Origin of the sequence: Candidatus Kuenenia sp., from assembly GCF_027493735.1 — a bacterium.
GTDB lineage: Bacteria > Planctomycetota > Brocadiia > Brocadiales > Brocadiaceae > Kuenenia > Kuenenia stuttgartiensis_A.
The window spans coordinates 115,343-172,824 of record NZ_JAOSKF010000023.1; the positions used below are offsets into that span (position 1 = coordinate 115,343).

A 57,482-nucleotide genomic window follows, 5' to 3' on the forward strand; every position below is an offset into this window, starting at 1 on the left:
CAAATGCGAAAAAATCCTCACTGCTTTTAAAACAAAGACAACTATTCAATATTTTTGCTACAACTATGGAAAACGATTTACCATCACACTACAGTCCAAAAGAAGTTGAATATAAATGGTACCGCTTTTGGGAAGAAAGCGGTTTTTTCCACAGTGAACCATCGTCTTCAAAAAAACCCTACACTATTGTTATCCCCCCCCCGAATGTCACTGGCGTCCTTCACGTGGGCCATGCTCTCAATAATATAATTCAGGATATTTTAATCCGATGGAAAAGAATGCAGGGCTTTAATGTGCTTTGGATGCCGGGAACAGACCACGCGGGAATTGCAACACAAAATGTAGTTGAACGGGAGCTTTCTTCAAAAAATATTAAACGACAGGATATAGGACGTGAACGTTTTATAGAAGAGGTCTGGAAGTGGAAACAGCAATATGGCTCTACTATCATTCAACAATTAAAAAAACTAGGGAGTTCCTGTGACTGGCAGAGAGAGCGGTTTACCATGGATGAAGGCCTTTCCGATGCAGTAAAAGAAACATTTGTAAGACTTTACCGCAAGGGGCTGATTTATAAAGGCAAGTACATGATAAATTGGTGCCCAAGATGCCGCACTGCCCTGGCCGATGATGAAGTTGAACATGAAGAACACGAAGGACATCTATGGCATATAAAATATTCTTTTAAAGAAAATCCACAACAACATATCGTTGTGGCAACAACAAGGCCAGAAACCATGCTTGGCGACGTTGCCGTGGCTGTCAATCCAAAGGATGACCGCTACAAAGATTTTATAGGCAAAACCCTCCTGCTGCCTATATTGGGCAGGGAACTGCCAGTGGTGGCAGACGACTTTGTTAGTCCTTCATTCGGTACAGGCGCAGTAAAAGTAACTCCCGCACATGATCCAAATGACTTTGCAATAGGCATGCGGCATGCCCTGCCTTCAATTGTTGTTATGGACGAAGATGGAACTATGAATATTAATGCGGGAGATTACAATGGACAGGATCGTTTTGAGTGCAGAACCGCATTGGTAGAAGATTTAAAATTAAGAAAGCACATCGATAGAATTATCCCTCACAAACATTCCGTAGGCCACTGTTACCGATGCCAAACCGTCATTGAACCGTATTTTTCGAATCAATGGTTTGTTAAAATGCGCCCTCTTGCAGATGCTGCAATACAAGCGAGTTTAAACAAATCAGTCACTTTTTACCCGGAACGCTGGGAAAAAGTTTATTTAAGCTGGTTAGATAACGTAAGAGATTGGTGTATATCAAGGCAAATCTGGTGGGGACACCGCATACCCGCATGGTATTGCTACGACTGTGGTGCTATTTCCGTTTCAACTGGGGATATAAATCAATGCACAAAATGCAGCAGCCCCCGCCTTAAACAGGACGAGGATGTTCTTGATACATGGTTTAGTTCGGCGCTTTGGCCTTTTTCAACATTAGGTTGGCCCAAAGAAACTCCGGAATTGGCATATTACTACCCAACATCAACCCTTGTCACCGATAGAGGCATTATCTATTTCTGGGTGGCGCGCATGGTTATGATGGGAATTGAGATGGTGAAACAGGTTCCTTTTTCGCACGTATATATTCACGGAACAATTCTCGACGAACAGGGAAGAAAAATGAGCAAATCCCTGGGTAATGGCATAGACCCGCTTCTCATGATTGACCGTTATGGCGCGGACGCCGTGCGTTTCTCAATTATTATTCTTACCACAGAAGGGCAAGACGTCAAACTATCTGAAAGCAAATTCGAGATGGGGAGAAATTTTACCAATAAGCTTTGGAATGCGGCTCGCTTCATATTTATGAATCTAAGTGAAGAAAACCCCGAAGAAATAACCTATGATATAACGACACTTCCGTTTGAAGATAAATGGATTCATAGCCGTTTAAATACTACAATTGAAGAATGCACTGCTTCTTTAGACCAATATAAATTTAACGATGCTGCAATGAAAATGTACGATTTCACATGGCATACATTCTGTGACTGGTATTTGGAAATAGTTAAACATCGTTTAAACAACGCTAACAATAGAATCGACAAAAAAAATGCTCAAACAACTCTTGCAATTATATTTGGCAAAACGTTACATTTACTGCACCCCTTTATCCCATTTATCACTGAAGAACTATGGAATAATTTAACCCGTATTGCTCAGCATAACAAAATTGCACTTCAAATTGGTGGGACAGGTAGTTCTCTTGTAACAAGCCGGTGTCCAATATTCAGTAAACAATTTGCAGATGATACTTCTGAACACATTATGCCTGTCCTGCAGGACATAATAAGAGCTATCAGAAATATACGCAGCAAAATGGATATTAAGGATAAGCAAAGATTAAAGGCAGTAATTTCTTACCCCCGGGATTTTGTATACGGTTTGCATGAACATACAAATATGTTAAAGAGAATGGCGAATCTTGAAGAATTGGATATGGGGATTGAATTGCAGAAACCAAGCCATTCTGCAAGTGAAGTAATTGGAAATCTTCAGGTCTTCGTATTACTTGCCGGCATATTGGACCCGCTTGCAGAAAAAGACCGGCAGTTAAAGCACTTGAAACAATTGGAAAACCATCTGACCATTATACGCCGTAAACTTAATAATGAAAATTTTGTAGCAAAAGCACCACCGCAAATCGTCGAAACAGAACGGAAAAAAGAAGATGATCTACAAGTGCAAATAGAAAAAGTTAAACACATTTTATTAAATATTGGATAACAAAATGAAACAAAAATATGCGCCTTTCACCACGACAACAATTAAATTTTTAAAACTTTTATTAAAAAAGAAAACATTGGTTTTTTGTAGTACCTTTCTTTTTGCTATGGTTAAATTTTGTTGCTCTTAAAGCAGATGAACAAATTTTGAATGCAACTATTAAAATGTGCCCGAAATGCAATGAACTTTACCAAAACAACGAAAAGTTTTGCGGGAAAGACGGGACCGTATTGTCAGATACTAACGGCAAGTTAGTATGTCCTGTTTGTAAAAAAGAGGGCTCTGGCAATGAAAAATTTTGTGTTGAACATGGAGAAAAGTTAATACCCATAGAAAGACTCTCTGCGGGAAAAGACCCCGCTGATTTAGAGCGTAACATGTCTCTCGCTGCTAAATATTATCAGGAAGGAAATACGCATTGTGACAACGAATCGTATGATTTAGCTTTAAAATCTTATCTGAAAGCGGAAGAAGTTTATCCCGATCTTCCCGGGCTGCATTATAATATGGGGTGGCTCTATAGTAAACTAGGAGATGTGGACAGTGCCGTTGACCACTTGCAAAAATATATCATTCTCGCTCCTGACAGTAAAGACATTACTGAAGTACGGAGTTACATCGCATTATTAAAACAAGCTCACCAGAAAAAAATTGAAGTTATTGAAAAGTACAAATCGCGAGACGAGGCAATGGAAAAGGCGCTTGAAATTCAAAACAAAAAACATGATACCGTTTTGATACCGGCTGGCAAATTCAGTATGGGGACAAATGAAGCACGCGATGTTTCTCAACCTGAGCATGTCGTATATTTGGATGCGTATGAAATAGATCGTTACGAAATTACAAATGCACAATACTGGGAATTTGTAAAATACATAGAAGAGACAAATGACCATAGCAAATGTTTCAAGGATGAACCAATCGGTAAAGACCACAAACCCAGATATTGGGAAGATGAATATTACAATGTGCCGGATTACCCGGTGGCAAGAGTTGATTGGTATGATGCTTATGCCTATGCCGCGTGGAAGGGGAAGAGACTGCCCACTGAAGCTGAATGGGAAAAGGCTGCGAGGGGATTGGATGTAAGGGCATTCCCATGGGGTAATGAATGGGATCACACAAGATGCAACCTGAGCGGAGAACCCATGCCTGTTGGAAGCGTTGAATCCGGCAAAAGCATGTATGGTTGCTATGACATGAGCGGAAGCGTATTCGAATGGTGTAATGATTGGTTTTCTAGCACGTATTATCAATATTCTCCTTCAATTAATCCGACAGGCCCGGAAAAAGGTGAGCGGAAACTTATTCGTGGTGGCTCACGATTTTCAAGACCTTTTCAAGTCCGTGTTACAGAAAGAAAATCAGAACGGCCTGATTTATTCAATATGGCAATAGGATTTAGATGTGCAAAAGACGTCGAGGTTAAAGAGTAAAAATAATATGTTACCTAAATCCTGCAAACAAGGCAAAGCCTTGTTGCAGGAATAGGATTGAAATGGTAGGATTTCCAAGGTATTCGGCGGTATATTGATAACAAAAAACACCTGAAAGGAGATTCACCATTTCGATGAAGAATATAGCAAAAAAATACAGCAAAAGACAACCGAAAATCAAGGCAGAGATGAGCGGGAAAGGCTTAACGGTACATGCAGGGCTTTTACCGGTATTGAATTTTATGGGTAAGCTGATGTTCCGGGAGAGAGTCCATGAAGCGGTCCATAAGGATCGTGGAGCAAATGCCCGGTATCAGTTTGTCGATGCGGTACAAATGGTAGTGATAGGGTTGATAGCAGGGGCGACATCGATGGTAGAGGTGATGAAGGTGTGTACAGATGAGGTATTGAAGAAGATGTCCGGGTGGAAAGAGGTACCTGTAGATACTACGATAGGACGTATTATGAAGCTGGCGAGTCAGGGAGATATAGTGGAACTGACGGGGGTGATCCACCGGTTTAGGGGAAAGATATGGAAGCGTGCGGTGAGATCAGGCCATAAACTCAGGAGTGCTCTTTGCGAAGTATGGATAGATGTTGATTCTACCGTAGATGGTGTATATGGGAAACAGGAGGGTGCAGAGGTAGGATATAATCCGCACAAGAAGGGGCAGAAGGCGTATCATCCCTTAATGGCATTTATTGCAGAAACAAAGGAGGTATTACATAGTTGGTTCCGCTGTGGAAGCGCCTACACGAGTAACGGAGTAGTAGAGTTCATGAAGGAATGTATGGCGTACATGAATAAGGGGGTAAGGGTGGTATTTCGGGGAGACAGCGGTTTTTTTACCGGAGAATTACTTGAATACCTTGAGTCAATATTGGCGGGATATCTGATTAAGGTAAAGCTGAAGAATCTGGAAGGATTGCTTGAAGGGCAGAAATGGAATGAGGTGAAAGGGGAGCCAGGATGGGAACAGGCTGAATTTTGGTATCGATGTGCAGGGTGGGATCGTGCGAGACGTTTTGTGGCAGTGCGGCAATTGGTCAAAAGAGAAAAGAAATTAGTAGAAGTGTCCGTGTATGAGTATTTTTGTTACGTTACAACGGAGCGGTTAAGTCCGATGGAAGCGCATCGTTGTTATGGAAAGAGGGCTACCTGCGAGACTTTGATAGAAGAGAGTAAAGGACAGATGAATGCGGGGCACATACGTACGGGTGAATTTTTGGCCAATGCTGCGCTATTTCAGTGTGCGGTGTTAGCGTATAATCTTTTGAAGTGGATGGGATTGCTCAGTGGTGGAGTGATACAACAGTGGGAAGTAAAGACGATGAGACTGTGGTTAATCCGTGTGGCAGGGAAACTGGTGGAGAGAAGCCGGCAGATGACATTAAAATTGCCGGAGAAATTTCTCCATCAGGAGGAATGGGAAAAGTGGGAACGCATGTCACTGGATGTAGTTTTTCAGTAGAAAACCGACGTTGTATTTCGTTTTTTTAGTCTTTTGAGAGTGGTAAGTATACCGCAGATGGAGACAGTACATCCCTATCTTGATTTTCATTGCATCAGAGAGCACGTTTCCGACAATTTCCCATGTCTTTTTGTTTAAAGTAGTACAATAGCGCTACCACAATTGCTAAAAAACGGATATCTGTTATCGCTTTTTGCCAATATTGGTAGTGGAAAATACTGATTTTCGCATTGCGAAAATCGTTTGCAGGATTTAGGGTGTAATTATTAAACGCACATTCTCAAACGCCCAGACTTGGGTTAATGAGCCTTGTAGTAACAAAAATCACGATAAATCTTCGCATATAGCATGGGTTAAGACGAATAAATCGTTTCATTCTAAAATCTTGAAATACCTAAACTGGTTGGTTAATCAAAACCAAACAAGCAGAAAACATGAATGGGTGGAACAACAGACTTCACAAATTAAAAAAATGTAACACTTTATTTTTTTGAAAAATTCCAATAATAACATTGTTTTGCCGCACGGTGTAGGGAGCGAAGCATTTGCATGTTTGGGCATGAACGCAGGTATTCCAGTTATCGCAAATACTTTGCCCCTACGGTCTCAAAAAACTGAAGTGTTACAAAAAAATTAGTATTTCAGATTTCACCTTAAATATTTTGCCAAAAAGCACGCACTGACGAATGGAAGTGTGCTAAAAAATTACTGATAAGGTACTTCGACGTTACATTTTCACTATTAGCGTAACTGAAATATAATCATAGAACATGTTAAAAAAATTAAGAGATTCTGTTTTGTCTTCTGTTCAATTTGGCGCGTTTTGCTACAATTTCAAATCTGAACTTGAAGCATACAATAAATCAAAAGTTATTCTATTTGGGGTGCCCTACGATGGAACCGTTTCATATCAATCCGGCACAAAAAAAGGACCAAATGCTATATTAGATGCATCTGTTAATATCGAACCATACGATGATGAATTGGGAAATATTTTTAAAATCGGAATCTTTACGGTAGGCAATTTAAATATTGAAGAATTTTACACCAATGAAAAAAAAGTTATGGAAGAAATATTTACTTGCAGTAGAAAGGTGATAGATGATAATAAGTTTTTGGTGACCTTGGGTGGTGAGCATTCAATATCCCAAGGTGCGATAAAAGCATATAAAAATAAATATAAAAAATTATCTGTACTTCAGTTAGATGCTCATTTAGATTTATTAAATGAGTTTGGCGGCAGCAAATATAATCATGCGAGTGTAATGAGAAGAGTTGTTGAAGATATAGGCTGCAGAGTAACAAGTTTTGGTGTCAGGGTAACTTCTCAGGAAGAATTGGAATTTGTGAAAAAAAATAAAAAATCTGTGTCGGTATTTTATGCCAGGAATATTTACAACAATGATTTATGGCATGATGAAGCATTGAAAACTTTAGAAGAAAATGTCTATATAACTTTAGATGTTGATGGTTTAGATATTTCTATAATGCCTGCTACCGGTACACCCGTTCCAGGGGGGATTGGGTGGTATCAGACAATAGATTTTTTGAGGAAAGTTTATGAGAAGAAAAATGTTGTTGGATTCGATATTGTAGAGTTAAAACCAAACATAGGGAATGAAGCTCCAAATTTTTTAGCAGCGAATCTTGTTTACAAAAATATTGGTTTTTACAAAAATATTCCAGACAATAAAATGACAAGACAGTGCCAATAAATAAAGGTATTACGATTTTACCCACTTGAAACTAGAAAGAGCCAAAAATATATTATTACACCTAAATCCTGCAAACGATTTTCGCAATGCGAAAATCAGTATTTTCCACTACCAAGATTGGCAAAAAGCGATAACAGATATCCGTTTTTTAGCAATTGTGGTAGCGCTATTGTACTACTTTAAACAAAAAGACATGGGAAATTGTCGGAAACGTGCTCTCTGATGCAATGAAAATCAAGATAGGGATGTACTGTCTCCATCTGCGGTATACTTACCACTCTCAAAAGACTAAAAAAACGAAATACAACGTCGGTTTTCTACTGAAAAACTACATCCAGTGACATGCGTTCCCACTTTTCCCATTCCTCCTGATGGAGAAATTTCTCCGGCAATTTTAATGTCATCTGCCGGCTTCTCTCCACCAGTTTCCCTGCCACACGGATTAACCACAGTCTCATCGTCTTTACTTCCCACTTTTGTATCACTCCACCACTGAGCAATCCCATCCACTTCAAAAGATTATACGCTAACACCGCACACTGAAATAGCGCAGCATTGGCCAAAAATTCACCCGTACGTATGTGCCCCGCATTCATCTGTCCTTTACTCTCTTCTATCAAAGTCTCGCAGGTAGCCCTCTTTCCATAACAACGATGCGCTTCCATCGGACTTAACCGCTCCGTTGTAACGTAACAAAAATACTCATACACGGACACTTCTACTAATTTCTTTTCTCTTTTGACCAATTGCCGCACTGCCACAAAACGTCTCGCACGATCCCACCCTGCACATCGATACCAAAATTCAGCCTGTTCCCATCCTGGCTCCCCTTTCACCTCATTCCATTTCTGCCCTTCAAGCAATCCTTCCAGATTCTTCAGCTTTACCTTAATCAGATATCCCGCCAATATTGACTCAAGGTATTCAAGTAATTCTCCGGTAAAAAAACCGCTGTCTCCCCGAAATACCACCCTTACCCCCTTATTCATGTACGCCATACATTCCTTCATGAACTCTACTACTCCGTTACTCGTGTAGGCGCTTCCACAGCGGAACCAACTATGTAATACCTCCTTTGTTTCTGCAATAAATGCCATTAAGGGATGATACGCCTTCTGCCCCTTCTTGTGCGGATTATATCCTACCTCTGCACCCTCCTGTTTCCCATATACACCATCTACGGTAGAATCAACATCTATCCATACTTCGCAAAGAGCACTCCTGAGTTTATGGCCTGATCTCACCGCACGCTTCCATATCTTTCCCCTAAACCGGTGGATCACCCCCGTCAGTTCCACTATATCTCCCTGACTCGCCAGCTTCATAATACGTCCTATCGTAGTATCTACAGGTACCTCTTTCCACCCGGACATCTTCTTCAATACCTCATCTGTACACACCTTCATCACCTCTACCATCGATGTCGCCCCTGCTATCAACCCTATCACTACCATTTGTACCGCATCGACAAACTGATACCGGGCATTTGCTCCACGATCCTTATGGACCGCTTCATGGACTCTCTCCCGGAACATCAGCTTACCCATAAAATTCAATACCGGTAAAAGCCCTGCATGTACCGTTAAGCCTTTCCCGCTCATCTCTGCCTTGATTTTCGGTTGTCTTTTGCTGTATTTTTTTGCTATATTCTTCATCGAAATGGTGAATCTCCTTTCAGGTGTTTTTTGTTATCAATATACCGCCGAATACCTTGGAAATCCTACCATTTCAATCCTATTCCTGCAACAAGGCTTTGCCTTGTTTGCAGGATTTAGGTAACAAAATAAAATAAAAAAAGGCATCTAAAAAGATGCCTTTTTTTAAAATTATCACTCAATTTAATACATTATTACTGTTGTGATGCATCACGTCTCTTTTTCCAAATAGCAGCGCTAATCATAAGTACTGCAACGCCACCAATAATACTGCCTAAAATACCGGCAAGACCTTTTCTCTTCTTTGACTCCAAAAGTTCGTCTAATTTCTTTAATTTTTTGAGTTGTTCAGCCTGACTCTCTAACTTGTTAATACCCTGATACACCTTTGCTGCTCCATACCACCAGGCTATATCTTGCTGTCCATGAGCAACGCCCTTATATGCATGTGCCTTGTCACCAAACCACATATTTGCATACTCTAATTCTATCTGAGAAGGGTTGTTCTTTCCAGTCATAAATACTCCATACAGCCCCAAAATAGGTCCTATTACAGGCACTTTCCCACCAGTAGTTTTAAAAGCACTGTATACAGCTTCACCTAACAGACCTGGTCCTAGCGCATCAGCAAGAATATCACCAAGCGGAAAGATATCTCTTTTCTTAATAGGTACTTCAAACGCATCAAGCGCTACTATTTCGTCAAGAATACCTTGCGCCCTATCCTGCAACCTCCACATTTCAAACATAAACTCGTCTAAATTCTCCCGATATAACCTTGCAAACCTAGGGCTATGGCACTTACTGCATACATTGACCCACTGCTCAGATCTCTTTTTGTTTTCAGGAGAATAAACGTCTAGTTTATAGTTCATCGGTGGTAAATTAATGCCGTAAGGATAATCTTTTAATGATGATTTATATTCAATCCCTTTAGGAGGAATAGTTCCCATCCTCCATACACCTTTAGTGACAGGGTTATGTGCAAATGTTCCATTTCCCTGGTCAAAATGACAAAACTGACACGTGGGTGTTCTATAATCTTTGCCAGGAACTACCTCAGCCAAAGGCTTTTCCCAGTCCCAGTGTTCACCTTCCATGTGATAAATATATCCCATCTTCGATTCACTATACGTTTCAGCATCCGGATGATCAAAACCCATGTGGCAACTCATACAGGCTTCTGGTCTCCGGCCTTCCGCTGCTGCAAATTTATGTCTTGAGTGACATATGTTGCAACGGTCTGTTGCATGACATAAATCGCAACCGAACTGTGCTGCCGGATAACCTCTTCTAAACATCTCTGGATACCACGGTGGTACCACATTTGCCATAAGGCCGTCAATGTGATTAGGTCTGCCTCGTTCTCTTTCACCCATAAATTCAGTTACTTCTTTTGGGTGACATTCACCACAATGAGCAGGCGTAGGCATATGTAACTCCTTATGATCTTTCCCGTGGCAATCGCTACAGGTGACCTCTTTCAACTCACGACCAATAAGTTTTTCTATTTGTTGTGTCTTTTCGGCAAATTGCGGGGACTTTTTAGGATTCGCGTGTGTCGAATCCTTCCAGTCATTCACAAACCCAGGCGTAACCTCTTCATGGCACGTAACACAATCAGTAGGTTTAAATCTTTCTAAAAGTTGGTCATAATAAGTACCATCTGGTTTCACGTAGTGCCTCCCCGGGAACCAATACATCTGCAATGGCACTGGTTTATATAACTCCATCCAGGGCCCTGCACCCTTTTCCAGCCCAACATTAGCCCCGAGCCAATCCCACATTGGCAATGGTTCATTTGGATATAGAATCTCATAGTAACTGGTTGCTTTTTTTTGTAATTCTTTTAAATTTGCCTCAGCCTTCACTTCTTTAACATTTGAAAAAAAGACACACATTAAAAAAGGGATAGCGATTAGTACCGCTCTCATCCTGTGAAACTTCATTATTTTGCCTCCTCTTCCACTAAATCCAGCATTATAATATTTCGTTTAAAAGATCCGCTTTACTGTTTAACTCTTTGAAAATGTCAATTTATTTTAGGGAGTTTGAATTCTTGCAAGCCTATATCATCAGTGGCAGTAGTTTTATATGGTTCTGTATGTTCCGGAAAAAACCATTCATCACCTTTGCCATATTCCTGAAAAAATTTCAAACGCATTTCGTGAGCTCTTGTATGATGACAAGGTCCACAAATGTTATAAACTGTCCCAAACGTACCTATTTTCGCTATCTTCTGCCCTTCGGGAGCCTTACCAACTTCCATGAAATATGCATATGTTTCACCTGCACCGTGACAAGCTTCACATGTTACCCCTTCTTCCGAGTAAGTACCGGTATCTGCATCATACCCAGTTGTATGACACTTAAAACATGTTGTTCTGTATGCCTCATTCCCCGCGATATAATCAGGCGCCTTTTTTACTTTTTCGAATGTCTTAAATTTTATCCGCTGCCATCTTTCAACATGCGGAGAGGTTAGCCCGGTATGGCATTTCAAACACTTGTCACTCCCTACATAAATATTCTTATCACCCGTTATGCAAAAACGCTTGAAATCCCCCATTTCAATTCGCTGATTTGGGTCATTCTCTTCCGGGGTTAACGTTGCAAGTTCATCCCAAAATTCAAACAAAGGTTCCGCAGTTTTCAGTTTTTTCAACATATCTCGTCTTCCGACAACCATACCCTCATGCGCCATTTCTTCATTAAGCGCCCTTCCAATCCCACCGTGACAAACTGTACATCCGTAAATATCAGACGGAAAATATTTTGTGTTAGGATGAACCGCTACAAGTTTCCTTTCGTCAATGTGGCATGTTATACATCTGTCAACTTTATCGCCATTTTTGCCGTCTGTCCACGCATAGTCGCCTTTTAAAAGAATCTGCTTCACTTCGTACTTTGGACTTTTCAAAGAGGTTAGCCTCTTGCCCAACATTTCTCTTTCCTGTACTGAAGTCGCGGCATTAAACTCCCTCTCAACTTCCTTTGCATTTTCTTTGTAATATTCTTCCTGATATTTCTTCCATTCAGGATTGAATTCTTCGTTGAACCAAACAAGCGTGCTGATAAAAAACATGCTACTAAAAACAAAAAATATCAGTCTTTGTATGCTCATAAATCACCTGCCATAAGAAATATTTTTTGTACTAAAATCATATGTTAATCCAAGGTGTCGCTATAATATACTTAATATTAAAAGCAATCCTTAAAAACATTTTTAATACAATACCAATCATTGTAAGCATAAGCCCCATCGTTATGACATAACGTATAACGCCTATCCTATTAAAAAAATTACTATTAACCAAAATGGGAACAACTAATCCAACGAAATAAAAGCCTAACAACAATGCCATACCTACCGACAACGGCATATTATGTAAAGGCGGAGGCGTTGGAAAATCATGCGTCCATTTTTCCCACGGCCAAAAGAAAGACCAAAAAGGCCCTCTCAATGCTGTTCCGATATAAATTAAAATATACCAGAATATATAGCCAGACATGAAAGCGCTTACTGCAAACTTTCTTTCTCTGAATGTATAATAACCGTTCCCCTTGGGATTGTTATCAATGTATGGTATAACAATCAACCCTAAAACTATTATACCAGGAAGTACAACACCTGCAAACCAAGGGTCAAAATAAACTAAAGCCTCCTGTAATCCCAAAAAATACCACGGCGCTTTTGCTGGATTTTCAGCTTGCCCTGGATTTGACAACTCACGTAACGGCGCATCTACAAAATATGAATAAACAAGAAGCCCAACGGTAACAAATATAGCCGCCAAAAACTCTTTAGCTACCAAGTTGGGCCATGTAAAGACCTTATCATCTTTGATTTCAATAGAAACACTTCTTCGCTCACTAACTTCCATGGAACTACTCCTCTGAAATTCCGATGAAACAAAAATTTAAACTATAACGGGCCAGAAATGCCGCCATCCTTACGAACTCTCCAAAAATGAACCATCATAAGAGCAGAGGCGATAACAGGTATACCGATACAGTGCCACACATAAGCACGCAACAACGCAGGGGCCCCAATTGATGTGCCTCCCAATAAGGCAAATCGGATATCATTATTTGCCTCCATTCCTAAAATATAAGCAAAGGGGCCTTCATGTCCTAACAAGGGGGTCGCCCTCGCCATGTTCGTGCCAACAGTAATAGCCCAATATCCCAATTGATCCCAAGGTAACAAATAACCTGTAAAACTTAGCAAAAATGTTAACACTAGCAAAAAAACACCCACCACCCAATTGAACTGACGCGGCGGTTTGTAAGAGCCTGTCAAAAACACCCGCAACATATGAATACTCACGGTAATAACCATTGCATGAGCGCCCCAACGATGTGAATTTCTTAAAAATCTCCCAAATGGCACCACATACATCAAATCGACGGTGTCAGCATATGCCCTGTTTACATCTGGTGTATAATAAAACATGAGCAAAATACCGGTCAATGCTTCAAATAGAAAAATAAAAAACGTAATCCCACCCATACACCAGGTAAACCGTATCTTTGTACCGTGTTCTCGCACCTTCGCCGGATGCAAATGCAACCATACATTACTGATTATCTGAAGGACTCTGTTCCTTGGGGTATCTGCATAACCATGCCGGAATACAGACCTCCAAATTTCATTCTCTGTAATCAATCTTTTTAATTCATTCAGTGATTTCATTTAAACATCCCCTTCTCAGCTATACTTTTATCTTTATGCTCTCTTTTCATGATTAATATACCCTCCAACCTCCCCCCTTTCTTTATAGAAATTTATTAACGTCCTCATTGGGTTTCCATAATACACGCTTCATAGATATCACATTTACAGGACAATCTTTACAATTTCCACAACGAATACATTTATCAGTATATTTAATTACAATACCATCCTTGCTCATAAATGGCTTGTGTTCTTTACTTTGGTCAAATGCATCCACTTGTTTAAGCGCACCTACAGGACACACCATGCTGCAACGCCCGCACAGCACGCATTCATTTGTTTCAACATTTATCGTAAGGTCACACTTAAGACATCTGTTTGCTTCTCTTGCCGCCTGAAATTCATCTAAGCCAAGCTCGACTAGATCAAAATTGCCTTCTCTCTCGTGTTCTGGCAACAATCGCATATCTTGACGGAGTGTTGCATCATAATTTTCTTCTCGCAAATCAATTTCACTATCAAGAAGCGTTACCCAAACTTTTTTCTTAGGCTCCTCCAACGGTTCACCGTTTATAAACCTGTCAATAGAATTGGCAGCTAAATGGCCCTGTGCGATACATTCTATTATTGTGCTAGGGCCTAATGTGACATCTCCCCCTGCAAAAATACCCTTTTTACTTGTTGCAAGATTCCCATCAACAGCAATGGTTCCCCATTTATTAACTTTCAAACCATGCTTATCCCCTAAGAATTTTAAATCTGGTTCCTGGCTGATTGCAGAAATAACACAGTCAGTATCAATGATAAAAGTGGAATCCGGAATAGGCTCAGGCCTTCTTCTTCCACTTTCATCTGGTTTTCCCAACCGCATCTTAATACATTCCAAACCTTTTGCCTTCCCATTCTCGGTTACAATTTTCACTGGAGCAGCCAAAAAGTGGAAACTTACCCCTTCGTGCTCAGCTTCTTCAACCTCCCACGACAATGCTGGCATCTCTTCCCTGGTTCTTCTATAAACGATGGAAACATTTTTGGATAGACGCTTTGCAGTTCTTGCTGCATCTACGGCAGAATTACCGCCACCAATTACAACGATATTTTCGCCGGGTTTCCTAGTATCACCAGCACTAACATTTTTCAAAAATACAAGACAATCCATTACACCATCAGTGCCTTCTTCTCCCGCTATTTCAAGGCGTTTGCCAATTTGTGCACCTACAGCAATAAACACCGCATCATATCCCATTTCCAGTAAATCAGAAAAAGATTTACCTTTGCCTCCAATCGGAGTGTTTGTCTTTATTTGCACGCCTCTTTCTAAAATATGGCTAACATCAAACATAATCTGGTCGCGAGGCAACCTATAAGATGGAATAGCCCACATCATCATACCGCCTACCTGGGCTTCTTTTTCAAATACGGTCACTTTATATCCCATCCCTGCAAGGTCAAAAGCCGCAGTCAACCCCGCCGGTCCAGCTCCTATAATCGCTACCTTCTGTTTTTTCTTCACTACCGCCGGAGCAGGAATTTTTATTTTATTTTTAAAAACATAATCAGTGACAAATCTCTTTAAAGCATCGATAGCAACAGGCCGGTCAAAATCCCCGCGCTTACATTTAGATTCACATGGATGAGGGCAGACGTAACCACACACCGCGGGAAAAGGGTTTGTTTCCTTCATAAGTCTGTAAGATTCTTCAAACTTACCTTGGCTAATTAATCGTATATATCCCGGTACATCCATATGCGCCGGACAACGGTGCTGACAACGTATGTTTTCTCTCAACCAATCCAAATCTAAAAGTGCGCGTATTCCTTGTTCTGGTATTGTTGTTTGAGTCATTGAAGTATCTTTCTAAATAAATCCAAAAAAAATCCTACACAATTAACTCTGTCTCTAACGGTACTTTCACGCTTGTATCAACAGCCAATTTCCCATTATTGTCAAGTATCATCTGCAAATGATCTAATGGCCGTGGCGCTGGCCCCGCGAAATTTACACCGTTGCGGTAATATTTACTTCCATGGCATGGACATTCGAATATATTTTTTTCTTTTGAAAACTCTACTGCACAACCAAGATGCGTACAAACAACAGAGATTGCTTTAAAACTATCTGCGTCACGAACAACAAATATTTTTCTCGATTTCAAAGTAGTAACCGAGCCTACAGGAAACTGTTTCGGTTCGCCAACAAAAAACCTTGGCGACGGTTCAAAAAGTACTTTTGGATAGAAGAATCCTTTATAACCAAACAATTGACTTAAATAAGCTCCTATCGCGGCAAAAAACAAACCCCAACCAGCTAATGTCAGGAAATTTCTGCGAGATATAGTAAACCAGATACCCCCTTCTTTCCCTGATTCACAGCATTTGTTTTCATCTTTTTTTGATCCCATAATTACCTCCTCAATCAATTGAATTTGATTTTCTCAGGGTTGTACTCGATCACTTTTATGCACAACATTTAATCAGAAAACTATCTTTAATCTTTATAACGTTTTAATGCTTGATTTGTTAATCGTTATACACTTTCACTTTCAACGGTAAAAATAATTAAAATTTCATTTGTACTGTTTTTTTCTTTGGAACAGCTTCTGTTAGTACTTAATTGTAAAATTAAGAGAGCAGGATATAGTAGGACTAATGGATTATCGATTAAAGGGTACATACTCGATGCGAGTCAAACGTATATTTAGGGTCGAATAATAAAGATATCAAAAAGAAATGTCAAGAATATTTTGATAAACCAAAAGATATTTTTATACCTTCTTAATCAGGATTCTATAACTATTATCCAAGTTCTCCACCTTAACTATTTTATGGCCTTCTTCCTTTATGCTTCTGGGAACACTTCTCATCGGTTCTCCATCATCTAATATAACTTCCAAAATTTGACCGGTATCCAACATCTCCAGTTTCAATTTTGTTTTTACAAAGTTAATAGGACAAAGCACTCCCCTTAAATCAATTTTATCATCCGGAACAAATTCCTCTTTCTCTGTCACTTATACATCCCCAAAAAATAACAAAATAAATATGTACTGTAAAAATTACCCGATACAATTAATTTTTTCTTCTATAAATAATTTTCTCTTTTCATCAAAAATCCACGCTCTGAATTCAATATCTTTCCGTTTTTCCACTGAAACGATCATATAGGAATAACCACTCCAAGCATTCTCTGTGTCAAATGCCGAAGGAACTGCAGGATGATCGGGATGTGAATGATAAATGCCTATAATTTGTAATCCTTTTTTGGAAGCGATTCTGTCTGTCTTCATGAAATCCTTACCGGATATTTCGTATCTATCCTGCGTTCTTTCTGTATTTTTATTTTGAACAGCATGTACCTCTACTACTTTTTTTTCTGAAGTATTCATGCCGACTAATAACCCGCAACATTCTAAAGGGTAGTTCTTTATTACCTCATTTTTAATACTGTTTAACTCATTTTTACCGATGTGTAACAATTCCTCAGTACCTCAAATCTTAAGAAAAGCCTGTACACAAATTACCAAAAACTTGTACTAAGATATCTATCACCCCTGTCGGGAAATATTGTCACAATCATCCCATTTTTAATTTCATCCGCTACCTTTAACGATGCTGCAAGGGCGGCGCCAGAAGAATACCCGACAAAAAATCCCTCCTCTGCGGCAAGCCTCTTTACCAATTTATACGCATCTTCCGTTTCAACATACATTTTCCTGTCGGGAAAATCCTCATTGTAAATGCCAGGAGTAATCGAAGTTTCCATATGCTTCATTCCTTCCAGTCCGTGAATGGACGTGTCGGGTTCAACCGATATTACCTGAATATTAGAGTTAAATTTCTTCAACCTTTTTCCCGTACCCATTAATGTGCCACTCGTTCCCAAACAAGCAATAAAATGGGTTAAGTTACCCTCTGTCTGCTTCCATATTTCAACACCGGTTGTTTCATAGTGCGACATCCAATTTGAAGGGTTATTGTACTGATTGCCATAAAAATATTTTGCAGGGGTTTCGTTGACCAGTCTCTTGGCTTCATTCATAGCGCCGTCAGAACCTAATAATGGATCCGTGTATATGGTTTTTGTTCCGAAAGCAGATACGATTCGTTTTCTTTCCTCACTAACATTTAAGGGCATTACCAAATTAACCTCGTATCCTTTTACTGCACCGATAAACGCATACGCTATGCCGGTATTACCCGAAGTCGAATCTATCAATATTTTATCACCGCCCAACTTCCCCGATTTTTCAGCATCTTCGACAATTCGTAACGCGGGACGATCCTTTACAGAGCCTCCAGGGTTAAACCATTCTGCTTTAACGTAAATTTCTACGTTCCTTTTCTGCAATTCCTTTGTAATTTTGTTAATCCTGATAAGCGGCGTGTTTCCAATTCTCTCCAAAATTGAATTGCAACGTACTTTTCGGGGCATATCGTTATCTTTTAATATCCCAACCTGCATACATCAAATAAATAATTGTGTTTCTGCTCCATCAGCAATTTCTATTATTGTTGTCAAGCCAAGAATATCATCTACTTTCGATTTTACTTTTACTTCTTCAAGATCCATTAACTTCACGGCTCCCGAACATGCATACAGTTTTAAATTTCCAAGAGATCTCACCTCTTCCAGTAGTTCTTTGAGCGGTGCTGGGTTCATATCTACCATACGTTTCCTCAACCCTTCGCCTTCCTCTCCAAATTCAGAACCCAAAATTTCCGGCGAAAATTCTTCATTAACAAAACGTTTCAATGCCCCAAAAAAGAGGAAAATGTACGTTTCTTTTCCCATTGAAGCGGCAGTAATAGCCAATGTAACAATCTGATAAAGCTTATCGTAGGTTCCACTATGTGCAAATATGACAAATTTTTTTTTCCTGCTCATTAATAGTAATCCTTTATGCTTTCGTAAAAGCGCCAGCAACTTCCTTTTTGAATTTGTCCAAACCTACGCGGTCAATACACGTGCCAACTCTTTCTTTCGTTTTACCATTTTTGTTATACCATTCGATTGTGGCATTCGCAAAATCATTTACTTTCTCATCAGGTAAATAATCAAGAACAACATCCGCTTCACGGGGGTGTCTACCATGTTTCCCCCCCACTCTTACCAGCCAGCCCTTTTTCTTTTCTTTCCATACATCCATCGGGCAAGCCTTAATACAATCGCCGCAATACACACATTTCGATTGATCAAATATAGGTTTTCCCTCTTTATCAGAAACGATAGCACCTTCCAAACACGCCTTTGCGCATAAGGTACACCCATTACAAAAATCTTCTGTCCAAACAGGATAAACAACACCCTGAAACCCCAAATCAGACTCCCTCGTTCTCGTACAATCAATCGGGCATCCGGAAAACCCCATTTTGAACTTATGGTGACACGGCGTGCCGAAAAACTTTTCGTCCACTTCCAGCGCCTTTGCTTGTGTATCCATAATCCCATTCGGATTGTATTCACAACCACCACACGCAGTAGGTACTCTGACCCTTGGCCCGCAGGAAGCAACTTTTTGATCTACCGTCGCCAGTTCCTTTATTACCGCATCGAAATCGTCAATATGAACCCCAATAATTTCCACCGATTGTCTGAAACTCAGGTGGCAATATCCCAATCTACTGTATTTCTTCGCAACTTCTGCAATCTTTAACATTTTATCAGGGGTAATTCGACCACCAGGAACTTTTAACCGAACCGTAAAAAGATCTTTTTGCGTCTGTTTTATAAATCCTCCGGACTTTAGCTCGTTTAAATCAATCTTTTGTTTCACTGTTTTTTCTGCCATTGCAACTCCAGTCATTTTAATTATAACCGTAACACATCACAGTACTTACGTATACTATCACACCATATTTCTTTCTTAAATTAACATTAGCACTTTGCAAAAACTAAAGCAAGAAAAAAGAAGTTTTAAACAAAAATCTTCCATAATTATTTACAAATATGTTTCCCTGAAATAATATTCAGCATTTTATTTCTCGTTTCAGAGGCTCCCTTTTCCTTAAAAAAATCAAACATATCCCATTCCGCAATTCGCTGTAAAATTCCCCGCCTGATTTTTTCGTCAGAAATTTCGCCAAGCACTTTTCTCCGCATTTCTGACAAAAGTTCTGTAAACTCACTGTATTCATTTCCAAATTGTTTTTCCAGATGCAAACGTATATTGCGCGCAAAAGCAGGGCTTGACCCGCCGGTAGAAATGGTAATACAAAGATCTCCGCGTACAATAGACGACGGAACAATAAAGGAACAGTAATCCGGTTTATCCACAACATTCACCAGCATCCCCTTTCTCACCGCATCATGATAGACTTTTTCATTCACCTTTTCATCATCAGTAGATGCGATTACAATTACCGCTCCATTCAAATAGTATTCGTCGTATTTCTGTTTAACGAGTTCAATGCCTTCTTCCCTTTCCATCTCCGGACAAAACACAGGAGACACTACAACTACCTTTGCACCGGCATTTTTCAAGCTACAAACCTTGCGCCAGGCAACGTTCCCACCCCCGACCACCACACATTTTTTATTATTAATATTGATTTGCGCCGGGTAATATTTCGACATATTTTCTCCGCAATTAAACCAATTCCTCGCCTGCAATTAAATCTTCATACGTTTCCCTTTTTCTTATAACAATATATTTGTCTCTATCCACAAGAATCTCGCATGAACGCGGACGGGAATTATAGCTGGAACTCATGGTAAACCCATACGCGCCAGCGCTAAATATTGCCAGCAAATCTCCCTCATTGACCGGTGGAATCGCCCTGTCTTTCGCAAAAACATCGCTGCTTTCACATACAGGGCCTACAATATCTACCAAATCCATCCCTTGTTTTGCCACACTTGTGTCAGGAGTTTCAACATCAGGCATCGCAACGCTGGTGTTTACCGGCCATATCCTGTGAAACGCATCATAAAGAGCGGGACGTAACAAATCATTCATAGCCGCATCGCAAATAACAAATTTTTTGCCATGCGAGTTTTGTTTATTATAAATAACACTTGTTACTAAAATCCCCGAATTACCTGTAATAAACCGCCCGGGTTCCATGATTACCCGACACTTCATCTCTTTAGCAAATGGCAGTATTTGGGTGGAATAATCCTTTGGCTCTATTACTTTTTCCCCCGTATATGAAATACAATATCCCCCCTATATTTAAATATTGTATATTGATGCCGGCATTACGACATTTCTCCATAAACATGGTAATTTTTTTTAAGGCATTCACATAAGGGTCTGCTGAATATATCGGCGAACCTAAATGTACATGAATTCCGCAAATAGTAACATTTGTATATGCCTTCGCTTTTTCAATAATTGTTTCCGCAACAATCAGGTCAATGCCAAATTTGTTTTCCTTTTTCCCCGTCGTGGTTTTTGCATGAGTCTTGGCGTCAATATCGGGATTAATGCGCAAAGCAACTTTTGCCGTTTTACCCGCCCTGCATGCCGCTGCATTTATATGTTCTATCTCTGCAATTGATTCAACATTAAACATAAAAATATCATTTTCCAGGGCGTATTGTATTTCTTTATCCGTTTTCCCTACTCCGGCAAACACAATCTTTGAGGGCTTTCCGCCTGCCTTAAGCGCCCGAAACAGCTCGCCGCCTGAAACTACATCAAAACCGGACCCTTCATCGGCTAATATTTTGCAAACCGAAAGATTTGAATTCGACTTCACCGAAAAACAAATGGTCGCGTCAACCTCCTGAAATGCGGTTTTTAATTCATTAAACCTTGTGAGAATTGCATTTTTGCTGTAAATATAAACCGGCGTACCTGTCTCTGAAACAATATCTTTAATCTTTACCCGCTCACAATAGAGGGTATTCCCATCATAATGAAAAGCATCCATAAATATTATCCCTTACTCAATTTTCTTTCCCAGTGTGCAAGACGGTTTTTCACAAGACGCGGCGCTGAAGAACCTGAGCTCTTGTAGTTCATAACACAATTCTCTACCCCAATCACCTGAAATACATCTTTCGTAATAAGGTGAGAATGACGTTTCAATGTTTCTAAATCTAAATCTTTTATCTTCCGGTTTAGCCGAACACATTCCCTCACAATATTCCCGACAATCTCATGCGCCTTGCGAAATGGCACATCTAGTTTTACCAGATATTCAGCGAGCGCCGTTGCGTCACTGAAACCATTTTCACATGCCAGTTTCATTCTTTCGCTGTTAAAACGAGTATTTGCAATAAGCTCAGCAAATATATTCAACATAGAATGAACCGTCTCCGCAGCGTCAAAAACGGCAACCTTGTCTTCCTGCATATCCCGGTTATAACTTAAAGGCAATCCCTTAAACAACGTTAGCAATGTAGTCAAATGGCTGTATACGCGCCCACACTTTCCTCTGATAAGCTCCAGCACATCAGGATTCTTCTTCTGCGGCATTATGCTCGAACCGGTACAATAAGCGTCGCTAATATCAATAAAACTAAATTCGTCATTACACCAAATTATCCACTCTTCACACAGCCTTGACAAATGCATTGAGATCAAAGAGAGGGCAAATACATATTCCATACAAAAATCCCGGTCGCTTACCGCGTCAATGCTATTTTGGCAAATACTGCCGAAGTTAAGCAATTTTGCAGTTATCATCGGATCGGTCGGCAACGTTGTACCCGCAAGGGCGCACGCTCCTAAAGGGGATTCATTAAGCCTTTTTGCACAATCGGCAAGCCTCTTTTCATCTCTTTCAAACATCTCTACATATGCCAGTAAATAATGCGACAAAAGTATTGGCTGGGCGTGTTGCATATGGGTAAAGCCAGGCATTATTGCTCCAAAATACTCCTTGCCCTTTTTCACCAGCCCTTGTTGTACAAGGGTTAAGTAGTTGCTCGTAATCAATATTTGCTCACGCACCCACAATCTCAGATCGAGGGCGACCTGATCATTTCTGCTCCTTGCCGTATGTAGTTTTTTCGCCGGTTCTCCGATACGTTCTATCAAAGCCGATTCGATATTCATGTGAATGTCTTCGAGATTTTTTTTAAATTTAAATGTACCGGCATTCATTTCCGCCAAAATAATCTCCAGACCTTTTATAATCTCCTTTTTTTCCTTTTCGGTAATGATCTTGCGCTGCGCAAGCATGGTTGCATGTGCAATGCTTCCCTCAATATCAAACTTATAAAGACGCCAATCGAAGGAAATTGATTCGGTGAAGGACTCTACAGACGCCTTTGTCTGTTCGGTAAATCTTCCACCCCAAAGTTTCTTCTTCATAAATTTATACTTTCACTATTAAAATTTTTTTAAACATGTTGCCTTTATAAAACGACAATTCACACACAGAACGATATTACCCCCAAACGTCAAATACAATGCCTGAAAGAAGAACACACTCGGGCTATAGAAAAGAAAAGGGAGTACTATAGCTCAATACCTGCCCCTAGTCAACACAATAACATTATCGCACACGGCAACATCAAAGTCATAATGCGAAGCAACCTGAGCAAGGATGTGAGCCAAATATTTGCGCTGTCCATGCCAGCTCAGGGAGTATTCACGATTCATTATTCGTCTTGTTTTTTCCCCGGATGGTTGCCTTTTCCTTCCAGAATGTTTACTACTGCAAGATGATTCCTCTTTTTTGCGATATCAAGGGGAGTGTCCCCGTTTTTTGCCCTGGCATGAATATCCGCGCCGTAAGAGATAAGCGTCTTTACAATAGCTTTTTGTCCCTCATGTGCTGCCAGATGAAGGGCGGTATAATTGTTTTGGTACGTAGCGGTTACTAATGAAGGATTTGTCTTGAGAAGATTTTTTACTGTAATTACGTTCCTTGCTTCAATTTCAATTTGAAGTTTTGTTTTCTGTAATTTGTTTTGAAATCCTGAAAAAATACCCATTTTCTTTCACAATCGAGAAATTTTCAAAAGAAGTGATAAATCCACAATTTATTAAGTACACTTTTAGCAACAACTTAAACCCTGTGAACGGTTACAATAATTTTTACAAAAAGGAAGCGAGAGCTTCCAATACAATTACGTTCCCAAGTAGCGGCAAGGCATGCCTTGCCGCTACTTGGGAACGAGCATTTTTACTTTTTCAAAAAACTACAGTGTTACTCTTTTTCAGAGATTGAGTGTCTTGTTAAAGGATTTTTTACATATGACGTTCAGCATATATATCAAGTAAATGACGAATCATTTTCTGGTATTGAGTTTTATGTTTTTTTGCCTCTTTTTTGAAAAAATCAACGCTGGTCTTACTCAGTGTAATAGTAACTTTGATATTATCTTCTTTAAATACTAGTACATCGTTTCGTTAAAATGTGTACGTAAAAAAATGTCATTGCGAGGAGTGGAGCGACGAAGCAATCTCTTGTTCCCAAAAGACTTAAGATTGCTTCGCTGTCGCTCGCAATGACGGTATCAATGTAGATATTTTAATGAAACGTTATCCTAGTTCCTCCGGAGATGGTAAGAAATCGTCGATAATACGAATTTCTCCCAATGGCTCATCAGTATATTTAATTTTATTTTTTGTTTTCGTTGTCATAAATTTTTCTCCCTTTGCGCCAATATCCGGCACCAATGATACGTATTTTGCAACTACGATATGTAAATCGTACTGTGATGAAACCTTCTCCAACTTTTCCAAAACAATAATATCTTTTTTCGTCATGGCTGTGGGTTATGTCTTCTGCAATTATACGATGAGGATCTAAAAATGCATGTTGTGCAAGTTCGAATGAAAGACCATGCCTTTTTTGATTTTCCGGGTTTTTGCTTTCATCCCATTCGAACGTTACCTTAAATACACCCGCTTCTCCTCAAACGACATATTCTGTAACACTTTAGTTTTTCGAAAATTCCAATAATAGCGCTGTTTTCCGCACGATGAGGGACGACGAATGATGGACGAGAGACGACGGACATCCTTCGTCTCTCGTCTCTCGCTCTCCGGAATTCTGGCACATCATCCGCAAAAAGGAACTTGATAACAGAGGTATCAAGGTGATCCCCCATCTATCTGTGACCCTTATTTGTAAAATATCTCCTCTGCCCCTGACGGATTTAATCTCAATGGTTTTGTCTTTAATATTGACTTCATACACAATTCTGATATTGCCCATTCGATATCTAAGTTTCCCTTCAAGTTCACCGTATAGTTTCTTGATATGCTGTCCGAAAAGCGGTTCTCTACTGAGGTCGTCTATGCATTTATTTAATCTTCGCTTAGTACCTTTATCCTGTTTTTTATAATATTTTCCTGCTTCATGCGAAATGAGGGCTTCATACATTCTCTTTTACCTCAGACCACTTTTTAAATCGGCCTGCTTTAAAATCCTCATCACCTCTCATAATACTTTTAAGTAAATCCTTATCTTTGAGAATTTCCTTTGTAACTTCGATTTCTTCTTTAACTTTAAGATAGGCAATGAAATCTGCCACTTCTTTTTTACGTTCTGTGGATAGTTTTTTAAAATCAGTAAATAACTGATCTTCGTTTATCACAATTGATTTACGCATAATTCCCTCCCTTATGATTACTTTATTTTCTATCAATCTTGCTAAACTCGAAAATTCAAAATTAAGTGCTGATTATACAAGTGCTTATGAATTTTCATCGTTTTCGGGTGTCACAAGTGCGACATGACGACTGTTTGCTCATCACATTTTCATAAGAAACTGTCTCGAATTTGCCTGTCTTGTATGCCTGACAGCGATTCCTTGCTTCTTCAGCCCAGATACGGTCGATTTCCGGGTCTGGGCTATCAATCTGGAGGAATGAAATCAAATCTTTATCAATTACATATTTGTCAATGGTAAAGATTCGACCCCCTTCGCGCTCTCTTTTTTTCTCTCTTGTGCAAGATTCAGGTATTAAATTCAACGGGTTTTGCTCCATGATGAATAGTAAGAACCTCAACTTCCTCAGCAACTATACGATAAATAATTCTGTAGTTACCTAATAAATTTCCTTAATATCTTCACGATTTATTTCGGGAACAACTCTGCCTGATTTTGGAAAGAGTTCAAGACGATCTGTTGCCTCAAATGCTCTAATTGCAAACAACTTTGCATATTGAATAGAGTCACGCGCAATAAAGAGACAAATAGAGTCCAAATCATCTAAAGCTTGATCTGTCCATGTTACTTTAACCATTTTTCCATTCTCTTTTTTGCTTCCTCATGAGAAATTTTTTGCCCTGAATCAGCTTGTTTAATACCTCTATCTACTTTATAAATGAGATACAATTTTTCCATAGCGTCTTCAATAGAAGCATCTTGTGGAAGATCTTGAATTGCTTTAAGTACTTGTTCTTTTGGAATCATAATTGTTCCTCCTGAATTGTTGTTTATAATAGCATATTACATAATGATCTTTAAGATGTGATCCTTTCGCTCTCTACAACTTATTTACCTTCGTTAAGTATTCTATTAATCCAATATCTCGGCTCACGATGGAGATGTGAAACGGCCACAACTATAATTGTATCGGCGCCAACACCATAAATAAGTCCATATGGAAATCTTGAAAGCAGGCAGCGCCTGAGATTTGGCTCAATTGCTGGACATGACAATGGATAACTAACTATCCTTCGAACAGCCCTGTCTAAATCATCAAGAAATTGTGTACCCAGACCGAAAGATTGGGAATCATACCATAAAACTGCATCGTCAACCTCTGCTTGTGCTGGTTTTAGAAAGCGAATTTTCATCTGGCTCTATGTTTGCTCATCACATTTTCATAAGAAACTGTCTCTAATTTGCCTGCCTTGTACGCCTGCCAGCGATTCCTTGCTTCTTCAGCCCAGATACGGTCGATTTCCGGGTCTGGTCTGTCAAGCTGCGTTAGGATTGAATCGACAAGTTTAAGCTTCTCAATATCCGACAAAGACCTTATTTTCGCCTCAAGCTCTTTGTTAATCGTTGCCATACTCTTTCTCCTTTCTTATACCTTTTATTACAAACTTATTTAGGGATTGTAAAATAATAAACTTTACAACTTGTATATCAAGAGGGATGGGATCAAATCTTTATCAATTACATATTTGTCAATGGTAAAGATTCGACCCCTTCGCGCTCTCTTAAGTTAAGCTACCAGCCAGAAAAGTCCCCCTTAGAAAAGGGGGATAAAGGGGGTTGTTTTCAAATAATCCTTAACTTAATGACATTGGATTGTAAATCTGAACCCGCTCAGGTGTCTGAAGAGGTCACAAAATAAGAATGAAAATTTACCAAATTAAGTATGGTGTCCCCTGAAGCAACCAAGATCACAAGGTAGCCCTGCTACTCATTCTCATCAGTTAACATCTGGTGTGGTATTTTTCTCATGTTATTTGTAGTTTTGGGGGACGCCTTTACAGATTGTCTGAGAATTCATTTTTCGCAATTTTTCAATAATAAGTCCTTTTTAAATTGTCTCAAATACTTCGACTCTTACATCATATCCGAGTCCGTGCAGGTAATCATAGCAATCGTCCCATGTTAGGCCAAATTCACGTACATCTGCGAGCCCTATCCGCGCAAAGGTATCTCTTAAAAGTTCAAAATACCCATTTTCAAAATCGGCATCTTTCATCATCATTTCTTCTGCCCAACTTGCGAGACTTGTTAACTCCATCTCCCTGTTAAGATACTTTATAAGCATACCGGCGAGCATCTTTCTTGATATAATCATTGTTTTTCATCCCCCATTCTTTTATGACCCTTATCCACAGGATATTTTTCATGGATTTCAATCAATTTTCCATTACTATCATAAATTTCCTGATAAGATTTTTGGTTTCTTCCCTGTCATCTACTTCTTTCACATACCTTGCTTTCCACCCATGCCTTCCTTTTATCTCCAACCAATATTTTCTGCCCCCGTCGCTTAATTTTTCACAATTAAGGAATTTTCTTTCATTAAGCAGCCTTTTACCTTTGATATCCATATACCCCCAATAAGTCTGAATTTCGATTTATATTATTGTAAAAACAAAAAGCGATGAAAAAATTGTTTTTTTCTCCGGAAGAGGGATGTGAATTATCAAATCTTTATCAATTACATTTTTGTCAATGGTAAAGATTCGCCCCCCCCCGGTTTGGGGGTTGGGGTTGGGGGGTTTTTTTTTTTTGGGTTTTTAATGGGGAGGGGGGGGGCTCCCCCCAAAAAAAAAGAAACACACAAATTTTTTGGGTTGTTTTTTTTTTTTGGGGGAGTTTTTGGGCGAACTTTTTTTTTGTGGGGGGGGGGGGTTTTTTTTTTTTTTTTTGGGGGGGGGGGGGGGTGCGAAAAAACACCCCCCCCCCCCAAAAAAAAAAAAACCCTCCTTTGCTCCGGTGGGCGTGGTTTTTTTTTTTTTTTAAAAAAAAAAAACACAAACATTCTTTTTTTGGGGGGGGGGGGGGGGGGGGGGTCTTATATCATTTCCTTTTTTCTATTCTTGCTTGAAGTTCCTCAATAGATAAAAGCCTCCCACCGGCTGATTCATGTCTTTTGAGCCGTCTGTCTAATTCATCCATATGGCTCTTAGGGACAGTGACCATAGATTCATCCGAAGAGATGCTGTCCCATAAGTCTTCGACCAATAGAATTTTTTCTGGTGTACTCAGTTTTATAATTTCCGGAATATCACTTACACGCACTTTCTTACCTCTTGTTTTATGATAACATTTCTTTTCTTTTTATTCACACTATACAGCAACTGTTTTTCCACAGTTGGTCAACCCCGTTAGATAATAAACATCTGATGGAATTGATGTATTTTTTTAAATTGTGGCGTTTGGCTTATTTATCAAGATTTTACAAGCAACCCAAGTCTTTCGTGATAGCAAAGACACGTCGTAAAACATGTCTATTTCGAATGTAGTTTGTCAATTTGAAAGATTCGACCCCTTTGGCCCCGTTAATATGAGTTTTCCACCCTCTTGATGTGCCTCTAACATATCCCCTTACCGCAGGTATTCTCCTTTCTTTTACCTCTTGAAGCCTCCAATACGGTTATTCCAACCAATTCAGTTTCTTTATACCTCAGCAACACCCCGTTTTCAAGCATCTCTGAATCAGTTGCCTTCTGGGGTCTTTTAAAATTGATGTAAAGAACATCGGCTTCTTTGTCGTAATCCACCCACATTTTTGTTTCCGGCATCTTTATGAAATGGGAAACAAGCCCATAGACTTCCTTTAAAGTATTTTCTATTTTTGTTGTTGCCATACAATCACCTCTCTTTCAAGTTTTATCTTACTTGTGAAATATGCAGTTATTATAAAACCATCATCATTACTGGTTTCCTTATAAACAACAGCAAGGAATCGGTTTTCCCCTGATTCTTTCAGGGCGATCAGTGCTTGTGCATAACCCTTAACAACATAATCAGGAGATTCAATAGTATTTAGAACTTCATCATAATAGCCTGCCAAATCATCATGGTTTTCTACTATGTGAACCCATCGCTCATCAGTTAGTCTGATTGGAACACCATTAATTGATTTTACTATTTCCATCACTCCCTTATTCTACCTCAAAATATCCATCTTCGTAATATAGTAAAAAGCATTTATTTTTAGAAGAACCTGTTTTTTTCTTGCATTTGAATTGTTTCTAGAGTATTAAATTCTGCATGAATCCATTTCTCAGTGAAAAAACCCGAATAGAATTTAAAAAAGCACATAAGAAAGAGCCTCATAGACGTCATGCCGACCGAATCAAAGCTATACTTCTTCTTGATTCAGGATGGAGTTATGAAGAAGTAGCAGAGGCGCTCTTGTTAGACGATCAAACAATCAGGAATTACGAAAAACTATACAAAGATAAAGGTTTCGACGGGCTTTTATCTGACAATTATGTTGGCTGTATGCCAAAACTCACTTGCGAACAAGAAGAACAATTAAAAGATCATATCAGGAAAAACAACTATAGCGCGGCAAAAGAAATTGTTGAATATGTAAAACAGACATTCAATAAGACCTATACACCCGAAGGAATGGTACATACCCTCGATAGATTAGGCTTTACTTACAAGAAAACCACAATAGTTCCAGGCAAAGCAAACCCTGAAAAACAAAAAGAATTTATCGAAAACTACAAACAACTCAAAGAAGAGAAAGCCCCTGGAGATAAGATACTTTTTATGGATGGAGTTCATCCACAGCACAATTCTACGTCTGCATATTGCTGGATAGAGAAAGGCAAAAAGAAGGAAATACCCTCTAATACCGGCAGGAAAAGAATAAATTTAAACGGTGCTATTGACATAGAAACCTTTGAAGTAACAATCCGGGAAGATGAAAGCATCAATGCTCAATCAACAATAAAGCTTTTCCATGAAATAGAGTCAAGGTATGCTCAAGCCGGTACTATTTACATAATCTCTGATAATGCTAAATATTACAGGTCTAAGTTGGTCAAAGAATACCTTGCAAATTCGAGAATAAAGATCAAATTTCTCCCTTCCTATTCACCCAATTTAAATCTCATTGAAAGATTATGGAAATTCTTTCGCAAAAAAATATTGTATAACAAGTATTATGATACTTATGAGAAGTTTAAAAACAAATGTTTAAGTTTTTTCAAAAATATTAACGAGTATACAGATGAATTGTCTACTCTTTTAACTGAAAATTTTCAAATTATTGGCGAGCAAATTTCGAAAATCTGATTTGTTTGACTATAACTACAAAACTATCCCTTGAAATCAAAACATAGAAGAGGGATGGGTCACATCTTTATCAATTAAATATTTACCAATGATAAAGATTCGATCCCATCCGGCTTCAAGGTTAGGGTTTGTGCGGTTCTCTGTCTTGAAGTGTTAATCGGATAGAATGGGGATCACGCGCACAATGAAAAAGCCCAAACACAATTATATTGTTGTCTTCTATCAGGTAGTAAATTGCATACGGAAATCACTGAGTAAACGACGGTGAAATTTTCAATAAATCTTCGGGTAAAGAAGTGGATTCCGAAGAATCTCACCAACACCCGCATAAAATACCCTCAGGAAATCTTCGCCAAGTCCGGATGACTTCGCTTCATACCATAAATAACCACCAAAAACATCTTCCTCAATTTCGGGAAGGAAACGCAGTTCTTATATCATTTCCTTTTTTCTATTCTTGCTTGAAGTTCCTCAATAGATAAAAGCCTCCCACCGGCTGATTCATGTCTTTTGAGCCGTCTGTCTAATTCATCCATATGGCTCTTAGGGACAGTGACCATAGATTCCATCCGAAGAGATGCTGTCCCATAAGTCTTCGACCAATAGAATTTTTTCTGGTGTACTCAGTTTTGTAATTTCCGGAATATCATTTACACGCACTTTCTTACCTCCTATTTTATGATAACATTTCTTTTCTTTTTATTCACACTATATAGCAACTGTTTTTCCACAGTTGGTCAACCCCCGTTAGATAATAAACATCTGATGGAATTGATGTATTTTTTTAAATTGTGGCGTTTGGCTTATTTATCAAGATTTTACAAGCAATCCAAGTCTTTCGTGATAGCAAAGACACGTCGTAAAACATGTCTATTTCGAGTGTAATTTGTCAATTTGAAAGATTCGACCCCTTCGGCTTCTTACTTAATATTTAAGATGTGACCCTTTTGTTCCTCTCATGGGGATTTAGGTTTGCAAATCTGAACCCGCTCAGGTGTCTGAAGGGGCCACAAAATAAGAATGAAAATTTCCCAAATTAAGTACGGTGTCCCTTGAATCAACCGATTACCAACAAAATCACAAGGTGGCCCTGCTACTCATTCTCATCGGTTAATATCTGATATGGTATTTTTCTCATGTTAATTGTAGTCTTGGAGTACGCCTTTACAGATTATCTGAGAATTCATTTTTCACAATTTTTCAATCATAAGTCCTTTTTAAATTGTCTCAAATACCTCGACTCTTACATCATATCCGAGTCTGTGCAGGTAATCATAGCAATCGTCCCATGTTAGGCCAAATTCACGTACATCTGCGAGCCCTATCCGCGCAAGGGTATCTCTTAAAAGTTCAAAATACCCATTTTCAAAATCGGCATCTTTCATCATCATTTCTTCTGCCCAACTTGCGAGACTTGGTAAATCCATCTCCCTGTTAAGATACTTTATAAGCATACCGGCGAGCATCTTTCTTGATATAATCATTGTTTTTCATCCCCCATTCTTTTATGACCCTTATCCACAGGATATTTTTCATGGATTTCAATCAATTTTCCATTACTATCATAAATTTCCTGATAAGATTTTTGGTTTCTTCCCTGTCATCTACTTCTTTAACGTACCTTGCTTTCCACCCATGCCTTCCTTTTATCTCCAACCAATATTTTCTGCCCCCGTCGCTTAATTTTTCGCAATTAAGGAATTTTCTTTCATTAAGCAGCCTTTTACCTTTGATATCCATATACCCCCAATAAGTCTGAATTTCGATTTATATTATTATAAAAACAAAAAGCGATAAAAAAATTGTTTTTTTTATCTGGAAGAGGGATGTGAATTATCAAATCAAGACAGAGAACCGCACAAACCCTTCTTTATCAATTACATATTTGTCAATGGTAAAGATTCGACCCCTTCGTCTCCCTATTCAGGAGGTAGCTTGAACTGTCTGGCAGATGAAAGTGTAGATCGGCAAATAGTAGAGCGTTTAAGGCAAGATGGCCATCAGGTCATGAAAGTAATTTTACGTGGTATAGCTTTATGTCTCTTCTGGAAAATCTTCTAAAAACGCTCTTGTTTGTCGGTTAGCGAACGATGTCCATGATTGAGCGCTTCGAGCGCTGCCTCTTATTTTCATTTGCGGCCAAGTTCCCGGACAATCTTTAAAGATTAGGCCTCTTTTACTTTATTCTTCATATATGCGATAGCCACCACTTAAAAGCCAAATGATTTCCAAGGATCAGGATAGAAAACAGAAAAAAACTAACCAACACGTGAATGATTAACTCAGAAGGTTTCTTGTTCTCTCCAAGCCCCCTGACTATATAGTAACTTTCCACTATAAATGCTAAGGGAATATAAGAAACAATTGCTGCCTTATGTAACTTGTGGAGATATTCCAGAATATAATCCTCGGATAAAAGTAGTCCTATGATAAAATATGAAAAAAAAGATAGGATATACACCACTCCTAATATAATTGCTAATATGCCCGCCCAGTTTCGGGGGAGATCAGAGACATAGTTGCGAAGATATTGAGTACCAACACGAGCCGCCTTTTTTACACGACGTTCCAAGTCCAAGTTATAGTCTTCAAGCCGCTTGCGATACTGCTCTTCCTGGTCATGCAGGCGCTTTTTCATCAAGCAAGAGTCAATTCTTGCCTTGAGCAATACGGGATTAAAAGGTTTTGTTAAGTAGTCGTCCGCACCTTTTTCAATACAACGTACGATACTATCCATATCACCGATAGCTGAGATCATGATAACAGGAATGTGACGCCAAGATGCATTGCCTTTCAAATGACACAATACCTCGTATCCATCCATTTCTGGCATCATTATATCAAGCAGAATGATATCCGGAGGCTGTTCTCTTACTTTAGCCAATGCAGATAGTCCATTTTCTGCAAGGATAGAAATATGCCCAAGCTCATTAATCCTCTCGTTTAGGATATTGCGGTTAGACTCTTTATCCTCAACGATAAGAATTCTTGCCTGATTTGCCATGAAATTTCCCTCCGCAAATTTTCAACGCTTAAACACTTTTTAATAACTGCATACATTTGCTTTACATGGATAGGTTATCTACATCCAGTATTTCAATGGTCATCGCCAGATTACGCTCGTTATCCTTTGCTATTAGTATACGACGCTTTTCAAGGTGTTAACCCATTTCCTTTTGATTTGGAGGTCGTAGAGGTAGTATAAATGTAAAAGTACTTCCTTTTCCATAAAAGCTCTCCACCCAAATTTCACCACCATGTAATTCAACTAAACGTTTTGTAAGCGCTAAACTAAGGCCAGCCCCTTCATAATTCCGTGCTAATGAAGAATCCACTTGGCTGAATGCTTCAAATATTTTTTCTATATCTTCTTGTTTTATACCAATTCCTGTATCTGCAATAGCAAATTGTACATAGAGATCTTTCAATGTTGTGTCTATACACACATTACCATTTTTGGGGGTAAATTTTATTGCATTAGATAAAAGATTAAACAGTATTTGTTTTAATTTCAATTGATCTACAACGAAAGTAGGTATATCGGATTGGATAGTATTCTTTATTGTAATATTTTTCTTATTTGCAATTCCTGACACCGTATTTAATACGTCATCTATTGTTTCTTTCACGCAAATTTCTTCATATTTTAGCTCTAATTTTCCCGCTTCAATCTTTGAAATGTCTAACACGTTGTTAATCATGTTGAGTAAATGTTTTCCGCTGCTGTAAATATCGTCTACATATTCTCTTTGTTCATCATTTATGGGTCCAACCAATCCATCCTTTAAGACTTCCGCAAATCCAATAATTGCATTGAGCGGAGTACGAAGTTCGTGCGACATTGTTGCCAAAAATTCAGATTTCAATCTATATGCCTTTTCTAATGCAATATTTGTTTTTTGAAGATCACTGGTTTTTTCCTGTACTTTTTTTTCAAGCAGATGGCGATACTGTTCTTCCTGATCATGCAGGCGCTTTTTCATCAAGCAAGAGCCGATTCTTGCCTTGAGCAATACGGGATTATAAGGTTTTGTTAAGTAGTCGTCCGCACCTTTTTCAATACACCGTATGATACTTTTCATATCATCGATGGCTGAGATCATGATAACAGGAATGTGACGCCATGAAGCGCTGTCTTTCAAATGACATAAAACCTCGTATCCATCCATTTCTGGCATCATTATATCAAGCAGGATGAGATCTGGAGGCTGTTCTCTTATTTGAGCCAATGCAGAAAGTCCATTCTCCGCGGGGATAGAAATATGTCCAAGTGCATTAACCCTCTCGTTTAGGATATCGCGGCTAGTCTTTTTATCCTCAACGATAAGAACTCTTGCTGGATTTGTCATGAAATTTCCCTTAGTTAATTTTCAACGCTTAAATACTTTTTAAGAACCGCATATAATTGCTTTACATGGATAGGTTTTGCCAGGTGCGCGGTGCAACCCTTAGCAAGATAAGTTTTTTCGGCTTCAGCACCTGTACTGGCAGTCATGGCGATAATAGGAGTATTAACAAATTCTGGTATAGCTCGAAGCCTTTGAGTTGCCTCCAGGCCATCCATTACCGGCATCCGAATATCCATCAAAATCAATTCAGGTTTATGCTGTTTAGCCATCTCAATCGCCTCCTGTCCGTTTCTGGCAACTACTACCTGGTGGTTATGTACCTCCAACATTTCAACGGTCATCGCCAAATTACGCTCGTTATCCTCTACTATTAGTATGCGACGCCCTGTAGGAAATACACCATTTTCTTTTAAAACTTTCCCCACCTCTTTTTGTTCGGAAGATTTTTCTCGCGGTAATTTTTTCAGTGGTAGGGTAAACCAAAAGGTACTCCCCTTCCCCAATTTGCTCTCAACGCCAATTTTCCCATCATGTAGTTCCACCAGTCGGCGTGTTAGGGCCAACCCAATCCCTGTACCACCAAGTTGTTCATCGATCACATTCTCTGCCTGGTAGAATTCAGAAAAAATCTTATCGATCTTATCTTCCGCGATCCCAATCCCGGTATCCCTGACTTCTATTTTGACTCCGGAGTCTCCGTCACTAACAGCACAAATTTCAACCCGTCCATCTTTTGGCGTAAACTTGAGTGCGTTTGTGAGTAAATTCATAAGAATCTGCTTACACTTCCTAAGATCAGCCATCACAACTGATAGTTCCGGTTCAATTATTATTTTCACTTTTATCTTTTTCTTCACAAACTGACGACTCATCATGGATACCATACCATTAATTAGTTCATCGATTGAAACATCCTCCAGTTCGAGTTCCATTGCTCCCGCATCTATCTTGGACATATCAAGCAAATCGTTGATAAGAGACAACAGGAATTTTCCACTACTGTTGATTTCACCGATATATCTTAACTGTTTTTCATTGAGCTTTCCAGGCAATTGCTCACTTAAAAGATCGGTATAGCCAATGATAACATTGAGCGGTGTACGCAACTCGTGGCTCATATTTGAGAGGAATTGAGTTTTGGCTCTGTTGGCATGTTCTTGTAAGAGTTTAGCAGCTTCAAGGTTTTTGTAAGACGTGCGTAACTCATTCTCCACTTTCTTTCGTCCATTCATTTCTCGCGTCATTTCGAGGTTTGCATTTCTTAGTTGGGAAGGGCTCGGTAGTGCAATTGCCTTGGGAATAAGGGGCCAGATGGCTATGGCGGTAGATGCGGATGCTATGGCCGTAAGAAACTTTACGACACCTTCAAACCTATAAGAAGGGCTCCATAGGGTCCAGATATCCAGAAAATGAGTGGAACCACATGAGAAAATGAATAAACCAAACATGACGAACATCCACTTAAACTCCAGGTCTTCTCGCCTCCGCACGAAGTAAAATAGTGCAACAGGAATAGAATAGTATGATGCGGTAATAATGCCGTCAGAGATTACGAATAGCCATAAGATTTCAGGCCTCCATAGTAGACATTGCCCATGAGGCATAAAATCTTGGGTAAAGAGATTCTGAAAAAACTCAATCATGTTAATCCTCCTCCTACTTAATAGATTTTTTGCGTAACACCTTTTTTTTAGTGGCAAGGTAAACTAATCTGAAGATACACTCTGTGATTTTTGCGTTCTTTAATGTCCATAAGCCTATGGAAGTCTATTTTTATATTTTTTGTAATTCCTCTTCTCTGTTTATTGTCTGATCGGCTTTATAGAATTCTTCACTATCCGGCAGCAACATGAAAAATTTTGGTGTATAGTCTATTTGCAGCATTGTCTCTTCTATCGTAAAATCCAAAACGTGCCCGCCCATTTTGGTGTCTTTGCTTATGAAATGAAAGTGATATCCCGGAACATTTAATCCTTCAACAAACGGCGGACAACGAAAGCCAACAATAGTACCCTCTATGTTTTTCGAATAAAAAAGCGGTTGTTTCTTTATAATAGCAGAAAGCGGCGCGTATGGTTTATGTTGTTTCGGAACACTTCGCAATTTTATATCGCGAAAACGTCCCTTTATCTGAATGGCATAGAAAATATTTTTTGTGGGAACGGCATTGTCCATAACCAGTTTAAACGTCTTAAAATCTACTCCCGGCTGTAATAACCAGGCCATCATGTTTTACCTGATAAATATTTCCACCTACAACTACCATTTCACCATCAAGGGCATTGAATGTTCCAATGCCAAAATTGCCATATTTTTTCAACTGGTCAATGGTAGTTTCTCCATTATAAATACCGCTTAACAAAGAAAATAAGGGGGTCATATCTGAATATTTTCTTGAATTGTTTATGTATTGTATGATCCTTTGCAAGCCGTTGACGGAAACGGCTGACTGCTTTACTCACAGAAAAATAACTCCGTGCTCCATACCTTTGACTGATTTCTTTTAATGTCATGCCACCATGATTTACCGCTAGAAATAGCATTATCTGTCTGGCAATATTATTATACATTGGCATTTCTAACGTTTCCCTTTTTACCCCAAATTCTTTGCAAACATGCTCCTCTAACGTGTCAACCGATATATCCTTCCTGAATGGTTTTACCCCGCTTAATTCTCTTGATGAAAAATTATCCTATCTTTTAAGTACTGTCTTTACCCAATCATCACTGCCCAATATCCACTTTCCCGCTGCTTTCAACCCCGGGTTGCTTCTATCCCTTATCCCTTCCCGGATAAATTCTAAATACTGCCCGTTTGCCCTATTCTTACTTTGAAATTCCATGCACAAATTTATGGGATCAGGTACAACCCAATGTCATTAAGTTAAGGTTATTTGATTAAAAACAACCCCCTATTTCCTCCTTTTCTAAGGGGGACTTTTACGGCCGGTAGATCAACTTAATGATATCACCCCTTCGGGGTTAATTATGGGTTTTTCGCATAATTTCTATAATCATTTCATCCCTTCGGGATTATTGGAATTATTCAAAGAACTAAAATGCTACGTGAATATTAACTCAACGCCTTCACCACATAACTTTAATATAATAATGGCGGTATTTTCTGTTCACATTTTTATTTCACCATTTTTTGGCTTATTCTGATTCCAGATTTTTTAAGTAATTAAAAAGATTTGATTTAAATCTCACCCACACATTTTCAATATTTGCTATGCCTTCTTTCATACGGTCCCATTCCAATTGAAATCCATAACTATGGTAAACGACATGTCTGAACCTGCGAAAAGGCGCTAAAGCAGACTATAGCAATTCATCAAACAATTCTGGCAAAGGAGTATGCGATGGGGCACAAAACCGCTTGAACAAATCCATATGCCAGGTATCGCCTGCGGGAAGAGGAATGGAATAAAATTTACTAATGCGTTTTAGGATATTTTCAATCCCACCATAAAATTGGGCAAGAAAAGCAGCAGCGGCAGTCTTTTCACGTGTAGTTGGTTCACGATCTGCGATGTCATTGCGCAAAGAAGTAATCTCTCGCAAAATACCTTCGATTAGCTCTATCTCAATATAAACTTCCTCTTTAAGTTCATCGGCTATCACAGTATTATTCTCCCTTTACTTTCGATGTGTTTGGTGAATCGGGATGGTGGACTCAAAGGCACAAGATCAAGCGGTGCATGCAGTTCTTCTTCCAGCCTTGCCGCCAGTTCATAAAGCTTCCAACCGGCAACACCGTCACAGGCAATATCAATATCCCTTGCTTGCGTTGGAGTCTCTATAATGCTTCCAAAAAGGATTAATCGGGTTGCACCGTAACTTTTAGCCAGAGAAACGATTTTTTCAATTTGTGACTGGGTAATTGGCATCTTCGAATCTCCTTAAACGGTTATATAAAATCATCGTACAAGATCAGAAGAGTAATTCAGGGGACACCATACTTAATTTTAGGAATCTTCGCTTTCCTCTAAAATGTAAAAGCGTCGAATCTTTTAAAATGACGATTTATTTGTTCCATTTAGAAATCAATAAATCTTTGTATTTCGTCAATAATAAACAGGCTGTCCAAGAATGTAATCAGCAAAACTTTTTTTCGTCTCTTTGCAGAGTGTTCAGGAAGGTTCTCAAAGCACTTCCGGAAACGATCCGTTGTCTGATGCATTTATAAAGCGCCGTCACTCCTTATCGGATTCTTTTTTTAAGCCATTTATCAAGAGACTCCTGGCTTTCTCAGGAACGTCTACCAGCTAATATGCCTTCGAAGCTAATACCTTCATCAAGATCAGGCCAATGAATTCCTTCTCCATCTCCAATCAATTCATAGTTTCCTCGTTCTGGTTTATTACCGTTCAGCAATCGAGGAAACCAAATAATGGGAACGGATATATTTCTCTCATCATTTAAATAAACTACAAAAGAACTCTCTGTAAAAACAACTTTTTGAGCCAGATATTCATGTTCAAGCACTAAAGCACTCATTCCATTTGTCCTGAAATAATTTTAATTTTCTTCTACCAATTTTTGAATCTTTATGAGATCACTATCACTAAATCCCTTAGATTTTTGTAGACGGATTGGATTTAATCAAAATTTGGCCGTAAATCTTTCCCTTTTTACATGAATATGGTCAGGAAATTGCATTCCTTTTCCCCTTTGAAGCGGCATTAAAACAAAAAACGAAGAAGATTACAATTTATTAATTCTTTATAACTATTCAGCATAATCTATTAAACTACTGAGGTACAACTCGTCCTCAAACTCCTGTTTGCGAAATGTGCATTCCCGATTTTTTGTAACCGTTTGTGTGATTGGGGCAAAACAACGCTGCCACGGGTTAATACTACTGTACGTTTCATTAAAACATGGCAGAAGTCAAAAAAAACCGGGAATGCACCTGGATCAACCCCACAAGGGCATGAAAGCTGCAAAAAATGTGGCAAGCCTGTCCCCCCGCTGGCGGGGGATTAAGGAGGTGGAATTGTCTGCGGAGGAAATCTGGGAGGTTTATAACATGAATAGCCATAAGTTTTTCTTCTCATTCCTACGCTCTCAGACTGGGTCAAGTGGGCAATTTTATCCTATTTCACGATATGAATTTCCCACTTTAATAGAAAAACAGTAATAAATTGAGCATGAAATAGGCAAAATGTGATAAGTTGCCCCCGCTTGTGAGACAACAAAGTTCATTTGACCCAGTCTGTCTGCGTGGGAATGCATGTCACGAATCAGGATAAAATTGTCCACTTGACCAGTCTGCAGAGCGTGGGAAAGAGGGGCAGATTTGTTTTCATAACAAAGGGGGTAGTTGAATCGATGGAGAAATCCAGTCCACCCCCTGCACCCATAAGCGCTAACTTGTTTTAGGTATGCTCGAAGTATTTTGATATCTGTGTTTTTCGGATTCTTGTATTTTCTGCTAAAGAACAAGCAATGTCATTCCAGCACTTAAGAACTTCCTGTAATGATAACGCTGGTTCTATAGCCCGTTTTACTTGATTAAGCATAAAAGCAAATTCACGCCATTTGCTTTTAGTCTTCTTGCTTGACAATGAAGTATCCCCAGGGGGAAAAAGACGTAGCAAAATCTATTAGTTTTTCTGTCAAAAGAGCAACGAATAGTTTGCCATAAAGCCAAGCTTTTGAGCTATCATCATCGTATTTAGGTAAGTGTCCAAATTGTGCTATTTGTTTAAATCTTTTAAAGACCAGTTCAATTTGCCATCGAACTCGATACCATTCTAAGATATCAAAAGCGGTAAATTGATTTTCAGGAAACGTTGTGAATACTATTACGTACTTGGCATAAATAAGGGTCTCCGGTTTTAGTTCAATGCCCTTTTTGCTTGCATGTCTTTTAAGTTTTTTATGAGCTATTTTAATGGCTTCTTCTGTTTTGCGTATTATACAAAGACTACCTTTGACATATTCAGTATTATCAACGTTTGGAATAAAAACGTTCCATGATTTTATAGCAAGGGGTCTTTTTAAATATTGGATTTCTTTCAATAAAGGAAAGGGTTTCTTTTCTTCGCCGAATATCCGTAGAGATTGCGAATTAACTCTAACGCTAAGATAAGCGCCTTTCCTTGTTGCATGATGAATTCCTTGGCCAGTACAGTAACCTCTGTCAGCTATAATATAATCATCTTTTTTCATCGGAAACTGCCGAAAAGATTCTCCTGTGCCTTCTCCTTCAGTTCCCGTAAGTTTAAAGAAATCGCAAGATAATGAAGGAACCTCAATACTATAATGAATGCGCCAAAGACTTCCTGTTTTCCCAGGTTCCTTTACTGTTGTTGCATCAAATAAGCGAAGATGAAAATTATTCCGTTTATTAATTTGGAGGCCACGCTCACGGAATAAAGATAAACATAATTTATATAGCCATTCTTTGCTCTTTTTTAATCGCTTTAATAAGGCAACATCGGATAAATCTGCTAAGTTAGCACGCTTGGCTCGAACTACTGTTTCACGCAATGAATAGCCACATCCTAAATGAATTAATAATGTTCGAAGAAGCTTTTCTTCAGATTTATCCTTGCGCAAGCCTTTTAAAGCATTTGTATCAACGGCTAAACTTTTCCAATCGTTTGGGAAGAAAGTTCTTAGAAGATCCCAATCTTCTCTCATCATGGCTTTATCCTCCTATAGAGTGATTAGCGGGATAATTAATATAAAAATACCATGATGAATAAAAATACCATGATGAATAAAATTTGTCAATAAAACAAGTTAGCGCTTATGCCCCCTGCACCCCCGCCAGCGGAGGACATAGTTTGAGCAGGATCATTCCCGATTTTTGGTTAACTAATTGTACAAGGACTATTGTACAAGGACTAAAGTGTTACCAAATTTCACCATTAAATATTTTGCCAAAAATGCTAAGAAATTACTGATAAGGTACTAAAAAATCCCCCGGCAGACTTCTGGCAGGAGCCTTTAAAAAAAGGAAGCAAATCTTGCGCATACGCTTATTTTCAGTTGACAACTCTTATATACAAAACTATCATCTCTGCATGTTTTCATTTGCCAATATTAAACAATATAAAAAAATATTACTCTTATTCCTGCTGATAGTGTTCGCAAGCAGTATTATTGCACCCGTAGTAAAAGTATTTTTGGATTCATTTTTACCCTCAAATTCTTTTTTCGTTAATTTATTGGATTATGAAGATGGTCACTATAATTTTGCAAGAGTCATGCGGCGCATTATCATGGCGGTCGCCATTCTATGCATATTTTTATTGAGAAAATCACTCATGTTTCCTTCCTTTGGTACTATTGGTTTAAAGCCCGGTAAAGGCTGCTGGCAAAAATTGCAAATTGGATTTCTTATTAGCACCGGTATGTGTATTCTCTATTTCGCATTTTTATATTTTTACGGAATTGTTACTTTTGAAATAGAAACAATGTCTCCCGGCAGTTTGATCGGTAAAGTTTTCACCTTGATAATAATCGCCGTTGTTGTGGGCGGCGTAGAAGAGTTTATTTTCAGAGGATTTATCCTTCAAAGCATTTTAAGAGATACGAAGGTGTTATTTGCCGTTTGTTTCTGCAGTATGTTTTACGCATTGCTCCACTTCTTCAAGGCGAACTCACTCGTTACTCCGGGTTTTCAACCCTTTATTGGTTTTATTGTAGTATATCAATCTTTCGCCAATATTATTCTCACTATTGCAGAGACACTTCCACTAATTATTGGGCTCTTCATTGTTGGCGTGGTGCTTTCGTACGCCTATTTGAAAACAAATTCATTGTACCTCTCCATTGGACTGCATGCCGGATGGATATTTTTTATTAAGGCAAACAGGCTTTTTTTTGATTTCGTTGATTCAGAATCAGGTTGGTTGTTCGGAGACCGTAACTTAATTAACGGCATAATGGGCTGGAGTTTTTTGATCGTTACCCTTTTAATTGTACATTTTATTACAAAAAGACTGCATAATGGAAAAAACGCTGCAAGAACTTGCTGATTACGTAGGGGGAACAGTTGCCGGCGATCCCAATACCATCATAAACGGTATCATGGGCATTGATGAAGCAACTGAAGGACACATCACATTTGTCGCCAATGAAAAATACATTAAAAAAATGAATCATACCAAGGCTTCCGCGGTGATCGTTTCGCCAAAACTTATCAACGCTAAAAAGAACCTTCTGGTCTGCAATAACCCCTATCTTGCATTTGCAAGGATAGTGGAATTACTCATGTTTAAAAAACCGGTCTACGTGAAAGGAATTGATTCCGCCACAAGCATTGCAAATACGGCAAAAATCGGCAAAGACGTTTCAATTCAGGCATACGTTACGATAGGAGAAAACGCCTGCATCGGCGACCGCGTGGTTGTTTTCCCCGGTGTTTTTATCGGAGAAAACTGTACCATCGGCGATGATGCCGTTCTCCATGCAAATGTTGTAATCTATCCCGATACCGTAATTGGCAGGAGAGTCACTATTCACAGCAATACGGTAATCGGCAGCAGCGGCTTTGGCTATGCCCCTGATGGCCAGAGCTATTATAAAATACCACAGGCGGGCAATACTGTAATAGAAGACGACGTTGATATTGGTGCAAATACAACAATCAACAGGGCAACTCTGGGGCAAACTATCATCAGGCGGGGAACAAAAATTGACAGCCAGGTTGTCATCTCTCATAACGTCGAAATCGGAGAAGATTCTGTAATCGTTTCACAGGTAGGCATTGCAGGCACCGCAAAAATCGGAAAACACGTGACCCTTGCAGGCGGCGTCGGCATTATCGGACATATTACCGTTGGAGACAACGTTACCGTTGGCGGGCATTCCGGAGTGGCGCAAGACCTCCCTGGCAACGGAACATACCTGGGAACGCCTGCGCTTCCCATTCAAAAAATGAGGCGATGTTACGTAATCATTGAAAAATTGCCTGAAATGAAAGAACATATGAAATCACTTGATAAAAGATTAAAACAACTGGAAGAAAAATGGAAAAACTCGGATTAATTGCAGGAAACGGAAGATTCCCCATACTGTTTGCCAAAGGCGCAAAAAATAATAATGTGCCGGTTATAGCCGTTGCTATTGAAGGGGAAACCTCCCCGGAAGTCGGGCAATATGTGGAAAAACTCTACTGGATCGGCGTCGCTCAGATTGGCAAACTTATTAAAATTTTTAAACAGGAAAACGTTTCCAAAGCAGTCATGGCGGGCGGTCTTACGAAAGGCAATATGTTTTCCTCTTTGCGAAATCTTAGACTCCTTCCCGATTTAAGGACAATTAACCTCTGGTATAAAAACGTAAAGAGAAGAGACGACCAGACCCTGCTCGGAGCGGTTGCTGACGAGTTGTTGAAAGACGGCATAGAATTGCAAAGTTCCACCCTTTACGTTCCTCAATTACTCGCAAAAAAAGGCATACTTACCAAAAAAAACCCCACCGATAGAGAGATGGAAGATATTTATTTCGCAGTTCCATTGGCAAAAGAAATTGCGAAACACGGCATCGGCCAGTGTATTGTTGTTAAGGAAAAAGTAGTTCTTGCGGTGGAAGCCTTTGAAGGTACTGATGAAGCAATCCGCAGAGGCGGAAAACTGGGGAGAAGCGATGTTGTTGTCATAAAAGTTTGCAAACAAAATTTTGATCCGCGATTCGATATTCCTACCGTAGGTCTTGACACCATTAAAACCCTGAAAGAATCTTCCGCCTCCGTCCTTGCCCTTGAAGCAGGCAGGACTATTATTCTCGATATTGAAGAAACCCTTGCAGAGGCTGACAAGGCAGGCATTTCCGTTATAGGCATATAGGCGCTTCACGTTTAACAATTGACAATTTATTGTAGAGATGCTGCATCGTATAAATTCTAAATACGAACCCCGAAATACGAAACAATACAGAGCTACAAACAGATCACCCCTAACGGGGTTATATTGTTTTTTTATATATTGGCTTTTCAAAAAACTAAATTGTTACAAATGTTACCAAATACGGATAACGTTTTTGCCATTAGGATTTCGTATTTCGTGCTTCGCATTTCTTATCTCATCCCTGTTTAGTTATGGCTACACCAGCTTAGGAGTTTTATCTCTTTTAACAATGATGACCAAAACACCTCGTGAAAGATGTTTTCATTGCCATTTAATACTACAGGACTGTATTTGTCCCCAAAATCCTCCCCTCTGGACCGAACACAAAATAACCCTGTTAACAAGCAGAAAAGAGTCGCGAATCCCATCCAATACCGGAAGGTTGATCCGTATCATGTTGGAAAACACCACTGCTATTTTTATCGGAGAATACGGCTGGGAAAGAGCGGTTGAGCGGGAAATAGCAGGAAATGATTATACGCCTGTAATCCTCTTTCCCATGGCGCCTTCTATTGACGGTAAAAATATCATTGAAAAAAAGGGGAAGCCTCTGAATATTTTCGTACCGGACACAAGCTGGAGAAATGCGAGAAGATGGCTTCACAAACCACTGTTTCTGAATTTACCGAAAATAGGATTAAGAGAAATTCCTGCCTCTGAATATCACCTGAGAAAACAATCTGCCAAAAATTATTTATGTACATTTCAGGCAGTAATCTCATTAATGAAGGAACTCGAAATCAAGGATTTTGGCTCAGCATCTTTTCAAATGAACGAAAGATTCAGGCTATGGGTAAAATCGCTGGCAAAAGAAAGAGGATTAACCTTCACGAGCGATAGCATTAATTATTGAATTCGGGTAACTATACTCAAACTGCGGAATTTTTTGCTACTGTACAAAACAAGATGCATTAGTCATATTCAGGGGACACCATACTTAATTATTGGCACAATCAAGTATGGATGGATGGGGTTCTTGAAGTGGCGAGAAAGGTAACAATTTAGTATTTTGAAAAATTCCAACAATGTAGTGCGATGAGGTTCGTCGCACTACAAATTATAATTTCCTGTAGTGGTCAATAAATAGGGGTAATGCATTTACATCCCTCGTATAAACCTGATATGTGCTTACCTTTAGTCCCCCCCGCTGGGGGAGTCAGGGCAATGTCATTAAGTTAAACAAACGGCCGCAAAGTAGAGACAGATTTCAAACCTGTCTCTACGAAGGGGGAAAAAGGGGGGTGTTTTTGATCAAATAATTCATAGCACCTTAGTTATTTGAAAAATCCAAGGGGGGATATAAAAAACAATGTAGCCCCTGTAGGGGCGGTCTGTTTGTAGCGCAATAAAATTCAACAGGTAAATAGCTCCGTAGGAGCGGCCTGTATATGATTGACAGGAAGACAGGCCGCTCCTGATTATAGAGACAGGTTTCAAACCTGTCTCTACGATCTGTTATGGTATCCTATCTACAAACAGGTTGCTCCTACGGAGCTTATCGGCAATACGTTTTTTTTAAACCAAAGTGTTACAATAATTCTGAACTTAATGACATTGGGATTCAGGGGTTCTTTTGTACAATAGCATCCTATCCTGCTACAAACAGGTTGCTTGCACTGAATTTATCGACAATACGTTTTTCAAAAAACTAAAGCGTTACGATGCTTTTAGCTATCACTATGTCATGGTTTTCTGAAATCTCCGGGAAGCAAACCAAAGAGTCAATATCCCCATAACCATAAGGGCAAGCATTTGAGGCCAGAGAATTTCTGTCCCGATTCCTTTAAGAAAGATTCCGCGAATAATTTCCAGGAAATACCGGAGAGGATTCAGATAGGTAAGCCACTGGATTGCCCTGGGCATATTTGCTATTGGAAACATAAATCCGGAAAGTAATACTGCAGGAAAATAAAAGAAGAAGGTACTCATCATTGCCTGTTGCTGTGTCTGGCTTACTGTCGAAATGAATAGTCCGATGCCAAGCGTAGTCATGATATACAAAGCCGTAGCAAAGAACAAAAGAAACAGGTTGCCTCTGATAGGCACTTCAAACCAGAAAACACCTATCACAGTAATCAGTATCACATCTGCAAATCCTATAAGTGCAAAAGGCACTGTTTTGCCCAGGATAAATTCAATTTGTCTTATTGGGGTAACCATGATCTGTTCAATAGTCCCTATCTCTTTTTCCCGTACAACGGCCATACTGGTCAGCATCAGGGTAATAAGCATGACAATGATTGCAATTACTCCGGGTACATAAAAATTTCTGCTCTCGAGGTTTTCATTGAACCATGCACGCGTTTGCATATCGACCCCAGCGGGCATTTGATAAGCGCCTTTGACCAGAGTAAGGCGGGTTATAAGAATCTTTTTTGAAAACTGTGCAACAATCTTTGCGCTGTAATCAAGTATTACTCCGGCAGTATTTGAATCGGTTCCATCTACAATTAACTGCAATTGAACAGACCTGCCTGCCCTTAAATTCCCTGCAAAGCCAGCATTCATATGAATTACCGCCCTTACCTTACCACGGTCAACAAGTTCCCATATACGCCTTTCATCGCTTACATATTCGATTACCTTGAAATAGCCTGATTGGACAAAACGTGCCGTGAGTTCACGGCTGACTACAGTATTGTCAAGGTCATAAACTGCTGTGGTAATATTCCTAACGTCTGTCGTAACAGCATATCCGAACACAAGTGTCTGGAGTACCGGCATGATAAAAATTATTCCCATCATCTTCCTGTCCCGAAACATCTGGATAAATTCTTTAATAAGGATTTGTCTTATACGTTCTATCACTTTTATTGTAACACTTTAGTTTTTTTGAAAAATTCCAATAATAACGCTGCTTTCAGTATAGTGTAAGTGTAGTGGCGAAGCATTTGTCATAAACGGTTGCTGCTCGTTCCTCACTTGAAATATCTAAGTAGAGACAGGTTTGAAACCTGTCTCTACCATGTAGTGCGACGAACCTCGTCGCACGACAAAGGACAATTTTCCAGTTTCAAAAGACAAAAGAGTTACCTTTTATTCAAGTTTTTTGTTGAAACCAACATTGGCGAGGATGACCATTACGATACCAAACAATGTCAGCAAAACCGCCTCCAAGATTAAAACCTCCAGCCCTACTCCTTTGAGATAGATACCTTTAAGCAGCGTCACAAAATACGTTGCGGGAATGAAGTATGTCATTACCTGTATAGCTTGCGGCATATTGTCAATTGCGTACACAAAACCGGACAAAAGAAATGACGGAAGAAACGTTACTACCATGGCAAGCTGGCTGGCCAGAAGCTGTGTTCTTGCCAGAATGCTTATCACTATACCCAACGAAAGTGCACCGGTAAGGAATATGGCTGCCATAGCAAAGAGAAGTCCCGCACTGCCACGAAGTGGTACCTGAAACAAAAATTCTCCCATGAGAACTGCGATCAGAACATCAAACATTCCAATAGCGAAATAAGGAAATAGCTTACCGAATATGAGTTCGCTTCCACTGACAGGCGTTGATATAAGCTGCTCCATTGTTCCCCGCTCCCATTCACGTGCAACGGTCAGAGAGGTGAGAAGTGCTGCAATTACCATCATGATCACTGCGATAAGGCCAGGTACAATGGAGTTCTTTGATTCAAGGTCGGCATTAAACCATGCCCTGGGCCTAAGGTCCACAGGGTTGCTAATCCCGTGTGATCCTCCGATGCGCTCAATCTGTCTGATAACGAGGTCACTGGAATAGTTAAAGGCAACAGTATCAACATACCCAATTGTAATAGTCGCTGTGTTTGAGTCGCTTCCGTCCACTATTAGCTGTGTGGAAACCCTACGGCCCGAGTTGATTCTCCTATCGAAATCTGTAGGTATAATAAGAGCTGCGAATGCCTTACCTGAATCTATCGCCCTTTCGATATCACGGTAATTGCTTACCTGGGCTTTGAGCGAAAAGTAACGGGAACCGGTGAACCGGCTTATAAACTCCCTGCTCATCTCAGATTCGTTCTGGTCCCAAACAACTATCGGTACACTGTCAACATCAAGAGTAAGTGCATATCCGAAAAGCACTAACAAAATCATTGGAATAGCGATAGCCATCCCCAGACTTCGCGGATCGCGTATAATATGTAAAAACTCTTTACGGGAAATAGCCCAAAACCTGTTTAGCTTCATCATGTTCTTTTCCGTATTTACTAAACGTAATTTTACTCCTGCGACCACCTGCAAAACCGGCCAATAAAATAAAAATCCCCAGGCGTTTAATCCGGTTCAAACCCCATCTTTGATCCCTTTTTGATGCTCACGATCGTAAGCTTCTATGAGTGAAATAAACACGTCCTCCATGGACGGAACAACTTTCTCAATACCTGTCACTACATAATTTTGCCCGGCAAGCAGGTTACGAATTGATTTTTCTGCTGATGCCGCATTACCGGTTACAACATGAAGCCCGTTTCCGAACAGGGTCACTTCTTTTATATCTGGCAGTCCGCCAATTTGATCCATTGCATCCTGTGACCTGTCACATGCCACTTCCAGGATATCCTCTTTCATGAGTTCGGTCTTAAGATATTCCGGAGACCCTATGGCAATAAGTTTCCCCCTGTAGATCAGCCCTATCCTGTCGCAATATTCGGCTTCATCCATATAGTGAGTTGTCACGAATACCGTAACGCCACTACCTGATAGTTCATATATCAGGTCCCAGAACTGGCGGCGGCTTATCGGGTCTACTCCGGAGGTGGGTTCATCAAGAAAGATTATCGAAGGCTCGTGCAAGATAGCACAACCCAGTGCTAACCTCTGCTTCCAGCCTCCTGACAAGATAGCTGTTTGAGAATGGCGGTGATCCTTAAGCCCTGCCATATCAATAATCCATTCTTTTCTTCTTTTTTTCTTCTCTGCGGGTATACAATAGATTCCACTGTAGAAATCAATGTTTTCCTCTACGGTTAGGTCTTCATAGAGAGAAAACTTCTGACTCATATATCCGATGTGTTCTTTGATCTTTTCCGGTTCGGTACGTATGTCAAACCCTCCAACTGTACCGCTTCCTCCGGTCGGGGCAAGGATTCCACAGAGCATGCGTATCGTTGTAGACTTGCCTGCTCCGTTAGGCCCAAGGAATCCGAAAATCTCTCCTTTGAAAACCTCAAAACTAACGCTATCTACGGCCAGGAAATCACCGAAACGCCTCTCAAGACCCACTACAACTACAGCTTTTTTATCATCATTTTTATTGTCAATGGTGTTCATCTCCATTACTTTACTCATTTTGGCTGGCAAGGACGTAGACAAAGACATCCTCAAGTGATGGTTCAATGGTACGGATACCTGTGATTCTTACTCCGGCAGTGTTCAGTATTTTTTCTGTTTCCTTTGTGTCCGTATCAGGATTTTTTGTCACTATGTGTATTTTGTCTCCGAAAAGGCCGACTGAATCTACTTTTAATTTTTCACGCAACAGGAGACTGGCTTTCCTGGAATCAGAAGTGCGGATCTCAATTACGGACATGTGCATCAATTTTTTCACTTCTGCGGGGGTACCGATACTAAGCAGCTTTCCTTTGTGAATAAGTCCTATCCTTGTGCATCTTTCCGCCTCATCCAGGTAGGCCGTGGACACAAAGATGGTTACTTTTTTTCTCAAAAGCTGGTACAGAATTCTCCAGAAATCACGGCGTGACAACGGATCTACGCCATTTGTAGGTTCATCCAGAAAGAGAACTTTGGGTGTATGAATAAGTGCACAGGCAAGTCCAAGCTTTTGTTTCATGCCACCCGAAAGGTTACCGGCGAGTCGTTTCCTAAACGGCGTGAGATTGCTGAATTCCAGAAGTTCTTCAATTTTTTCCTTCCTTCCCTTTCGGGGAACACTGTAAATATCTGCATAGAAATTTATGTTTTCTATTACTGAGAGGTCGGGGTATAGACCAAACCTCTGACTCATATAACCAATCTCCTCTTTAATCAATTCGGCATCTTTTACTGTATGTTTCCCGGCAATCCATGCAGCGCCGGAAGTTGGTTCCATGATAGATGTGAGAAGTCGCATAACAGTGGTCTTTCCTGCACCATCAGGACCAACAAGACCAAATATTTCTCCTTCGGCAACTTTTAGTGTAAGATTGTCTACGGCTTTCAGATTATTAAACAATTTTGTTAAATTTTCAGTTCTTATGGTATCCGTAATCATATTTCTTATTCTGTTTTCAACAGTATTTTCCCATCCGCAGGCATGCCTGGCTTGAGTTCCATTTCCGGATTATAAACCACTATTTTAATGCGATAAACGAGTTTTACCCGTTCTTCTTTTGTTTGGACGTTCTTGGGAGTAAACTCAGCCTCTGAAGCTATGAAGGAAACATGGCCTTCATAAATCTTTTCAGGATATGTATCCGTTGTGATGTGTACTTTTTGACCAACTTTAATCCTTCCCAGATCCGTTTCGTTTATATATGCCCTAAGCCAGATATCATTCAGGTTGCCAATGATTACAACAGGTGTGCCGGGAGATACGTATTCACCCGGTTCTACGTTTTTGGACAGGACAATACCGGAAATCGATGATTTAATGGTTGTGTATCCCAGCCGTGTTTTCGCCAATCTCAGTGCCGCTCTAGTCCGCTGCAGATCTGCCCTTGCCTTATCAATTTTTTCCTTGCGAGGCCCTTTTTTAAAGAGTACGAGTCTTTTATTAACCTCACGATACCTTGCTTCTTCCGCATCATAATCCGCTTTTGCAGCATCAAATTCACTTGTAGAAATTATTTTTTCTGCATATAGCCTTTCCTGACGTTTATAATCAGCAGCAAGCCGGTCTAAATCAACCCTTGTTCTTCTGACTACCGCCTCCCACTCCTCGATTTCCTCAGTTCTGTAACCGGTTTCCAGCTCTTCAAAGACGGCCCTGGCAGCATTTACTTCTGCTCTGTAAAGTAAAACTTCCTGTGCTAATTCAGTACTCTCCAATCTGGCAATTATCTGACCAGCACTAACTGTTTCTCCCTCATCAACCAGTCGTTCTTCGACCCAGCCGGAGATTCTAAAACTCACAGCAACATCAGTAACCTCAATATTCCCTGACACGTCAATTTCGTCTTTAACCCTGCCCATCCAGCTCTCAGCATACAAATAAATTACAATCCCTATTACAATTGGTAACAGCATCAATAGCACTATTTTCTTTTTGACTTTCATTAAAACACTCAATTAAATAATTTTTTGGAATCGGATATATTCAATATGTTTATCACTACAGTGACATTTTATTCTTAAGTCCTGATTGTAAAATCCTGATTTCAAACTATGTCCCCCGCTGGCGGGGGTGCAGGGGGTGGACCGGATTTCTCCAGCAATTCAACTACCCCTTTATTATGAAAACAAATTTGCCCCTCTTTCCCACGCTCCGCAGACTGGGTCAAAAGGACAATTTTATCCTGTTTCGCAACATGCATTTCCACGCAGAGCGTAGGAATGAGAAGAAAAACTTATGGCTATTCATGTTATAAGCCTCCCAGATTCCCTACGCAGACAATTCCACCCCCTTAATCCCCCGCCAGCGGTGAACAGGCTTGTCACATCCCTTGCAGCTTTCATGCCCTTGTGGGGTTGTTCCGGGTACATTCCCGGTTTTTTGTGACTTCTGCCATGTTTTAATGAAACGTACAACAGTATTAACCCCTGGCAGTGTTGTTTTGCCCCAATCACATAAACGGTTACAAAAAATCGGGAATGCTCCTATCCTGATCGCTAAAGGGGAAAAGGGACAACGACAATATCCCCTTTATTATAGTTGTCATATATTGTATCCTCTTCGTTATCCCAAATTTTTTGAAATGCTGAAGCGGATAAATCCTGAGAAGCTTTTATAAGGATATTTTTTTCTCTTTTACTTTCTAAAAATTGGATAAAGTCAAAAACTTCTGAGAGAAGATTTTCCGGGAGTTTATCGATCTCCCTTTTTATCATTTCTTTTACCGTCATTTTTCGTCACATCCGCTTCAATAATATTGTTATTTTGCCAGACTCTATTTATTGGATAAATTTTATCACAGAATTGCTACAATTATACCTGATTTTGATAATTATAATAGACTTCACCAAGATACCACGCCTTTAACAACCTTAATTTCTTCTGCTAATCCATACAGCCTATACACAATTTCATCTATTAATTCATCCGTTGCTTTAATTCTGGTTTTTAACGGTTCGAGGATTGGCAGGCTTTCAGCAAATTGCCTTTCCAGCAGTTCCTGCTTCTTTCGGTCTGATGGGTTTATGGATACCTTGTTTTTGTTCTTCCTGAGGACTTCGAGGAGTTGATTGAAGTCGTGTTCGTGATATTCCTTTTCTATAACAACCTTTTAAATTCATAAACGGATAAATGTGCTTGTTTAATGATGTGAGACAGAGTAAACCTTTTGATAGGATTGTGCGTTGGGACTGTGAGTTTTAGTGTTCTTTCTGCCGTATGCTTTTTTGCAGACGTATATGACTGTCTTTTTGCCGGACAATTACCCATCCATCACGATGTAAAGCTTTAACACCGATTTTCACACACACATAAACCATCATAATACACCCCTTAAAGTCGTCTGTGTTTGAAGGCTGCAGAGCGATGATGAAAATGTAGATATTTTTGCGACCGGAGATATTTTGTCCTTGACAAAAGCCTTCTAATGAGTGAACCCGCGAATGTAGTTCCAGTACCATTACGTTCCCAAACAGATACTTCACTATGTTCAGTACAAGGTTTGGGAACGAGTTGTGGTTCGGTAGTTTAATAGATTACGCTGAATAGTTACGAATCATTAGCTATAAACGGTTGCTGCTCGCTCCTCACTTTATACGGGACTCTAAGCCCACTAAATTCATGTAGTGCGACGAGGTTCGTGGCACTACAAATGACAATTTCCAGTTTCAAAAGGGAGCATTCCCGATTTTTTGTAATCCGTCATTTTAGTATGATGAAAAGAGAATATCGAATTACAACAGTAGAGACAGGTTTTAAACCTGTCTCTACTGTAAAACCCGGAATCATTGATTTTATTGAGTCTCTTCAAAAAACTAAAATGTTACAAATATTTTGGATTACCATAATTGGCAGTTTTCCATTCAACCCGATAACGCTTCCAGTCTGTTTTTTAATTTTCCTATCCATTTGTCCTCATCCATTTCAACCTGATTTGAAGGATCGCACGAATTCAGAAATCCTGTAATATCTTTCTTACGCATGTTTGTCTGATAAAAAACGGTTATGTCCGGCGTTAATGCTACAGGAGTCCTTGTTGTCATTTCATACCGGACGTAGTCATTCAGGTTTTCAGGCAGGTTTATCCGGTGCGCCCTAAAGATTTCTCCTTTAAGAAAGAATTTTTCTTTAAGATTGGTCAGTAATTTTCTTATGCTGTCAATAATTGGCTGCGCTTCTGATGCAGACTGTCTTGCCGCATCCTGAAGGCATGGATCGCTGTTAATCTGATTATGGATAAAGGTAATTATTGAATCTTTGGCGCTGGAGACAAATTGTTCTACTAAGTCCTTGCGCTTATTGCGCAATTTGAATATTTTCAAGCCGAATGAAATTGTCTGGACGGCATGATTAGGGTGTTTTTATGATGGTTTTCATGCCTGTGAAAATCGGTGTTTAATAAGAAGCCGGGAATAAAGGAAAGGTTTAACATTTTTATGCTAACAGACCTCGTATTCCCGGTAAAGTCGCAGGAATCATAGGCAAGCTCGGGTTTAACGGGATACGGTGTGTTTAATACGAAGTGCCCATCATTGAATGTGACGCTGAGATCGGGTGCATAATTTTTGATAATTTCGTTAACAAATACTTCCGTTACCACAAAAGTGCCGGTGGTTATGTCTTCAATAGCCTTTTTCAAAGATTCCAGGCTTGTGCCTTTTAATAGTTCTTTGTACTTTTCCATAATTTCCGGGTTGGTCAATGCATCACTTGCCATGTCCTTAACCTTATCTATTTTGCCCTTATGCTTGTCTATAAAACCATGCATTGACGGGTCTTGTTCGGCACTGCAGTCGGATGGCGGGGCTTCAGCCTTTTTGTCGGAAAAAAGTTTTTTCGCGTGTTTCATCGTTCTTCTCCCAACCATTCCGCCCAATTTGCCCCCTGGTTTGCTTAGTCCTACTTGACCACCAATGATTGTCCCTGCTACTTCCCCTGCCTTCACTACCACCGTTTCCAGCACCTTATTTTCCACTGCATTTTTCAATTTATCCGATACCATAATTATTCCTTTCCGTAGAAATTCAAGTTTTACACATCTACCGTTCGTGGCATTTAATAAGCCTTTGGGTTCCGCCTCCCCATGCCTAGCCTTCCGCCCTCTGCCTAATCCTCGCCATACACAGCAAAGGCACTACGGGTACTATCTTGCGCATGGCAGGTCCACTGATTATCCGCATAACATCCCACGCCATCCAGACTCCCATCACAATGTTCAGCCCTGGAATGAAGAGCGCCGCGCTCTTCGTCACTGCATTCATAGCAATCTTAATCCCTAGCGTTCTGCCTATAGCAGCCATAACAATTACCAATATTTGGTACGACAAAAAACCGCCAAAGCTAAATGCCATCCCAGCCGACAATAATACGCCAGGCGCCATACCGCGCATACTGTTAACATTGAGATATTCCAGCAACTCTTTCAATTTCTCAGGGTCTTCGGCACGCATTTGGTCTTCGAATTCACATACTGTTTTCTCGTATTCCCGCCTCTTGCCCTCGTCCATCTTTTCCCATGCCTTGTCTACGATGATTCTCAATATCCTTTGTTCTAAATCTTCAGCCGTTGTATTGTCTGTATATTTAGCCTTAACAGACTTTGCTACCCTACGAACGATTTTTCCGTATGTGGCCCAATCATCGCTGAAAACTCCGTCTGTTATCCAATCGCTGCCGGCATATCGTATCTCTTGTTCAAGGGCAAGGTCATCCCTTATCACACCATATTTATTTTTCAACTCCTCAATACTATCATACTTCAAAGCCTTCGCTATTTCATTTTTCTCTTCCTCGTTTAGTTTTTGCAAAACGCCTACCAAATCACCATCGCGCTGTTTGAGATCCATATGAACCACTGCCTCCTATATGTTTAATTTGTATAGGCTGGGCGATCCCTATATCGCCTAGCCGGAATAGCTACACGCCCAAATATGGTTATATCTTTTCCGCAGATGCCTCTACTCCAAACCAATTTTTCAATTTCACCGAAGTCTTAGTCTTTACTTCATCATTGATGTATACAGCCACTGTTGCAAGCGCAGCCGCCAAAGCGCCCAGGTCATCTGCAAAGCCGACAACCGGTATCACGTCGGGTATCGCGTCCACCGGACATATAAAATATGCCAGTGCGCCGTAAATAACAGTCTTTGCCCACAGGGGCGTTTCCGGTCGCTGGGCAGCATAGTATAGCCACAAGCTTTTTTCGATTACCTCCTTGCCTGCAACTTTTGCAAATTTTTTAACCTTTTCCCAAAAACTTTCATCCGAATACCCATCCGGAATAGCCACCTGCAATTCACCATCTTTGCTCATTTCAAAATCTCCTTTCTAAGAAAAAACCTACCGCACAAATCCTATAGTAATTATGGAAAGATACATTTTTCGCCACCGATTAATTTCTTTTCCTCCGAAGCCATTTAACGAGTTTATAAACACCATAGCCAGCGCCAGCAGCAGCAATTGGCGCAGCGGCTACAACTGCAAGTCCAGCCGCCATACCCCCACCGACCACGGTACCAACTGCGGCCAGGCCGGAAGTAATTCCAGTTGCCCCAAGCCCGGAAACACCACCTACGGCAACCGCCGTTACAGCGCCGCCTGCACCAGCTACAGCACCGGTGCCCGTTGAAGCCATTACGCCTACCACGGAAGAACCATCTTTATCGTTGCCCATCAACTCCTCCTTTGAAAAAAACAATGATAACCGCCCCCACACTTCCCATACCCTTACTCCCCAAACCGGAATCAAATGATCTTGCCTCCAAAACATTCAACAGCCTTGCGCTTTTTTATGTCCGCATCCTCCTGCATGATGTAGGGCGATGGACGATGGACGATGAATTACGGACATCCTTCGTGCTTCGTCTCTCGCTCTTACGTTTTTCAAAAGACTAAAGTGTTATGAATATTCTTCTTTAAGTCCTCAAGACATTTCCGGTCGAACTCCCCCCATACCTCTGCAAAGCTGGTGAAAAAAGGTAATATTCATAATCAGCGAATCCTTGTCCAGCTATTCAACCATACCAATAGGTTACGACTATTACATGCTCAATTTCTTGCCTTTTTCAGGATAAATTTGTCGAAGTTGGGTTAAGGCAGCATGTGGAAATACAGTCTCTATTTTCTTTAAAAAGCAGGGGCGAAGCATTTGTCCGGTTAGGTATGAACGCATTTATGACAATTTTTAGCAAATGCTTCGCCCCTACAATATGCGTGGCAAATTATTGTTTTTATCTCGGCTTTTTATTCTTTTTGAAAAGGTCCAATATTTTTCCAGTGTTTGAGGATTTTTTTATGAGTGAAGTTATTGCCGCCCCCCATGGGTTCGTTATGACAAACCCTGCGATTACTGCCGTGGCAATAACGCCGCCTATGCCCATCAATCCCAGCATCTTCCTGAGTTTTTTCTGATCTACGTCTTTATTATCAACCAATTGCTTCAGCGCAATGAGCTGTTCTTCCTGTGTATAATCAGGCTGTGAAATGCCGCTTTCCCACCTGCTCACTGTTGAAAAGCTGATTCCCAATGCCTTTGCAAACTCGGACTGGGTTGCTCCCAGTTTTTCACGAAGTTCCTTAATTTCTTTTGCACCCATTATGCCACCTCTCTTTCACTAAATTTAAAAGGTATTCATAGTGAATACCTGTGGAAGTATATCACGAATTAACTATTAT

65 protein-coding genes and 1 pseudogene (1 of these 66 cut by a window edge) are annotated in these 57,482 nt (G+C 39.8%); 10 read left to right on the plus strand and 56 right to left on the minus strand.

From position 1 onward, the window contains the following. From M5U24_RS16665 to speB, 4 genes are all read left to right on the plus strand, one after another. Positions 1–2,750, plus strand: the 3' portion of a protein-coding gene (locus M5U24_RS16665; protein WP_230408021.1) for a valine--tRNA ligase. It extends 19 nt beyond the left edge of the window; only the last 2,750 of its 2,769 coding nucleotides appear in the window; the start codon falls outside the window, past its left edge; it ends in the stop codon at positions 2,748–2,750. A 146-nt stretch (positions 2,751–2,896) separates the two neighbouring features. Then, on the plus strand, positions 2,897–4,186 hold the full coding sequence (locus tag M5U24_RS16670) for an SUMF1/EgtB/PvdO family nonheme iron enzyme (RefSeq protein WP_172953501.1): 1,290 nt from the start codon (positions 2,897–2,899) through the stop codon (positions 4,184–4,186). Positions 4,187–4,320: 134 nt separating this feature from the next. Further along, the gene (locus M5U24_RS16675; protein ID WP_099323544.1) at positions 4,321–5,658 is read left to right on the plus strand and encodes an IS1380-like element ISCku8 family transposase; all 1,338 of its coding nucleotides are present in this window, start codon (positions 4,321–4,323) and stop codon (positions 5,656–5,658) included. A gap of 770 nt (positions 5,659–6,428) precedes the next feature. Further along, on the plus strand, positions 6,429–7,373 hold the full coding sequence (speB, locus tag M5U24_RS16680; RefSeq protein ID WP_298203060.1) for an agmatinase: 945 nt from the start codon (positions 6,429–6,431) through the stop codon (positions 7,371–7,373). 317 nt (positions 7,374–7,690) lie between these two features. Here speB and M5U24_RS16685 read toward each other — a convergent pair whose 3' ends face one another. The 31 genes from M5U24_RS16685 to M5U24_RS16835 form a co-directional block, all read right to left on the minus strand. After that, positions 7,691–9,028 (minus strand): IS1380-like element ISCku8 family transposase, encoded by a 1,338-nt coding sequence (locus M5U24_RS16685; RefSeq protein ID WP_099323988.1) that lies wholly within the window; start codon positions 9,026–9,028, stop codon positions 7,691–7,693. A gap of 194 nt (positions 9,029–9,222) precedes the next feature. Then, positions 9,223–10,977, minus strand: a complete 1,755-nt coding sequence (locus tag M5U24_RS16690) for a multiheme c-type cytochrome (RefSeq protein ID WP_099326726.1) — start codon at positions 10,975–10,977, stop codon at positions 9,223–9,225. A gap of 83 nt (positions 10,978–11,060) precedes the next feature. After that, a complete protein-coding gene (locus M5U24_RS16695) occupies positions 11,061–12,152 on the minus strand; it encodes a multiheme c-type cytochrome (RefSeq protein WP_157820736.1) in 1,092 nt (363 codons plus the stop codon). Positions 12,153–12,189: 37 nt separating this feature from the next. Continuing rightward, entirely contained in the window at positions 12,190–12,912 is a 723-nt protein-coding gene (locus tag M5U24_RS16700; RefSeq protein ID WP_099326727.1) for a hypothetical protein, read from the minus strand. A 41-nt stretch (positions 12,913–12,953) separates the two neighbouring features. Further along, positions 12,954–13,724, minus strand: a complete 771-nt coding sequence (locus tag M5U24_RS16705; protein ID WP_099326728.1) for a cytochrome b N-terminal domain-containing protein — start codon at positions 13,722–13,724, stop codon at positions 12,954–12,956. An 82-nt stretch (positions 13,725–13,806) separates the two neighbouring features. Beyond that, complete coding sequence (locus M5U24_RS16710; protein WP_230405663.1) at positions 13,807–15,219, minus strand: FAD-dependent oxidoreductase; 1,413 nt, start codon at positions 15,217–15,219, stop codon at positions 13,807–13,809. Between the two features lie 367 nt (positions 15,220–15,586). After that, complete coding sequence (locus tag M5U24_RS16715; RefSeq protein ID WP_099326730.1) at positions 15,587–16,108, minus strand: ubiquinol-cytochrome c reductase iron-sulfur subunit; 522 nt, start codon at positions 16,106–16,108, stop codon at positions 15,587–15,589. A gap of 363 nt (positions 16,109–16,471) precedes the next feature. Continuing rightward, positions 16,472–16,717, minus strand: coding sequence for a sulfurtransferase TusA family protein (locus tag M5U24_RS16720; RefSeq protein WP_169702827.1), 246 nt, complete (start codon positions 16,715–16,717; stop codon positions 16,472–16,474). 45 nt (positions 16,718–16,762) lie between these two features. Next, positions 16,763–17,182, minus strand: a complete 420-nt coding sequence (locus M5U24_RS16725) for a M67 family metallopeptidase (RefSeq protein WP_099326731.1) — start codon at positions 17,180–17,182, stop codon at positions 16,763–16,765. Positions 17,183–17,223: 41 nt separating this feature from the next. After that, complete coding sequence (locus M5U24_RS16730) at positions 17,224–18,138, minus strand: cysteine synthase family protein (RefSeq protein ID WP_099327130.1); 915 nt, start codon at positions 18,136–18,138, stop codon at positions 17,224–17,226. A gap of 33 nt (positions 18,139–18,171) precedes the next feature. Continuing rightward, positions 18,172–18,591 carry a DsrE/DsrF/DrsH-like family protein gene (locus M5U24_RS16735; RefSeq protein ID WP_099326732.1) on the minus strand — a complete coding sequence of 140 codons (420 nt, stop codon included), beginning with the start codon at positions 18,589–18,591 and terminating at the stop codon, positions 18,172–18,174. 13 nt (positions 18,592–18,604) lie between these two features. Further along, complete coding sequence (locus M5U24_RS16740) at positions 18,605–19,495, minus strand: 4Fe-4S binding protein (RefSeq protein ID WP_099327131.1); 891 nt, start codon at positions 19,493–19,495, stop codon at positions 18,605–18,607. Positions 19,496–19,641: 146 nt separating this feature from the next. Beyond that, positions 19,642–20,280, minus strand: coding sequence for a bifunctional precorrin-2 dehydrogenase/sirohydrochlorin ferrochelatase (locus M5U24_RS16745; RefSeq protein ID WP_099326733.1), 639 nt, complete (start codon positions 20,278–20,280; stop codon positions 19,642–19,644). A gap of 13 nt (positions 20,281–20,293) precedes the next feature. Beyond that, positions 20,294–20,788: a hypothetical protein gene (locus M5U24_RS16750; RefSeq protein WP_320414772.1), complete on the minus strand. Its 495-nt coding sequence runs from the start codon at positions 20,786–20,788 to the stop codon at positions 20,294–20,296. A 4-nt stretch (positions 20,789–20,792) separates the two neighbouring features. Beyond that, complete coding sequence (locus M5U24_RS16755) at positions 20,793–21,581, minus strand: alanine racemase (protein ID WP_298203067.1); 789 nt, start codon at positions 21,579–21,581, stop codon at positions 20,793–20,795. A 5-nt stretch (positions 21,582–21,586) separates the two neighbouring features. Beyond that, positions 21,587–22,969: an argininosuccinate lyase gene (argH, locus tag M5U24_RS16760; protein ID WP_099326735.1), complete on the minus strand. Its 1,383-nt coding sequence runs from the start codon at positions 22,967–22,969 to the stop codon at positions 21,587–21,589. A gap of 153 nt (positions 22,970–23,122) precedes the next feature. After that, positions 23,123–23,260, minus strand: a complete 138-nt coding sequence (locus M5U24_RS16765; protein WP_298203069.1) for a hypothetical protein — start codon at positions 23,258–23,260, stop codon at positions 23,123–23,125. Continuing rightward, the gene (locus tag M5U24_RS16770; protein ID WP_099326736.1) at positions 23,260–23,595 is read right to left on the minus strand and encodes an ankyrin repeat domain-containing protein; all 336 of its coding nucleotides are present in this window, start codon (positions 23,593–23,595) and stop codon (positions 23,260–23,262) included. Before M5U24_RS16770 ends, M5U24_RS16765 begins: the two co-directional genes overlap by 1 nt. A gap of 550 nt (positions 23,596–24,145) precedes the next feature. Further along, positions 24,146–24,373, minus strand: coding sequence for a hypothetical protein (locus M5U24_RS16775; protein WP_230408022.1), 228 nt, complete (start codon positions 24,371–24,373; stop codon positions 24,146–24,148). Positions 24,374–24,545: 172 nt separating this feature from the next. Beyond that, positions 24,546–24,992, minus strand: a complete 447-nt coding sequence (locus tag M5U24_RS16780; protein WP_169702830.1) for a type II toxin-antitoxin system RelE/ParE family toxin — start codon at positions 24,990–24,992, stop codon at positions 24,546–24,548. Beyond that, the gene (locus M5U24_RS16785; protein WP_099326738.1) at positions 24,985–25,221 is read right to left on the minus strand and encodes a hypothetical protein; all 237 of its coding nucleotides are present in this window, start codon (positions 25,219–25,221) and stop codon (positions 24,985–24,987) included. The genes M5U24_RS16780 and M5U24_RS16785 overlap by 8 nt, the downstream gene beginning before the upstream one ends. A 94-nt stretch (positions 25,222–25,315) precedes the next feature. Continuing rightward, on the minus strand, positions 25,316–25,585 hold the full coding sequence (locus tag M5U24_RS16790; protein WP_197705260.1) for an addiction module protein: 270 nt from the start codon (positions 25,583–25,585) through the stop codon (positions 25,316–25,318). Between the two features lie 75 nt (positions 25,586–25,660). Then, positions 25,661–25,858, minus strand: a complete 198-nt coding sequence (locus tag M5U24_RS16795; RefSeq protein ID WP_197705261.1) for a type II toxin-antitoxin system RelE/ParE family toxin — start codon at positions 25,856–25,858, stop codon at positions 25,661–25,663. Next, the gene (locus M5U24_RS16800; protein ID WP_099326740.1) at positions 25,846–26,028 is read right to left on the minus strand and encodes a hypothetical protein; all 183 of its coding nucleotides are present in this window, start codon (positions 26,026–26,028) and stop codon (positions 25,846–25,848) included. The genes M5U24_RS16795 and M5U24_RS16800 overlap by 13 nt, the downstream gene beginning before the upstream one ends. Before the next feature lie 80 nt (positions 26,029–26,108). Then, positions 26,109–26,414 carry a type II toxin-antitoxin system RelE/ParE family toxin gene (locus M5U24_RS16805; protein WP_099326741.1) on the minus strand — a complete coding sequence of 102 codons (306 nt, stop codon included), beginning with the start codon at positions 26,412–26,414 and terminating at the stop codon, positions 26,109–26,111. Further along, positions 26,411–26,632: an addiction module protein gene (locus M5U24_RS16810; protein ID WP_099326742.1), complete on the minus strand. Its 222-nt coding sequence runs from the start codon at positions 26,630–26,632 to the stop codon at positions 26,411–26,413. Before M5U24_RS16810 ends, M5U24_RS16805 begins: the two co-directional genes overlap by 4 nt. 477 nt (positions 26,633–27,109) lie before the next feature. After that, entirely contained in the window at positions 27,110–27,376 is a 267-nt protein-coding gene (locus M5U24_RS16815; protein WP_099326743.1) for a hypothetical protein, read from the minus strand. A 61-nt stretch (positions 27,377–27,437) separates the two neighbouring features. Continuing rightward, positions 27,438–27,632 carry a hypothetical protein gene (locus M5U24_RS16820; RefSeq protein WP_197705262.1) on the minus strand — a complete coding sequence of 65 codons (195 nt, stop codon included), beginning with the start codon at positions 27,630–27,632 and terminating at the stop codon, positions 27,438–27,440. A gap of 472 nt (positions 27,633–28,104) precedes the next feature. Further along, positions 28,105–28,326 carry an addiction module protein gene (locus M5U24_RS16825; RefSeq protein WP_099326744.1) on the minus strand — a complete coding sequence of 74 codons (222 nt, stop codon included), beginning with the start codon at positions 28,324–28,326 and terminating at the stop codon, positions 28,105–28,107. 293 nt (positions 28,327–28,619) lie between these two features. Then, complete coding sequence (locus tag M5U24_RS16830) at positions 28,620–28,895, minus strand: DUF2283 domain-containing protein (RefSeq protein WP_197705263.1); 276 nt, start codon at positions 28,893–28,895, stop codon at positions 28,620–28,622. Beyond that, the gene (locus tag M5U24_RS16835) at positions 28,877–29,185 is read right to left on the minus strand and encodes a hypothetical protein (protein WP_099326745.1); all 309 of its coding nucleotides are present in this window, start codon (positions 29,183–29,185) and stop codon (positions 28,877–28,879) included. Before M5U24_RS16835 ends, M5U24_RS16830 begins: the two co-directional genes overlap by 19 nt. 116 nt (positions 29,186–29,301) lie before the next feature. On the opposite strand from M5U24_RS16835, the gene M5U24_RS16840 reads away from it, so the two are divergent. Further along, positions 29,302–30,339, plus strand: a complete 1,038-nt coding sequence (locus M5U24_RS16840; protein ID WP_099326746.1) for an IS630 family transposase — start codon at positions 29,302–29,304, stop codon at positions 30,337–30,339. Positions 30,340–30,882: 543 nt separating this feature from the next. Here M5U24_RS16840 and M5U24_RS16845 read toward each other — a convergent pair. From M5U24_RS16845 to M5U24_RS16905, 13 genes and pseudogenes are all read right to left on the minus strand, one after another. Next, a complete protein-coding gene (locus tag M5U24_RS16845) occupies positions 30,883–30,999 on the minus strand; it encodes an addiction module protein (protein ID WP_197705264.1) in 117 nt (38 codons plus the stop codon). A gap of 557 nt (positions 31,000–31,556) precedes the next feature. Next, positions 31,557–31,823, minus strand: a complete 267-nt coding sequence (locus M5U24_RS16850; protein ID WP_099326747.1) for a hypothetical protein — start codon at positions 31,821–31,823, stop codon at positions 31,557–31,559. A 61-nt stretch (positions 31,824–31,884) separates the two neighbouring features. After that, positions 31,885–32,079: a hypothetical protein gene (locus M5U24_RS16855; RefSeq protein ID WP_197705262.1), complete on the minus strand. Its 195-nt coding sequence runs from the start codon at positions 32,077–32,079 to the stop codon at positions 31,885–31,887. A 448-nt stretch (positions 32,080–32,527) separates the two neighbouring features. Then, entirely contained in the window at positions 32,528–33,343 is an 816-nt protein-coding gene (locus M5U24_RS16860; RefSeq protein ID WP_099326748.1) for a response regulator, read from the minus strand. A gap of 157 nt (positions 33,344–33,500) precedes the next feature. Then, positions 33,501–34,688, minus strand: coding sequence for an ATP-binding protein (locus M5U24_RS16865; RefSeq protein WP_230405665.1), 1,188 nt, complete (start codon positions 34,686–34,688; stop codon positions 33,501–33,503). 14 nt (positions 34,689–34,702) lie between these two features. Then, positions 34,703–36,331 (minus strand): ATP-binding protein, encoded by a 1,629-nt coding sequence (locus tag M5U24_RS16870; protein ID WP_099326749.1) that lies wholly within the window; start codon positions 36,329–36,331, stop codon positions 34,703–34,705. A gap of 130 nt (positions 36,332–36,461) precedes the next feature. Beyond that, a complete protein-coding gene (locus tag M5U24_RS16875) occupies positions 36,462–36,917 on the minus strand; it encodes an acetolactate decarboxylase (RefSeq protein ID WP_099326750.1) in 456 nt (151 codons plus the stop codon). Further along, positions 36,880–37,068 (minus strand): acetolactate decarboxylase, encoded by a 189-nt coding sequence (locus tag M5U24_RS16880; protein ID WP_099326751.1) that lies wholly within the window; start codon positions 37,066–37,068, stop codon positions 36,880–36,882. The genes M5U24_RS16875 and M5U24_RS16880 overlap by 38 nt, the downstream gene beginning before the upstream one ends. Positions 37,069–37,381: 313 nt before the next feature. After that, complete coding sequence (locus tag M5U24_RS16885; RefSeq protein WP_157820737.1) at positions 37,382–37,531, minus strand: hypothetical protein; 150 nt, start codon at positions 37,529–37,531, stop codon at positions 37,382–37,384. Between the two features lie 313 nt (positions 37,532–37,844). Continuing rightward, positions 37,845–38,312: pseudogene (locus tag M5U24_RS18545) on the minus strand (hypothetical protein). Next, entirely contained in the window at positions 38,309–38,578 is a 270-nt protein-coding gene (locus M5U24_RS16895; RefSeq protein WP_099326752.1) for a nucleotidyltransferase domain-containing protein, read from the minus strand. Before M5U24_RS16895 ends, M5U24_RS18545 begins: the two are co-directional and overlap by 4 nt. Before the next feature lie 361 nt (positions 38,579–38,939). After that, complete coding sequence (locus tag M5U24_RS16900; RefSeq protein ID WP_099326753.1) at positions 38,940–39,188, minus strand: DUF2442 domain-containing protein; 249 nt, start codon at positions 39,186–39,188, stop codon at positions 38,940–38,942. A gap of 1,050 nt (positions 39,189–40,238) precedes the next feature. Continuing rightward, a complete protein-coding gene (locus M5U24_RS16905; RefSeq protein WP_099326755.1) occupies positions 40,239–41,342 on the minus strand; it encodes an IS4-like element ISCku3 family transposase in 1,104 nt (367 codons plus the stop codon). Between the two features lie 326 nt (positions 41,343–41,668). Between M5U24_RS16905 and M5U24_RS16910 the strand changes: the two genes are divergently transcribed. The 4 genes from M5U24_RS16910 to M5U24_RS16925 all read left to right on the plus strand — a co-directional run bounded on the left by M5U24_RS16910 (position 41,669) and on the right by M5U24_RS16925 (position 45,407). Next, positions 41,669–42,682, plus strand: a complete 1,014-nt coding sequence (locus M5U24_RS16910) for a type II CAAX endopeptidase family protein (RefSeq protein ID WP_157820738.1) — start codon at positions 41,669–41,671, stop codon at positions 42,680–42,682. After that, the gene (lpxD, locus tag M5U24_RS16915) at positions 42,654–43,694 is read left to right on the plus strand and encodes a UDP-3-O-(3-hydroxymyristoyl)glucosamine N-acyltransferase (protein WP_099326757.1); all 1,041 of its coding nucleotides are present in this window, start codon (positions 42,654–42,656) and stop codon (positions 43,692–43,694) included. The genes M5U24_RS16910 and lpxD overlap by 29 nt, the downstream gene beginning before the upstream one ends. Further along, entirely contained in the window at positions 43,676–44,494 is an 819-nt protein-coding gene (lpxI, locus tag M5U24_RS16920) for a UDP-2,3-diacylglucosamine diphosphatase LpxI (RefSeq protein ID WP_099326758.1), read from the plus strand. Before lpxD ends, lpxI begins: the two co-directional genes overlap by 19 nt. 292 nt (positions 44,495–44,786) lie before the next feature. Continuing rightward, the gene (locus M5U24_RS16925) at positions 44,787–45,407 is read left to right on the plus strand and encodes a tRNA-uridine aminocarboxypropyltransferase (RefSeq protein WP_230405805.1); all 621 of its coding nucleotides are present in this window, start codon (positions 44,787–44,789) and stop codon (positions 45,405–45,407) included. 824 nt (positions 45,408–46,231) lie between these two features. On the opposite strand, the gene M5U24_RS16930 is transcribed toward M5U24_RS16925, so the two are convergent. From M5U24_RS16930 to M5U24_RS16980, 11 genes are all read right to left on the minus strand, one after another. Continuing rightward, positions 46,232–47,362 (minus strand): ABC transporter permease, encoded by a 1,131-nt coding sequence (locus tag M5U24_RS16930; protein WP_099326760.1) that lies wholly within the window; start codon positions 47,360–47,362, stop codon positions 46,232–46,234. A 228-nt stretch (positions 47,363–47,590) separates the two neighbouring features. Further along, complete coding sequence (locus tag M5U24_RS16935) at positions 47,591–48,730, minus strand: ABC transporter permease (protein ID WP_230409900.1); 1,140 nt, start codon at positions 48,728–48,730, stop codon at positions 47,591–47,593. Positions 48,731–48,823: 93 nt separating this feature from the next. Continuing rightward, the gene (locus tag M5U24_RS16940) at positions 48,824–49,828 is read right to left on the minus strand and encodes an ABC transporter ATP-binding protein (protein ID WP_230405667.1); all 1,005 of its coding nucleotides are present in this window, start codon (positions 49,826–49,828) and stop codon (positions 48,824–48,826) included. Beyond that, entirely contained in the window at positions 49,821–50,750 is a 930-nt protein-coding gene (locus M5U24_RS16945) for an ABC transporter ATP-binding protein (protein ID WP_099326761.1), read from the minus strand. Before M5U24_RS16945 ends, M5U24_RS16940 begins: the two co-directional genes overlap by 8 nt. A 5-nt stretch (positions 50,751–50,755) precedes the next feature. Then, positions 50,756–51,754: an efflux RND transporter periplasmic adaptor subunit gene (locus M5U24_RS16950; protein WP_099326762.1), complete on the minus strand. Its 999-nt coding sequence runs from the start codon at positions 51,752–51,754 to the stop codon at positions 50,756–50,758. A gap of 552 nt (positions 51,755–52,306) precedes the next feature. Next, positions 52,307–52,540: a DUF2281 domain-containing protein gene (locus M5U24_RS16955; RefSeq protein ID WP_099326764.1), complete on the minus strand. Its 234-nt coding sequence runs from the start codon at positions 52,538–52,540 to the stop codon at positions 52,307–52,309. Between the two features lie 1,131 nt (positions 52,541–53,671). Further along, complete coding sequence (locus tag M5U24_RS16960; protein ID WP_298203084.1) at positions 53,672–54,130, minus strand: hypothetical protein; 459 nt, start codon at positions 54,128–54,130, stop codon at positions 53,672–53,674. Next, positions 54,127–54,810: a hypothetical protein gene (locus M5U24_RS16965; RefSeq protein WP_298203086.1), complete on the minus strand. Its 684-nt coding sequence runs from the start codon at positions 54,808–54,810 to the stop codon at positions 54,127–54,129. The genes M5U24_RS16960 and M5U24_RS16965 overlap by 4 nt, the downstream gene beginning before the upstream one ends. An 85-nt stretch (positions 54,811–54,895) precedes the next feature. Then, the gene (locus M5U24_RS16970) at positions 54,896–55,654 is read right to left on the minus strand and encodes a YaaW family protein (protein WP_099323666.1); all 759 of its coding nucleotides are present in this window, start codon (positions 55,652–55,654) and stop codon (positions 54,896–54,898) included. A gap of 88 nt (positions 55,655–55,742) precedes the next feature. Then, on the minus strand, positions 55,743–56,120 hold the full coding sequence (locus M5U24_RS16975) for a YkvA family protein (protein ID WP_099323667.1): 378 nt from the start codon (positions 56,118–56,120) through the stop codon (positions 55,743–55,745). 79 nt (positions 56,121–56,199) lie between these two features. Further along, positions 56,200–56,481, minus strand: coding sequence for a hypothetical protein (locus M5U24_RS16980; protein ID WP_169703973.1), 282 nt, complete (start codon positions 56,479–56,481; stop codon positions 56,200–56,202). Between the two features lie 11 nt (positions 56,482–56,492). Here M5U24_RS16980 and M5U24_RS16985 point away from each other — a divergent pair, with 11 nt between their 5' ends. Beyond that, entirely contained in the window at positions 56,493–56,702 is a 210-nt protein-coding gene (locus tag M5U24_RS16985; protein WP_172953462.1) for a hypothetical protein, read from the plus strand. A 335-nt stretch (positions 56,703–57,037) separates the two neighbouring features. On the opposite strand, the gene M5U24_RS16990 is transcribed toward M5U24_RS16985, so the two are convergent. Next, entirely contained in the window at positions 57,038–57,403 is a 366-nt protein-coding gene (locus tag M5U24_RS16990) for a helix-turn-helix domain-containing protein (protein ID WP_099326770.1), read from the minus strand. Positions 57,404–57,482 lie beyond the last annotated feature (79 nt).

Coding starts and splice junctions, on each gene's coding strand:
- M5U24_RS16675 (WP_099323544.1), top strand. CDS start 4,321: ATGAAGAATATAGCAAAAAAATACAGCAAAAGACAACCGAAAATCAAG.
- speB (WP_298203060.1), top strand. CDS start 6,429: ATGTTAAAAAAATTAAGAGATTCTGTTTTGTCTTCTGTTCAATTTGGC.
- M5U24_RS16685 (WP_099323988.1), bottom strand. CDS start 9,028: ATGAAGAATATAGCAAAAAAATACAGCAAAAGACAACCGAAAATCAAG.
- M5U24_RS16690 (WP_099326726.1), bottom strand. CDS start 10,977: ATGAAGTTTCACAGGATGAGAGCGGTACTAATCGCTATCCCTTTTTTA.
- M5U24_RS16695 (WP_157820736.1), bottom strand. CDS start 12,152: ATGAGCATACAAAGACTGATATTTTTTGTTTTTAGTAGCATGTTTTTT.
- M5U24_RS16700 (WP_099326727.1), bottom strand. CDS start 12,912: ATGGAAGTTAGTGAGCGAAGAAGTGTTTCTATTGAAATCAAAGATGAT.
- M5U24_RS16705 (WP_099326728.1), bottom strand. CDS start 13,724: ATGAAATCACTGAATGAATTAAAAAGATTGATTACAGAGAATGAAATT.
- M5U24_RS16715 (WP_099326730.1), bottom strand. CDS start 16,108: ATGGGATCAAAAAAAGATGAAAACAAATGCTGTGAATCAGGGAAAGAA.
- M5U24_RS16730 (WP_099327130.1), bottom strand. CDS start 18,138: ATGCCCCGAAAAGTACGTTGCAATTCAATTTTGGAGAGAATTGGAAAC.
- M5U24_RS16735 (WP_099326732.1), bottom strand. CDS start 18,591: ATGAGCAGGAAAAAAAAATTTGTCATATTTGCACATAGTGGAACCTAC.
- M5U24_RS16740 (WP_099327131.1), bottom strand. CDS start 19,495: ATGGCAGAAAAAACAGTGAAACAAAAGATTGATTTAAACGAGCTAAAG.
- M5U24_RS16745 (WP_099326733.1), bottom strand. CDS start 20,280: ATGTCGAAATATTACCCGGCGCAAATCAATATTAATAATAAAAAATGT.
- M5U24_RS16750 (WP_320414772.1), bottom strand. CDS start 20,788: ATGAAGTGTCGGGTAATCATGGAACCCGGGCGGTTTATTACAGGTAAT.
- M5U24_RS16755 (WP_298203067.1), bottom strand. CDS start 21,581: ATGGATGCTTTTCATTATGATGGGAATACCCTCTATTGTGAGCGGGTA.
- argH (WP_099326735.1), bottom strand. CDS start 22,969: ATGAAGAAGAAACTTTGGGGTGGAAGATTTACCGAACAGACAAAGGCG.
- M5U24_RS16765 (WP_298203069.1), bottom strand. CDS start 23,260: ATGAATCGTGAATACTCCCTGAGCTGGCATGGACAGCGCAAATATTTG.
- M5U24_RS16770 (WP_099326736.1), bottom strand. CDS start 23,595: ATGGGTATTTTTTCAGGATTTCAAAACAAATTACAGAAAACAAAACTT.
- M5U24_RS16775 (WP_230408022.1), bottom strand. CDS start 24,373: ATGACGAAAAAAGATATTATTGTTTTGGAAAAGTTGGAGAAGGTTTCA.
- M5U24_RS16780 (WP_169702830.1), bottom strand. CDS start 24,992: ATGTATGAAGCCCTCATTTCGCATGAAGCAGGAAAATATTATAAAAAA.
- M5U24_RS16785 (WP_099326738.1), bottom strand. CDS start 25,221: ATGCGTAAATCAATTGTGATAAACGAAGATCAGTTATTTACTGATTTT.
- M5U24_RS16795 (WP_197705261.1), bottom strand. CDS start 25,858: ATGGTTAAAGTAACATGGACAGATCAAGCTTTAGATGATTTGGACTCT.
- M5U24_RS16800 (WP_099326740.1), bottom strand. CDS start 26,028: ATGATTCCAAAAGAACAAGTACTTAAAGCAATTCAAGATCTTCCACAA.
- M5U24_RS16805 (WP_099326741.1), bottom strand. CDS start 26,414: ATGAAAATTCGCTTTCTAAAACCAGCACAAGCAGAGGTTGACGATGCA.
- M5U24_RS16810 (WP_099326742.1), bottom strand. CDS start 26,632: ATGGCAACGATTAACAAAGAGCTTGAGGCGAAAATAAGGTCTTTGTCG.
- M5U24_RS16815 (WP_099326743.1), bottom strand. CDS start 27,376: ATGATTATATCAAGAAAGATGCTCGCCGGTATGCTTATAAAGTATCTT.
- M5U24_RS16820 (WP_197705262.1), bottom strand. CDS start 27,632: ATGGATATCAAAGGTAAAAGGCTGCTTAATGAAAGAAAATTCCTTAAT.
- M5U24_RS16830 (WP_197705263.1), bottom strand. CDS start 28,895: ATGGCAACAACAAAAATAGAAAATACTTTAAAGGAAGTCTATGGGCTT.
- M5U24_RS16835 (WP_099326745.1), bottom strand. CDS start 29,185: ATGGAAATAGTAAAATCAATTAATGGTGTTCCAATCAGACTAACTGAT.
- M5U24_RS16840 (WP_099326746.1), top strand. CDS start 29,302: ATGAATCCATTTCTCAGTGAAAAAACCCGAATAGAATTTAAAAAAGCA.
- M5U24_RS16850 (WP_099326747.1), bottom strand. CDS start 31,823: ATGATTATATCAAGAAAGATGCTCGCCGGTATGCTTATAAAGTATCTT.
- M5U24_RS16855 (WP_197705262.1), bottom strand. CDS start 32,079: ATGGATATCAAAGGTAAAAGGCTGCTTAATGAAAGAAAATTCCTTAAT.
- M5U24_RS16860 (WP_099326748.1), bottom strand. CDS start 33,343: ATGGCAAATCAGGCAAGAATTCTTATCGTTGAGGATAAAGAGTCTAAC.
- M5U24_RS16865 (WP_230405665.1), bottom strand. CDS start 34,688: ATGACAAATCCAGCAAGAGTTCTTATCGTTGAGGATAAAAAGACTAGC.
- M5U24_RS16870 (WP_099326749.1), bottom strand. CDS start 36,331: ATGATTGAGTTTTTTCAGAATCTCTTTACCCAAGATTTTATGCCTCAT.
- M5U24_RS16875 (WP_099326750.1), bottom strand. CDS start 36,917: ATGATGGCCTGGTTATTACAGCCGGGAGTAGATTTTAAGACGTTTAAA.
- M5U24_RS16880 (WP_099326751.1), bottom strand. CDS start 37,068: ATGACCCCCTTATTTTCTTTGTTAAGCGGTATTTATAATGGAGAAACT.
- M5U24_RS16885 (WP_157820737.1), bottom strand. CDS start 37,531: ATGGAATTTCAAAGTAAGAATAGGGCAAACGGGCAGTATTTAGAATTT.
- M5U24_RS16895 (WP_099326752.1), bottom strand. CDS start 38,578: ATGCCAATTACCCAGTCACAAATTGAAAAAATCGTTTCTCTGGCTAAA.
- M5U24_RS16900 (WP_099326753.1), bottom strand. CDS start 39,188: ATGAGTGCTTTAGTGCTTGAACATGAATATCTGGCTCAAAAAGTTGTT.
- M5U24_RS16905 (WP_099326755.1), bottom strand. CDS start 41,342: ATGATGAGAGAAGATTGGGATCTTCTAAGAACTTTCTTCCCAAACGAT.
- lpxD (WP_099326757.1), top strand. CDS start 42,654: ATGGAAAAAACGCTGCAAGAACTTGCTGATTACGTAGGGGGAACAGTT.
- lpxI (WP_099326758.1), top strand. CDS start 43,676: ATGGAAAAACTCGGATTAATTGCAGGAAACGGAAGATTCCCCATACTG.
- M5U24_RS16925 (WP_230405805.1), top strand. CDS start 44,787: ATGACCAAAACACCTCGTGAAAGATGTTTTCATTGCCATTTAATACTA.
- M5U24_RS16935 (WP_230409900.1), bottom strand. CDS start 48,730: ATGATGAAGCTAAACAGGTTTTGGGCTATTTCCCGTAAAGAGTTTTTA.
- M5U24_RS16940 (WP_230405667.1), bottom strand. CDS start 49,828: ATGAGTAAAGTAATGGAGATGAACACCATTGACAATAAAAATGATGAT.
- M5U24_RS16945 (WP_099326761.1), bottom strand. CDS start 50,750: ATGATTACGGATACCATAAGAACTGAAAATTTAACAAAATTGTTTAAT.
- M5U24_RS16950 (WP_099326762.1), bottom strand. CDS start 51,754: ATGAAAGTCAAAAAGAAAATAGTGCTATTGATGCTGTTACCAATTGTA.
- M5U24_RS16955 (WP_099326764.1), bottom strand. CDS start 52,540: ATGACGGTAAAAGAAATGATAAAAAGGGAGATCGATAAACTCCCGGAA.
- M5U24_RS16965 (WP_298203086.1), bottom strand. CDS start 54,810: ATGGTATCGGATAAATTGAAAAATGCAGTGGAAAATAAGGTGCTGGAA.
- M5U24_RS16970 (WP_099323666.1), bottom strand. CDS start 55,654: ATGGATCTCAAACAGCGCGATGGTGATTTGGTAGGCGTTTTGCAAAAA.
- M5U24_RS16975 (WP_099323667.1), bottom strand. CDS start 56,120: ATGAGCAAAGATGGTGAATTGCAGGTGGCTATTCCGGATGGGTATTCG.
- M5U24_RS16980 (WP_169703973.1), bottom strand. CDS start 56,481: ATGGGCAACGATAAAGATGGTTCTTCCGTGGTAGGCGTAATGGCTTCA.
- M5U24_RS16990 (WP_099326770.1), bottom strand. CDS start 57,403: ATGGGTGCAAAAGAAATTAAGGAACTTCGTGAAAAACTGGGAGCAACC.